The following is a 57671-nucleotide window of genomic DNA, read 5'->3' on the forward strand; positions in this document are numbered from 1 at the left end:
CCCCTGGACCCGGACCAGCGCAAGCGCTGGACTCGGGGTCGATGAACTGCGCGATGCGCAGTTCATCGAACGGGCCGTGGCAAGACTGGCGACGACCTTGCCAGTCAAACCCGCAGCGTTGACGTGCCTGCTCGAGCGCTGCTGTCTCAGCTGGCAACGCCGCTCGTGGTCTTGCCCCGGGCCCGTCCGAGAAACCGCGCGTTGCGCGGTTTCTCGGCCCTCGGTCCAGGCCGTGCCTGGTCCGGGGTGCAGGGGGCGGACAGCCCCCTGCTGGGGTGCGGGGCAACGCCCCGCTCCGCTCCGCGCATCTGTCAGGGCTGCGCTTCGGCCCCGGTGCCGAGCGCGCCATTGGCGTCGCGGCCGCCCCACACGAGGATCCGCGAACCTGTCCATACGGCCGTCGCGTCGCGGCGTGAGCTCAGCGTGGGCACCTCGGGGATCGGCTCCCACGTCCCGCCGTTCATCCCGGGCGTGTACCTCCCGCCGTCGCCGAGGCTCCCCGTGCAGACGAGATCGCCGCAGCCTCCCCAGACGACCATGGACGACCCGGTCCAGACCGCGACGTGCGACCGCCGCGCGCTTGGCGCGCCTGTCGTGCTCATGGGCGCCCACGTGCCTTGCGCGCCGTCCTTGGGGTTGAAGATCCCGCCGGTATCGAGGTAGGGCCCGCCGTTCCAGCCGCCCCAGATGAAGATTTCCGAGCCCGTCCACACCGCCGTGTGGGACTCGCGGAATGACGCCGCGTTCGTGTTCGAGGTCTTTGCTGTCCACTGGTCGTCGAGCGGCGAGTACATCGCGCCGTCGCCGAGCCAATCGAAGAAGTCCATCCCGCCCCACACGATCATGTGCTCGCCGGTCCATGTCGCGGAGTGCTGCGTGCGTGGGCTCGGGGCGCCCACCGTGCTCGTCGGGGTCCAGGTCTTCGTTGGGATGTAGTAACGGCCGCCGGAGAGCAGCGCCTGGTCGGTCCCCGCGGTCCCTCCCCAGACGATCATGTACAGGCCCGCCGCGACGGCCGAGTGCCGGATGCGCGCTGTCGGCTCGTTCGCCGTCGGCAGCGGCGTCCAGGTATCGGTCTTCGGGTTGTAGCTCGCGCCCGCGCCGACCAGCCCGTTCGTCGAATACCCGCCCCACACGATCATGACCTGGCCCGTCCAGACGGCCGTGTGCCCGAAGCGCGGGGAGGGGGCGTCGACGGTGCTCATGGCTTTCCACGTCTTCGCCATCGGATCGTAGATCGCGCCGTCGCCGAGCAGCGGATCCGAGCCGCCGCGCTCGCCGCCCCAGATGATCATGTGCGTGCCGGTCCAGATCGCGGTGTGGTTGAAGCGCGGCGAAGGCGCGTTCTCCGCGGGCAGCGGGACCCACGAGAGGCAGGCACCACCGACTGCTGCGTGCGAGATCATCCCCGTCTGCGGATCGCAGGAATCGGTCGTGCACGGATCGCCGTCGTCCGTGGCGACCGGCTGGGGCACGCACGCGCCTGCCGCGTCGCAGGTGAAGCTTTCGACGCAGGGCTCCGGGGTGCCGCACGACGTGCCTATCGCGAGGGGCGTCGACGCGCACGCGCCCGCTGTGCACGTGTCTGCGGTGCAGGGGTTCTTGTCGTCGCAGCTCGTGTCCGAGGTGCAGCCCGCGTCGCCGCTGCTGTCGGGCGCGCCTGCGTCCGGGGCGTCCGTGTCTTTGGGGATGAGATCGTAATCAATCTCGGCGATGAGCACGCAGCTCGTGACCGACGACGCGGCGAGCGCGGCGAGGAGCGCGCTCGCGAGGGCGAGCGACGCGCGGCGGGGAGACATCCCTTTTCGGTACCAAGGATGTCGTCGAGCTTCAAGAACTCCTTCCCATGGCGGGAATAGGGGCGCATAATCCGGATCTGATCTCTCCTCGTCCTCGATCCTCGAGACGAGGCGAATCGAAACGAGGACCGCGCGGATCGATGCCGGACAAGGCGCGCGCCCTCGGGTTCCCGGGCCTCCCCGGGTGGACATGCATCGATCCACCTGGATCACCCTCGATCCTTTATGGCAGTGAAAACTTCTCGTGAAACCGGATCCCGGGGCCGCTCCATTCTGGGGCTGCTTCTGTCGCTCGGCGTTGTGGTCACGATCGCGGGGATGAGCGCCTGTTCGAGCAATAACTCGGAGGGCTCCTCGGAGGGGACCGGCGCGAGCGGGGGCGCGGGCGGGGCCGGTGGGGGCGAGCCTGCGGGGCCGACGCCGTACGAGCTTTTCCTGAAAATCGAGCCCGACCTCGTGGCGAATTGCAATATCTGCCACAAGAAGGGCGGCTCGGCGCCGGCGCCGTTCCTCGCGGGGGAGACGCCCGAGGAGCGGTACCAGACGATAACGTTCTGGCCGGGCATCGTGACCAAGGCGCCCGAGCAGAGCATTCTGCTCACGCACCCGGAGTCGCCGAACCACGGCGGCGGCGAGGCGCCGAAGATTCCGGAGAACGTCAAGCCCGGCGTCCTCGAGTGGCTCACGGCGGAGGCCGACGGCCTGCCGGATGGCAACGGCGATATCGGGCCGAGCGTGCGTCCGTTCCGGCCTTTGCCCGGCGGCGCGCTGAACACGGTCTACCTCGACGCGCTCGGCGAGGATTTCCAGTACATGTCGATCGCGTTCTTCGCGGAGGCGATCGGCGGCACGAGCGACGCGCCCACGATGCTCCGGCTGACGAACATCACGGTGCACCCCGTGGTGGACAAACCGCTCCACATCGTGCACCCGGTCTTCACGGTGTACGTGCCCGGACAACCGGGTGATCCGGATCCGGTCGACAGCTTCTCGAACCTCGACCAGACGTTCACGCTCGGCGGAGACAACACGCTCGGCACCGGCGAGGTCGTCCTGACGAACTGGCAGAAGGGGGCCTATCTCGGGATCGCGTTCGAGCTCATCGAGGTTTACGGCGGCAATGCGGGCCCGGGGACGGGGTGTAACGATCTCGTGAACTTCCAGCAGAACGTCGTGCCGGCCATGCAGACGTGCATGATGAAATGCCACGGCGGGGCAAACCCGCAGGCGAAAGGCACGATGGATCTGTCGGAGCTCAATGTGATGATGCCCTCGGCGGCATGCCAGGAGGTGCGGGCGCGCATCAAGCCGGGTGATCCGGCGGCGAGCCAGATCCTGCAGGTGACGGATCCGGTGCAGCCGATCGTGCACATGTACAAATTCGACGGTGATCTGAACGCATACAACGCTTTCAAGACCAAGGTGGAGCCTTGGATCATGGCGGAGCAGCAATGACAATGAAATGGGGCAAGAGAGCGTGGACCGGGACCGCGCTGATGGGACTTTCTTTGGTCCTTTCTGCGTGTAACCCGGACGATCCCAACAAGCTCCTCGGCGGGCCGCCTGCCAATGGGGGCAAGCCCTGCCCGCCCTCTCTGGGCGGCGAGGGCGGATCCACGGCGTCGACCACCGTCGGCAATGGCGGATCGGGCGGCGATCCGACGACGACGAGCGGCGGGACGACGGGCGGCGGCGAGGTGAAGACCGTGCTCGACGAACGCATCGTCTCGTACAGCGAGGCGCTGCGCACCGCGAGCCTGAAGCTCGTCGGCAAGCTGCCGAAGAACGACGAAATCGAGGGCATCCGGAGCGCGGCGGATCCGAAGCAGGTCTACGAGACGTTCGTCGACCAGTACATGGCGTCGCCGCGGTTCGCCGCCGTGATGATCGATTACTGGAAGAACACGTTCCGCTCGGGCGCAATGGCGGCGAACGAGGCGCCGAACCGCAACAACGCGCCGCTCTTCGCGGCGAAGGTGACCGTCGAGGGCAGCGATTATCGCCAGCTCTTCACGGCCACGAGCGGCACCTGCCCCACGTTCGACCCGGCCGCCGGCACGTTCACGCCCGTCGATTGCGCGAACGGCCCCGCCGCCGCGCCCGCGGCCGGCGTGCTCACGGACGCGGGCCTCATGGCCCAGTACGCGAGCGCGCTCGCGTTCCGGCGCGTGCGCTTCATCCAGGAGACGTTCTCCTGTCGCAAGATGCCGGCCGAATACCGGGCCACGCCGGAGCCGAAGGGCGGCGGTTTCTATACGTCGCCCTGGCCGTTCGAATCGATCGGCGGCGCGGCGAACGGCGGTCGTGTCGACTTCCTGGATTACTCGTCGACGATCTGCGCGAACTGCCACGGTTCGATGAACCATCGCGCCCCGCTTTTCGCGGCCTACGACGACGCCGGCAAATACGTCGAGCCCGTCGCCGGAATGGACGGCATCCTCGAGTTCTCGGCCACGGTGCCCATCGACGGCAATCCGAAGGTCAAGCAGAGCGATTACCTGCCCCCCGGCGAGACGACGGCCTTCAAGTTCGGCGAGCCCGCGGCGAACCTCCTCGAGTTCGGCCAGCGCATGGCGGCCGACGACGAGGTTGCCCGTTGCGCGGTGGTCCGCGTCTGGAACTACGCCCTGTCGAAGGGCGACGCGGTCTACGATCTGGCGGACGTGCCCGATTCGGTCATCGCCCCGCTCGTCACGCAATTCAAGACAAACTACAACCTGCGCGAGATCATCCGCGCCGCGTTCGTCCACGACGACTTCGTGAGGTATTGATCATGGCGCGGAGCTTCCTCGGCTGGGCGCTGCCCGGCCTGTTCTTCACGATCGGCTTCGGATTCGCGGCGTGCCTCGGCAGCTCGGATCCGATGGGCGAGGACTGCGAGCCGACGACGTCGGGCCCCGGCGTGGGCGGCAATGGCGGCACGGGCGGCGCGGGCGGCGCGGGCGGCGGCACGGCCGGCGCGGGCGCGCAATCGAACGGCGATCCCGAGACGAGCGAGAATGGCAGCAACAACTTCCACCACCCGATGGACCCGACGCAGGCGGGCCAGGACGATCCGTTCGAGATCCTGAAGAAGCGCGCGGCCGAAGGACCGCCGGAGATCCGCACGCGGCTGCATTCCTGCAGCAAGCTCACGTATGCGGCGCTCGGCGATCTGCTCACGACGCGCGGCGTGGATCTCAACAAGGTGGCCGCGGCGGGCCAGCCTCCGACGGCGGGCCAGCTCTTCAAATCGGCGGCGACGAAGGATTCGCTCGGCGTGGCGAACTTCGACGCGCGCATGGGCGAGTCGTATTTCTATACGATCTCGGCGGCCGCGAAGGTGCTCGACATCTTCATCCAGGCCGCGCCCGAGATCATCCAGAACATCGAGAACGCCGAGGAGTGCAAGATCAACGGCGCGGGCAATCCCATGTTCGACGCTGCCACGGGCAGGTGCGTCTACAACTCGCTGAGCTGCATCATGGGCCGGCCGGCGACCGAGGACGACATGGACCTCTGCAACCTGATGATCGAGCAGGCGAACAAGGCGGATCCCAAGGATCTCGCGAACAAGCGCGCGCTCACCGTCGCTGCGTTCCTGAGCGCGGCGCATACCTGCGAGTAGGAGAACGGGCCATGGCAAACTACAAACTCAAGGATTTGCGCGGCCCCCAGCGCCGGAACTTTCTCCGGCTGATGGCTGCGGCGGGCGCGGGCTTCGCGCTCGAGCGCTCGCGGCTTCTCAATTTCATCGCCGACGAGGGCGGCACCGCGCTCGCCGCCGAGGCGTGCGGCGAGACGAACCGCCACGTCGGTATCGTCTCCGGCGGCGGCAATTTCTGCCTCTGGCAGCTCATCTGGCCGCTTCCCGACGTTGCCGCGTCCATGAACCCGGCCTTCGCGTACGACGCGGTCGGCCAGGGCTTCATGACGAACTACGTCGACGATTCGTCGTATTTCAAGTCGGGCGCCGCCGACCGGCCGATGTATTACGGCCCGGATTCGCCGTTCGTCGATCAGGCGACGCAGACCGTTATCCGCCCGATGACCGCGTACCTCGTCGCCGACACGGCCGTGCACCACCGCAAGCCGCTCCGCCAGATCACGATCGACGGCGCGCTCCCGGGCAACACGAACAACAGCGGCGACGGCGTCGTCGGGAACAGCGTCACGCTTTTTGCCGCGATTGGCGCATTGCAACGCACGACGACCTCGATCCTGCCCTCGATTGGCGTCGCGCCCGCCTCGATTGGCTCCGCCCCGGGCGCGCCCACGCTCTCGGTCGTTCCGAGCGCGGACTCGATGGTCGATCTGTTCAACAGCGCCGCGTCGAAGGCGATCCTGCTCGCGCAGGAGGACAAGTCGATGTTCGAGACCTATTACAAGGCGATCCTCGGCCTGCGCGAGGCCGCGGGGCGCCCGACCTGGGCCCGCGAGCTCGACATCGCCAAGAAGGCCTCGAACCTGATTGGCCGAAACCTCGCCGCGCAGCTCATGCCGTCGACCGAGGACCTCGCGTTTTACGGGGCCACCGCGGTCCAGGGCATGGATGCGAGCATGTTCTTCGGTGGTCAGAACGGCAAGGACAGGCTCCTCAACCTGGCCAAGGCCCTCATCATCACGAAGAAGGCGTTCACGCTCGGTTTGACGAACCAGGTCATCATCGGCGTCATTGCCGAGACGGGCGGCGGCATCTTCACCGATCCGCACGAGACCTTCGCGCAGCTCCCCGGCGCGCGGAACGTCATCAAGTATTACGGCATGTTCCTCGACCGGTTCTACCAGGACCTCGCGAATTCGCCGGATCCGGCCTGCACCGCGAAGAACCTGGACAAGACCGTCATCACCACGGTCCACGGCGATCACCCGCACGATCCGCTCACGCGAAACGCGTGGCCAGACTCGACCCCGGGCGGCGCGAACTGGATCTACGTGATGGGCAATGGGTACCTCCCGGCCGGTTGGCACGGTCATCCGAAGACCAACAACACGGCATTCGGCATCGACCCGACGACGGGCCTGAGCACCGATTACAACGGGACGAAGTCCGTGCACGCCGCGAGCGCCGCGATCCTCTACGCGATCGCGAACGGCGACATGAAGAAGGTGACGGAATTCTACAAGGGAGACGCCATCACCGCGCTCGTGAACAAGGTGTGACCGAGGCACCCATTCGATGACGTCGGCCGCGGAGCGATCCGCGGCCGAAGTCTTTTGTGGGGTACGAACGTCGAAGAGCGCGGGCGGCGAAGAGGTGTAAGGTCGAATCCGGCCCGAACGTTGTCGAGACTGAGGTGGAGCGAATGAAGCGGAGCATGGTGGGTTTTGCGGCGTTCTTCGCCGCGGGTGTCGGGCTCGCGATCGGGTGCGGGGGTGGGCCCGCGGTCGTGCAAAGCAGTGATCAGGCCGCCGAGCCGCTCCCCTCGCAAGGGAAGACCGAGCCCACGGCGAAGCCCGCGGCAACGCCCGTCACGACCGGCACGGCGCCCGAGGTGGCGACAGGGCCGACCGAATGGGGGATCGTGGGGCCGGAGCCGGCAAAGGCTGTGGATTACCCGAGCGTCGTCGCGAGGGTCGAGTCGATGATCCGCGACCGCAACGTCATGGCGGGGGCGCAACGGCGCGGTTTGTCGGTCATGAACGTGATGTGGGAGGACACGGGCCGCGCCCAGGGGTCTTCGGTCGGGCCGAACATCTCGGACCTGACGCTGCAGGTGCGCTTCCACGACGAGAGCGGGAGTTATTTCAAGACGGCGCTGATGCCGGTGATCCGATTTCCGAATTTCACGGACCGCACGGGCGACATCCCGGCCGATCGGTTTTTCGTGCGCGTCGGCAATCAGAAGGCGGGCAGCCAATCCATCGAATCGGTGCCGCTCAAGGACGTGCTGAAGGACATTCGCGCGTTCGCCAGCGTGCCGAGCTCGATCCTCGGCAATGGCAACCTGCTCGCGCCACGGGACACCCATTTCCTGGTGAGCGCGCAGGCCGTGTTCCTGCCGATCCCGAAGACGGGCAAGGCCGAGTTCAACCCGGTCATTTTCAATTACCAATCGGCCCCGAAATCACCCGCCGTGCTCACGCTTTTGGTGACGCGCGAGGGGACAAGCATCAGCGTGATCGAGAATCGCCGCGAGGACATGGGCATGCGCGGGGGCGGGCAGGAGCTCTACTTCAACAACAAGGGTCAGCGCGCCTCATTCACGGCCGAGCGCCGGAGCGACGTGAAGGCGCGCATCGAAGCGCAAGGCGGGCCGAAGACGGAGGCCGAGAAGAGCGCCCTCGCAAAGGGAGCAGACGTGCTCTTCCTGGTGCAGGTGCCGCTCGTGCACGCGCAGCGCGGGGTACTCGGCGGTTCGGTGCCGACCATGCCGGCCATAGAGCCGAAAAGCGGCGGGGCGCCGATGCCCATGGCCACGGCCACGACCAAGCCGTCGAAGACGGCCGATCTCCTGCCCAGCGAAGAGAGCGACGTGGAGCAAGCGGTGCTCGGCCACGGCCCGAACCTCGGGCCCTACAACGAGGGGCGGAACCTGCGGCTCGTGCGCGATCCCAAGTTCCCGATCCGAGTGACGGTGCAGTTCTACAAGGCGACGAGCAACGGCGTCGTGAACGAGTCGGACCTCGACGCCATCGCGCAGTCGATCGGGAGCGTGTACGAGCACGCCGAGTTCGTCGGCTCGCTCGTGGTGCCAGAGGGAGATCCGCGGAGGCCGACAGCGTGGCAGACGATCCCAGGGGAGTGGTTCCCCTGGTGATACTCAGGCCCTGAAGCCGCTGCGCTGGGGCGTTGCCCCAGGCCCCACCGGGGCTATCCGCCCCTGGACCCGGACCAGCGCAAGCGCTGGACCCAGGGTCGATGAACTGCGCGATGCGCAGTTCATCGAACAGGCCGAGGCCCTGCCAACCAAGACAGCCGCACTGCCCTCTCGACTGGCAACGCGGTCCAACGGGCCCGTTGGAAGAACTGCGCGGAGCGCAGTTCTTCCACCCTCGGTCCAGGCCGTGCCTGGTCCGGGGTGCAGGGGGCGGACAGCCCCCTGCTGGGGTGCGGGGCAACGCCCCGCGCATCCACCCTCTCAGGCCGGGAGCGACAGCGCTTCCTCCACCCACGCGCGCGCCTTCGCGGCGAGCGCGGACAGGCGCTCGGCATCCCACGTCGCGCGCGGCAGCGGGATCTCGCGACGCGTGACGGTGTTCCGCGTGTCGAAGAGATCGCAGAAGGATTGGAGCGCGAAGGCCTTGCGGAATCGATCCACGAGCGCGTGCTCCTCCGCCTCACATAGGTACGTCTCCGCGAGCCGAGCGAAGCCCTGGACCTCGTTCGCCTCCCACACGAGTGGGACGTCGAGGACGCGCTGCGCGGCTCGCGCGTCTCCTCGCGCGAGTGCCTCGTCTGCGGCGGCGAGGGTGCGCACGTAGTCCCGCACCAAGACTTGCTTGGGCGCCCATGGCCTCTCCTCCGAGAGCGGCACGCAGAGCGGAATGAGCTGCTCGGGTTCGCACGTGCCTTCCTTGTACGTGGCCGAGCGATCGAGCTCGACGAGTGCTGCCTCCGGTTCGCCGAGCATCAGGAGCGTGATCCCACGCAAGTGATGGAAGTGCTTCACGTCTGCCTCCTCGGAGAGCTGCGAAGGATCGATGCCGTCGAGCTGCTCGAGCGCATTTCGCCACTCGGCCACACAGGCGAGCGAGCGCGCGAACGACAGGCGGACCCGCGGGTGATGGGGGAACTTCGCGCATACGAGCTCGTCGACGTGTCCTGCGGTCGCGTGCTCGCCGATCGCGTAGAGCCCTCCCTCGAACGCCAGAAGCTCGTCGGGACCGGCCTTGCTCTTTGCCCACGCGAGGCGGCGCTTCAACCCTTCCTTTCCCTCCTTCCGCAGAGCGCGCTCCTCTGCGATCGCCGCCGCGAGGTGCCTTCCTGTCGGCTGGTGGCAGAGCAAGCGCCTCGCGTACAGAGACCTCACGGGCAGGCTCGGGAAGAAGAACGCCCCGGTGGTGTGGCCCTCGGGAACCTTGGGGGGCTCGGCGTCGAGCGGCACGATCGTCGGGCGTCCCTCGTGCACCACGAGGAGCGCCGCGTGGTGGTTGCCAGGCGTCGCGAGGAGGATCGAGGACCGCGGCACGCGGACGCGGTACACGATGGAAGGGCCTGCCTGTCCGTGGCGGAGGCCGAAGAGCAAGGGGCCATCCCCTTGCATGTCGAACAGCACGAACCACATCCCTGCCGAGGCGCTCCCGACCCCGGTTCCTTCGTAGATGCCCGTCACGCCATCGAAGAGCTGGAAGGGCCCCACCCCTCCCGCGCCCCCCTGGACGAACCCCCACAGCGCGCCTTGGGGGTCCTTCGGCCCGTACTCGGCGCAGGCGACGCCGACGACGCTCTCGCCGTCGGGGCAAGGGACCACCGTGAGGGATAGGAGTGCGGTGGGGATCGGCGCACCGGATGGCGCGCCGCGGGGCGAGTAGAACGTCGTTCGCCCGGTGTCCTTCTCGTTGTCGGCTTCCACGACGACGACGCGCGGCGCCGAGAGTCCCTCGACGCTGTGGATGTTGACGCGCGGGAAGCGGTGCTCGCGGATCTCGCGGACGAGCCGCGAATCCTGGAGGTCGAACACGCGGATCACGTTCGACATGTCGCGCGAGCTGCGTGTCCGGAGCCAGAGGTACCGCCCATCCGGGCTGACGGTGCCCTCTTCGATGCGCAGCTCCGGCAGCGTGTCCTCGAAAATGCCCTCTTCGATCGTCGGCACGACGGCGCCGTCGTTGCGGAGGATGTTCGGCCACCATGCGAGCACGGTCCAGTCGTCCGTGTCGATCTCGAGCACGCCTCCGCACCGTCCGGCGAGGATCAAGCGATGGCCTCGGAGCGCGAATGTCAAGAGCTCGAGGGACCTCGGCGTCCGCAGGAGTACGCGCGTCCGGAGCGCGCCTGTCGCGACATCGATCACGCGGACGAAGACCCACGGGCCCCTCGTCGAGGGGACGATGAGCACGGCCTCCTCGCGCTCGTTGCGCGTCCGCACGAGCATCGTTTCCCACTTCCACCGCGGGAATACCCGCGCGTCGTGGAAGATCGCCAGAGGCCCCGCCGTGACGCCCTCTCCCTCGAACACCTCGACCTGCACGGAAAACGCGCGCCGCACCTCCGCGCGGATCTCCCCGCGCAGGGCTGCGATCCGCGCTGCTTCCTCGCCCTCCACACGCGCCGCGAGCTCCTCGCACACGGCGAGCGCGCGCAGGGCATCCCCCTCGCGCCGGAGCTGCTCGATCGACGCCGCGAGCGTGTGACGCTCGACGATCCTCTGCACCTCCGCGTGAAACCGATCGAACGCCGCGACCTCCTCCTCCGGCAGATCCTTGCGTTGCACCTCGCCGAGCAGCTTGCTCGCGTGCGCCGCATCGCCTGCCTCCATCACCCGCCGCGCGGCCTCGACCCGCCCGGTCGCGACGCGCCGACGTTCCTCCGCGATCGCGGCCTGCGCGCGCTTTCGTACGTCCTCCGCGGGACCGAACCCTTGCAGCACTCTTCCGTGTGCGTCGACGAGCTCCATCGCCGTCTCCGGGGCTCGCTCGGCGAGCTCCGCGGCGCGGTGGAGCGCGACGATCGCGGCCACGGCTGGCTTTACCTTCGCGCCTTCGCCGGGCGGCGCGACGGCATCCATCCACGCGAGGACCTTCGCGCTCGCGTGCTCCTTCACCCGGATGCGCCCCGCGGCGGGCAGCGCGGCGTACGCGGCGAGCCCCTCGGCGAGCGCGCTTGCGGCGATCAGCTCGGCGATCGCCGCGACGCGCGCTTCGTCTTCCCGCGCGCGGGCCTCGGCGAGCTTCGCGGCGATCCGTCGTTCCGCGGGCGCCGCCTCGTGCTCTGGCAGCCCGAGGCCTTTGGCCGCTTCGAGCAGCGCGACGGCTTGCACGGTCTCGCCGCGCTCGAGCGCCTCGTGTGCGTCGTCGAGCTTTCGCCGCGCCTCGTCCCGCTTCTTTTGCTCCTCGACACCACGGAGAATCCTCCGGGCGACGTCGCTCTCCGGGTGAGCCGCGAGGATCTCGCGGGCTCGTTCTTCCGCGCCGGGGAGATCACCCTCCGCGAAGAGCCGTGAAGCTTCCGCTTCCGCGGGACCTCGCGTCGCGGCCCGTGCCTTCGCGAGCGTGGCGGCGAGGCCGGCGAGCTCTGGGTGTGTGGCGTCCATGGCTCGCGCCCGCGCGAGATCGTCCGCGGCCACGGCGAGGTTTTCCGTCGCGAGCGCGCTTTTCGCCAACGCCACGAAGATCTCGGCGATGCGCGCCGGTGGGGCCTTTGCGCTCGTGGCCGGAAGCAGGTGAAGGGCGCGGGCGCGGTCTTCGCGCCTCGCGGCGGCGAGCGCGAGGAGGAGACGCACGTGGACATCGGCGAGCGTCTCCGCGGGGAGCGTCTCCTCGATGTCGAGCGCCTCCTTGTCCGCGCCGAGCGTGCCTACGAGGAGCGCGAGGAGCGCGCGCGCGGCGTCCACGTCACCGCCGCTCCGGGCGAGCGCTTCTTCGAGGTGGGTCCGCGCGAGCTCGTAGTCGTACTCCGCGAGCGCATCTTCGGCCGCGCGGAGCAGATCCGGGACGGCCTCGCCCGCGCGGCTGCCTTCGTGCGGCCGTGGCGTGGGCTTTCGCGGCGCTTCGGGGGCCGGGATCGCGGGGGAGGCGGCCGTATCGATCACGCGCTGGACGAAGGAGCGCGCATCGTCGTCGAGCTCCGCGACGACGGCGTGGCAGGCGTCGAGGCCCGAGGGACGATGGTGCAGGAGGACGACGCCGGGCTCGCCGGGCTCGGGTCGGATCTCGATGCCATCGCGAAAGTGCGTGACGAGCACGCTCTGGAGGCGGCTCTTCAGGGCGTACCGTCGCGCCGTCTCACGCCGATCGAGGCCGAGGCCGGTGGGGTTGACGTCGCGGATCAGGGCGACGAGCTCCCGCGCCTCGGGGCGCACCCGGCCGGCGATGACGTCTTCGGGGTCGAGCGAGGCGCCTCGCTTCTTCTTGTCCTTGGCCATGGGCGTGCCTTTCGGACGATCGGAGGTCCGGACGGGGCGTCGTGTCAAGGGAAGGGAAGGGGGCGCACGTTGGAATGCCCTCCTCAGCGCGTGGACCGCTCTTCAGGGCGCAGGGGATGGTCCCGAAGCCCCGGAAAGCCTGCACGTCGCTCTTCGGGCTACGTGGGAGAAAAAAGCAATCGCGTGGGAAGGTCGCGCGGGCCTGCATGAGGCAACGGCACACGCTCGGCGAGCGAAACGCTTTTCCGTGGGAGCAAAACGCACTTCCGTGGAAGCGAACCGCACTTCCGTGGGAAGAGAGGCGTGTGATGTAGCTTTCTTTACTCGGGCGTGTCGGAGGCTCCCCCCATCGTGTGGGAACGAGGGGCACGTCCGTGGGAGCTCTTCGCTCGTCGGTTTGTTGCGCGGCTGGTTCCGTGGCGGCTTCACCGGCCGAGGCGAGCGCGGAGGGCGAGGCGGAGATCGACGACTTCCTGGGGCACCGTTCGAGCGTTGCGTTGGGCCTGTGCGATGGCCTTCACAAAATCCAACCGTCCCTGGGGATCTGCCGGCCTTTTTTTCGTCCAGATGCGGGTGAGCATCTCGGCGAGGACCTCTTTCCCGGAGACGTGGGTCTTCCACGCGCTGCTGGCGAGCGTCGCGACGTACGTCTTCTGATGGCTCAGCAGGCGTGCTTCCAGGTGGGTGCTCGTCGCTGCGGCCGTGAGGGCCTTCGGCGCGCGCGTCCACCACGCGCTCGTCGTGATCGTGTCGAGCGCCTCCTGCTTCGAGCGCACCTTCGAGCGACCTGGGTGCTCGATGAAGTCCTTCGCGACGACGTCGCGTAGCTCCACGATCGTCGCCCGGCAGGCCATCCACCAGTCGAGCTGCGCCGCGAGCGCCTGCATCTCTTTCTCGATCGTGGCGGCGTCCTTCGGGGAGGTGTTGACCTCGCAGTCGGCCATCGCGCGGGCATCGAGGAGCAGGTTCTCCACCTCGAACGCCTCGCCCACGAACACCTCGACGCCCGGGTCGTTCCAGCGCGTCCGGTTCGACGCGCCGAAGTCCCGATCCCGATACCCGAAGACGTGGTGGAGCTTGTCCTTCCGCGCCGCCTGCACGACGGCCCCGAGGTTCTCGCAGCCCCCGGCGATGTAGATGCCGATCTCCGCGTCGGCCCAGGCGGTATCCAGGTAGGTCCGCGTCTCTTCGTCTTCGACCCAGAGGTAGACGAGCTTGTTCTTGTAGAGCCCCGACAGATGCGAAGGGACGATCGTCATGCATCGCTCTCGGTCGCCGCCGCGGAGCGCGGATCTCCCTCGGGGACGAGGAGAAAGCGCTCGAAGCTATAGGCCTGCTCCCACACGGCATCGGAGTGCGAGGCGACGATGAACTGGGCTTCGGGCGCGAGATCACGCAGCGCGGGGAGGATCGTGGCCTGCCATTGCGGGTGGAGGTGGAGCTCCGGCTCGTCGATGATGAGCAGGCCACCGCGGAAGTCGTTGAGGATGATCCAGCCAGCGAAGGAGAGGAGCTCGATCTCGCCGGAGCTCACCTCGTCGATGGAGCAGATGCGCTGACCGTCGCGAATCACGTAGAGATCGGCGAACAGCTCCTCGGCGTCGGGATCCACGATTTGCGCGTCGATGCTGGTCCCGTCGTTGCCGTGGAAGCGTGCCCAGGCTTCGTTGATACGCTTCAGCCAGGCGTCCGCCTTGCTCGTGCCAGGCGACGCGGCAGCGAACCCACCCCGCGCGCGCTCGTCATTGATTCTCTGCTTGAGGCGCCACAGGCGGTTGGTCTCCGTGTCCGCGGGACGCGCACCGGGGCCGACGAGGGGCTTGATCGGTCCGACGAGATCCGGCGTGCGCCAGGAAGAGAAGTACTCGACCGCGAGGTGTGCACCCCGGGCGAATAGCAGCTGCATCACCTGCCCGGCGGCGTCACGTTGCGAAAGTGCATTCGCCGCGCGGACCCATGTTTTCACGGGGCCATCGTCGAAGGAGACGTCAATTTCGATCCGCGCGCCCTCGGGGAGCACCGTGCGCCAGTGCTGCTCGCGTCGAGCTTTCTCCAGGTCCCGGACGATCAGGTGCTCCTGGCCGAGGCCGAGGAGCACCGCCTCGAGCACGCTCGTCTTTCCGCAACCATTCGGTCCGGCGAGGACGATGTTCCGCGACGGCGCCCCCTTGGGGGAGGTGAGGTCGAGCTCCAGGGGCTCCTGGATCCGTCGGAACTTCTCGATGCGGATGCGGTGGATTTGCGGGACCGGCATGTCTTGCCCTCCGGATCGGCGTTCCGGCGCGAGACCCTACCACGGGAGCCTGCCCCGCCGGCCAGCCTCAGCCGACGAGCCGCTCCGCGATCTGCACCGCGTTCAGCGCCGCGCCCTTCCGCAGATTGTCCGCGACGATCCACAAGTTCAGCGCCCCCGGCACCGCGAGGTCGTCGCGCACGCGGCCGACGAAGACGTCGTCCGTGCCGGCCGCCTCGCGCGGCTGCGGGTGCTTGCCGGGCGCGTAGGGCTCGTCGAAGAGGCGGACGCCCGGGGCACGGCGGAGCAGCTCGCGCGCCTCGGCCGCCGTCATCGGGCGGTGGAACTGCGCGTGCACGGCCTCGCTGTGGCCCGTGACGACCGGGACGCGCACCGTCGTCGGCGTCACGCCGATCTCCGGATCGCCCAGGATCTTGCGCGTCTCGTTCACCATCTTGAGCTCCTCCTCCGACCAGTCGGGCAGGCTCCCCGCCTTCCAGTCCATGAGGAGGTTGCCCGCGAGCGCGCCCGGAAAGACGTTTCCGACTGGCTCGCCGCCGGCCGCGAGCTCGCGCGTCTGCGAGATGAGCTCGTCCATCGCCGCGTGGCCCTTGCCGCTCGCGGCCTGATACGTCGAGACCACGACGTGCTTGAGCCGCGCCGCGGCGTGGAGCGGCCCGAGCGCGACGACCATCTGGATCGTGCTGCAGTTCGGGTTCGCGATGATGCCCTTCGGGCGGTTCTTCGCGGCGTCCATGTTCACCTCGGGCACGACGAGGGGGCAGTCCGGATCGCCGCGCCACGCGCTCGAGTTGTCGATGACCACCGCGCCGCGCGCGGCCGCGAGCGGCGCGAGCTCGCGCGCGGCGGCGGCGCCGGCGCTGAAGAGCGCGATGTCCACGCCGTCGAAGGCTTCCGCGCACGCGAGCTTCACTTCGAGCTCGCCGCCGCGGAAGGGGACGCGGCTACCCGCGGAGCGCGCCGAGGCGAGGGCGCGCACTTCGGTCGCCGGAAAGCGCCGAAGCTCCAGGGTCCGCAACATCTCCCGCCCCACGACGCCCGTGGCGCCCACGACAGCAACGACGCACGACATGTGCCCGCTATAGCGCCCGGCGCGCGGTCCGCGCAAGAACGCTGCGCCTCGGCGGGCCGCGCGCTAGCAGGCTGTCGAGAAACGCCGCGAGCGCCCTGGAGCTAGGGAGGAGGACGCAGGAATACGAGAGTATTCCGAGGACGACGACCGACGATCCAGGGCGCGCAGCAAGTTTCTCGACAGCCTGCTAGCATGCTTGCGTGATGCGAGGCCCCTCCCGCGTTTCGACGTGCCTCCTCGCGCTCCTCGCGCTCGCGCCGCTCACGTCGCTCACCGCGACAGGCTGCAAATCGGGCGCCTCGGGACGCGCAGCGCAGGGGGCTCCTGCACCCACCACGAACACGGCGGCCGTCCCGGAAAAGCTCGTCCCGATGGTCTCGCCGTCGCGGCTCTTGCCCGACGTGCGCGGCGATCGCGGGTTCGTCACGTACGACGCGGGCGCGCGGCGCGTGCTCGTCGATCGCATGCGGCTCATCGTGTACGAGGACGGAACGACGGAGCGGGCGAACGAGCTCTTGCCGCTCGGTCACGTGAACTCCGTGGCGCTGCCGAGTCGGCTCGGCGGCGGCTTCGTCTTCCACGCGACCTCGGGCGGCGGCACGCAGCTCTGGCGGGCGTCGTCCTGGCTCGGAAAGCTGCGGCCGCTCGTGCAGTTCTCGTCGACCACGAGCGACGTCGTGCCGGGGTTCGACAGGCTCTATCTGCGGCTCACCTCGAACGGAAAGCTCGTCGCGGTCGATCCCGAGTCCGGCGAGGTGCGCTCGCTCGCGCCGCTTCCGCCGGCCGCGGCGTATGGCGGGCTCGCGTTTGCCGACGGGTTTACGGGGGTCGTCGACGCCGATCTGCGCGGCGTGCTCGCCACCTTCGACGCGGGCGCGACATGGAGGCCGCTGCATCTCCCCGAACGTCCCGCGGCGATCTCGGTCGTGGGCGGCGAGCCGACGATGTTCGTGGTAGGCGGGAAGTACGTGCTCGATGCGCGCGGCAACCTGACCTACCGCGCAAACCAGATCGCGACGGACGACGAAGGCGATGTGACCACGCCGGCCGCGCCAAAAGGTCCGTTCGGGAAGAAGGTGCTGCGCGCGGCCGTGGAAGACGGTTTTCCCGACACGCCGCGCACGGCCGTCGTCGCGCGGGCCGGGGCGCTCGCGCGCGTGTCGCTCGACAAGGGCACGATCGTCGATCTGAACCTCACGGCGTTCCCCGAGCGCGAGGCGAACTGCCACGCGGTGCGCCTCGGCGCCTCGTACGGGTTCGTCTGCGGCGAGCGCGAAGGGCCGACGAACGTGTACGCGTTCGTTCCGCCGCTCGCGATGCAGAAGGTGCTTTCGTTCAAGGGCCCGCGGTTCGTTTCGGCGAACGGCGCAGGCGCGCTCGTGGTGCGCGGGACGTGCGGGGACAGCGCGGACGAGGCGCGCGCGCCGGGCGCGAAGGCTGTAAGCGCGGCGAGCGACGCGGGCACGCGCGTGTACTGCGTGCGCGCGGCGAGCGGGGCGACGCGCGAGGTGCGGGTGAAGGGGGATCTCGGGGTCGAGCGGGTCGTGGCGCTCTCGGACGAGCGGGTCGCGATCCTGGTGCCGCCGCGCGCAGGCAGCACGGGGCAGCTCACGATCCTGAAGGGCGCGGAGATGACGAACGTGCCGCTCGTGTTGCCGCAGAAGCCACGCAGCGTGGCGCGCGAGCTCCGGCGCGGGATGTGGCTCGAAGGGTTCGAGGAGCGCGAGCCCGGTGTGCTCGGCGGCTGGGTCGAGGCAGGCGGGCCCGTCATTGGCGTGCGCGTAAAACTCGACGGCACGGTGACCGCGGGCGAGGCGCGCGACAACGAGAACGGCGTGGTGATCTCGGGTCGGTTCGCACTGTCGCCGGGCGACGGCGGGCGCGCAGCGGAGTCGATCGACGGGGGCATGACGTGGAAGGTCTTCGACCTGCCCGAGCACGACGTGGAGCCGGGCGACGCGCCGACGCGCGCCTGCGGGCCCGTGGGATGTGTGCTCGCGGGCTGGATCCGCGTGGGCTGGGGCAAACCCGCGATCTCCGGGGATCTCGGCTCGGCCGAGGCGCCGCCGTCGCTCTACGTGCCGGTGAAGACGACGCCGACGGTGCGCGTCTCGTGCGCGCCCGCGGGCAAACCCGTCACCGAGCCGCTCCCGGACAAACCCGCGAAGAAGGAAGTTGCAGCCGCGTCTCCGCCGCCGGGTACGTTCGGCATGGGCGGCTTCGGCGGCTTCGGGCGCATGCCGCCGCAGCCGCAGAAGACGCCCTGGAGCACGTTCCGCAACCTGCCCGCGCCGGCACTGGAGAAGGACGAGCTCGGGATCGACAACGGCGCGCCTTACGATCTCGTGAGCCTGCGCGCGTACGCGTGGGGCAAGAAGGGCTCGGACTGGTCGCGCACGGGGCATTTCCTGGTGCGGTTCGACGATCGCTTCGATCCCGCGGGCGGTGTTCGATCCACGGCGACGAGCGCGCCGCCGTGGCCCGACGAGACGTCGACGGCCGAGGGCATGGGCGTCGGCTCGTACCCGCTCGCGTCGTGGGGATCATTCCTCGATCCGACCGGCCGGCACGCGCTCGCGCACGTCTGTCGAGGCACGAGCTGCTCGCTGCTCGCGGCGAGCGAGGGGCAACCGGTGCTGCTGTTGCGGGACGCGGCGGGGCGCACGACGGGGTTCGCGAGGCCGCTGCCGCAGGGCGCGGTGCGGCTCGGCGAGAGCTGGTTCCTCCTCGTGCAGGGCACGTCCTACGACACGGTGACGCTGCATCGCGTGGATCTCGGCGTCATGCGTCTCGTGACGTCGTTCTACCGGCCGAGCCCCTCGCGGTACGCGCTGCCGGAGCCGCCGCGGCTCGTGCGTCGCGCGCTGGGGACGGGCCTCGGGCTCCTCGTCACGAGCATCCCGGATCCGGGAGATCGCTTCGGCGGGATGTACGTGCACCCGCTCGATCCAGAGACAGGCGCAGTGGGCGAGCCAATCGCGCTCGGCAAGCGGGATCTCGGCGGCATGCTGCCGCCGCGCTGCGCAGAAGGTCAGGACGGCTGGATCATGGACACGTCGCTCGACGCGTCACCCGCGGTGGAAATCCCGGGCGGGCGAGCTTCGCTCGACTCGCTCGAGATGCGGCTGCGTGTCGATCCGGGATCGGTGTGCGTGGAGGGCATCGCGGCGCGTCTCGACGGGACATTCGTGCCAGACAAGGAGACGAAGGCGCCGCCCGCGGACAAAGCGCCGCCGGTCGGGACAGTGCCGCTCGCAGCGACGGAGCGATCGACGGGGCGGCGGTGGAACTTCGCCTGCAGTCGGCGCTGAGGGGAGCGTAGCGCCGGGGTTTCACCCCGGGCCCGACCAGGGGCTGTCCGCCCCTGGACCCGGACCAGGGCACAGCCCTGGACCTCGGGTGCATCGACCGCGATGCGGTCGATGCAGAGGCGATTCAGGGCTTTTTCGCGATCACGATGTACTGGTCGGGCAGGGTCTCCTGGATGACCTCGCCCTTCAGGCCCGCGGCCTCGAGCTCGGCGAGCATCGCCGCCGGCGTGATGCGGTGCTCCTTCGGCGGGCCCTTCGTGGCCTCCATCGTGAAGTCGACGATGACGAGTAGTCCGCCCGGCTTGAGGCCGTCTTTGATCTTCGCGGCGTAGTCCTTCCGCCCGTCGATGTGGTGCCACGTGTCGACGATGAGCACGCGATCGACCGTGCCCTGTCCAAGCCCCGGATCCGAAAGCCCGACCTGACGCGCCTCGACGTTGTCGAGCTTCTCTTTCACCACGCGCTCGCGCAGGTAACGCACCATGTCGGCCTCGACGTCGAGGGCGAGCACCTTGCCGCTCGGCCCGACAGCACGCGAGAGGTGCGGCTCGAAGTACCCCGTGCCCGCGCCGATGTCCGCGACGACGAGGCCCGGCGTGATGCGCATCGCGGCGACGACCTCGGCCGGCTTCTGCCACGCGTCGCGCGCCGGATCATCGAACTCCTTGGCCCAGTCCTCGGCCTTCTCGAAGCGATGCACGAGCGGACCGCCATGCCCATGATGGCCGCCGCCATGCGCGGTATGCCTCGCGACGAGCTCGTCATGCGGCATCGTCTCCGCCGTGCTGTACACAGGCTTCGGGGGAGGTTCGCTCGCACAGGCGACGACGGGAAGCAGGAGGAGACAAAGGTAGGGCCGCATCGGACGATGCGTTAGCACGCCGCTGGTTCCCCGCCTGGGGGAAAGCGGGCGTTGAAGGCGCGATGGATGGCGACCGCAGGATCGTCGGAGAGCGCGAGATCCCGCTCGCGGTAGCCAGTCCCGATCGAGAGGACCGTGACGTCACGGCGCTCGACCCGGAACCGGATGCGGAAGTCCTTGTGCGCGAGTTGCAAAGTTCCATCCGGCAAGGCGCGGATGCGGCGGTACGGGTGCGGCTGCGGACCGAGGCGGAGCGTGTGCGTGACAGGCGCGACGAGATCAATGCCGTGTTCGTCCTTCAGATACGCGGCCTGCTCCGCGGCGTGCGGACTCCACGTGACGGAAAAACCCGGCTCGGGATCCGCCGGTGCCTCGCCCGTGCTCTCGTTCTCCCCGGCGAGCGGTTCGAGCCAGCCCGTGCGCGCGCCGGGGCGCGCCTCCGCGTAGGGGATGTACGGCTTGATGTCGAGCACGGGGCTCTCGTCGATCATGTCCACGTCGCGCACGTGGATCACGAGGCCCTCGACGGAGACGAGCCGCACGAGCGAGAGGCCGATGGGGTTCGGCCGGTGCGGCGATCGTGTGGCGAGCACGCCGCGGCGCTGGCCAGCGCTCCGCGGGGGCAAAACCTTGGGCCTCCAACCTTTGTTCAGATGGAAGCAGAAGATGACCCAGAGGTACTCCCAGCCTTCGAGGTCGCTCACGGCGTGCTCGAGCCCGCGGCCGGCGGCGAGCTCGATGCGGCCCTCCGCGCCCTCCGAGGCGTGCGGCTGGCGTGGCGTGCTCACACGATCGGGGAAGGGCGTGCGCAGGATCCCGATCGGCGTGAACGAGAGCGGCTGGAGGCGGGGATCGTCGGGGGACAAGCGCTCCGCATTTGGGATGCGGAGCGCCGGATGTCAATTCACTCGGTCCACATCGACTCGGACTCGCCCATCGTGCGGTAGTTCGAGTCGATGTGGTTCATGAGCTCGAGCCACCACGACTCGAGCTTCGCGCCGCTCTGGAGCGGGCTCTCGCCGAAGAACGTGCCGCGGATGCACTCGGCCTTGCCGTCCGGACCGACGCGGCAGCGGCCGTCGACGAAGACGAGGATCATCTTCGGCAAGCGGCTCTCCATGCTGTTCGTCGGCGCGTTCATGAACGTCTTGATCAAGGTCGCCGCCGCGACGAGATCCTTCGGCTCCTGGCCGTAGCCGTGCAGCGCGTAGACGACCGGGTAGCGCCGATCCTTCTGATCCTTGTGCGCATACCCGGGCGGCAGCGCCACGCTGACCGGGCCGACGCGGCCGAGCGTCGATTTGAACTCGAACGAACAGGCGCCCTGGACCTCGCACGGCTCGGCCTCCGGATCCGCGTCGTCGTTGCTCTCGAGGACGAGCGTGCGCAGCTCCGGATCGGGCCAGCGCGCGCCGATGAAGTAGAGCGCGCTCTGCAAGCGGGCGACGAGCTCGTTCGCCGTGCCCACGTGCTGGCCGCTGCCGCTCTCGACGTCCTCGGCCGTCGGATCGAGCTTGCCGTACCGCTGGAGCACGATGCCCGGCAGATCCTCGTAGGGCACGCGCGAGGGTGCGTAGCTGTTCAGGTTGCCCGGCGTGAGCTCGGGGTGCTGCGTGAAGTCCGAGAAGTACGTGACGTTGCGCCTGCGCGCGCCGAACGCGCCCGCGAGGTGCTGCGCGCTGACCGCGAAGTTGAAGAGGTCACGCGTGCCGCCGTCGGTCCACACGTCGATGCGACGCAAGGCCGCGTCGTCGAGCTCGCCGCCGGGCGGCGCGTCGCGCGTGATGCGATGCACGATCGAGTGCGCGTCGCGCTCCCAGAAGCGATCGAGCCCGCTCGCGACCGTGAACTTCCCGTCGCCCTCGCCGACGTCGTAGCCGTCGCCTTCCTTTTGCCAGCCGCCCGGCGGCTGCTGCTTCGTGCTGGGCACGCCGTCGAGGCCCACGTCCTGGAAGGGCTCGCCGTCGTCGAAGCGCATGTTGCGCTCGGTGCCGCCCGGGTTGTACTGCGCGTCGTAGTCGTCGCCGGCCGGATCCTCGTTCACGCCGGCCATGTAGCCGGGCTCCTGGGTGCTCGGGATCCCGTCCTTGCCGACGTCGTCCCAGGGCTCGTGGCCGGCGCGGATGATCGGCTCGAGCTCGTCGCGCTTGCCGTTGCCGTTGTAGTCGACCGCGAGCGCGAGCTCGAGCGGGTAGCTGTTGCCCTCGGGGGTCCACCAGTTCGAATACGGCGTGCGCTCCTCTTTCTGCGGCGAGCCGTCGCAGACCGTGATCACCGGGAAGGTGCCGTCGGGGTTGAACTCGTCGTCGAAGTAGTTCGTGAGCGTGAGCGTGTTCGCGCAGCGCTCCGTCGGGCAGTTCTGCGCGAGCTCTTCCTGCTTGTCCTTGTCCGGCCCGTCGAGCGGATCGACCCACATCGCACACTCGTCCGTCGGCCGACCACCGGTCTGGCTCGCGTCGTTCGGACGAACGCCCGCGGGCAGGTTCTCCGCGCCGGGCGTGAGGTTCTCGCCGTTCGGGTTGCCGAACATCGCGGCGAGGTCGCGGAAGATCTGCACGTAGGCCTCGCGGCTGAAGCTGCCGCCCGTGCCGTTCCGCGGGTACTCGAACCACCACTGGTTGAAGACCTGCGTGTGCTCGTACGGGTCGCGCGGCGGCAGCATCCACGCGCACTTGCCGGGCGATCCGTCGATCACGCCGATGCACGTCTCGTCCTGTGCGCACTCGGCGTTCGTCTGGCAGAGCGTGGGCTCGAGGTTGATGTCGCCGAGGACCGTGCCCTTCTGGATCGGCCGGAATCCGCCGACGTAGTGGCGTTTGACCGCGTCGAGCATCCACGTCCAGTCGACCGGGCCGCCGAGCGGGGCGAGGGCGTCGAAGAGGTTGTGGTGGCGCATGCCGAACATGGCCGTGCCGCCGCCGCCCATGGAAACGCCGAGGATCGCGCGGTGCGTGAGCCTGCGCGGGAAGGCGTTCGTGCCCGCGTCCTCCGTCACGACGGCCTGGTAGGTGCCGAGCCGCGGCGCCTTGAACGAGAGCGCCCATCCGTCGCCCATCTTCACGATGCGAGCATCCGTGACGGGGACGACGCGCGGCTCCTTGAAGGCCGGGCCGGAGTACGAGACGGCGAGGTGCCGGAGGCGCGCTTTGTCGGGCAAACGCGCGGGGTTCACGGGGATGGTCATCGGCACGTCACGCTGGAACTTGGAGGTGACGGGGCCGAACGTGACCGCGGGGCCGAGGGCCGTGTAGCCCGCGGGCGGCTTCGTGTCGCCGCAGGCGATCGTCGCGTCGAACTTGGGGACGCTCCAGAGGTAGCTGCCGCTGTTCGGGTTGCTCGCGCGCTCGGGCAGGCCAAGGCTCGCCGCGGCAAGGCTGCCCTTCGCGGTGATCGTCGTGCCGCCCTCGACGGAGCCCGCCGCGCCGTCGCCGGCCGCGCAGGTGAGATCCGCGGTGCCAGACGTGTCGAGGACCTCGACTTCGAGCGTGGCCTCAGCCTCGGTGCCGTCGCCGCGGGGGAGGAAGGCCTTCACCGTGGCACTGCCGCCCGCCTTGCCAGCGACGACCGCGACGTCGACGCCGGCCTTGTACAGGTCGAGCGTGTCGTCCTTCGGCGCGGGCGTGATGTCCGCGCTCGAGGTCTCGAAGCGGATGGCGGTCTTCGTGCAGAAATCGGGCTCGGCGACGACGCGGACCGACCGCGACGCGCACGTCGCGCCGTCCGCGCACTTCGCGAGGAACACCCGGCTCGGCTCGAAGCGCAGCTTGACCACGTCGGGCGACGGCGCCGAGCAGAAATCACCCGGCCGGAGCGTCGGGTCCGTGCCGCCGGAGGTCGTGCCCGGCGTGGTTTCGGTGGTGCAGCTCGGCGCGGCGACGGCGCCGATCGCGCCGAGCAGCGCGAGGACAAACGCCGCGCGTGTGCGCGTGGAAGAAAAGCCCCGTAGGCGAGCGGTCGTCATGGGGACGGGAGGATACCGAAGCCGCGCGCCGCTCGCGATGGCCGTGAATCAGGGCTCGGGCGCTCCCGGCTCGGGCGCCGGCTCGGGCGCCGGCTCGGGAGGCATCTCTTCGCCGAGGTCGGGAAGCACGCCCGTGACCGGAGCCTTATCGATCGGCGCGACGATCACGCCGTCGGTCACGCTGCCGAGCCACGAGCCCTGGAGCGAGACGGGCACCGCGATGTCGTCGACCTTCGCGCCCGCCGCCGCGAAGATCTGGATGAGGCCGATTTTTCCCTCGATGGCAGAACCATCCTGGGCCGCGTCCCAGCGCGCGGTGAGCGCCTCCTGACAGAGGCCCGCGAGGCACGTGGCGTCGCAGGTCCCGAAGCCGCCGAGGGCTTGGCCGAGCGCGTCACAGGCCGCGATCGTCGCGAGCGCGTCACCCATCGTGCTGCCTTCGGGCGCGCCTTCGAGCGCCGCGCTCTTGCAAGCGCCGCCCACGTAACGCGTGGGCAGCCAGAAGATCTCGCCGCTCGTGGAGATGGTGTCGCCCGGCTCGGACGCGATCTTCACGAGGTGTGTGCCCGGCATGCCGGCTTCGTCGGCCGGAACGACGCCGAAGCGGCTCGGCGAAAAACTCCCGTACCCGGGCACGGCCGTGATCGCGGTGAGGCGCCCCGCGAGCTCGGTCGGCGGCGCGGCGGTGCCCTTCTGCAGGAAGCCTTCGAGCGCCGCGCGCAGCGACATCGGCTGCGCGGCGAGGTGATCCTTCGTGATCGTGTCCCAGCCGCTCGCCGCGCGAGCGTCGGCGAAGAGCACGGCATCTTGCGCGGACACGCGCGCGGCCATGTCGTCGAGCAGCACGCTGGCCATCTCGATCTCCGCGGGCGAGAACCTGTCCAGCAAGCTCTTGCCCGCCGCCGTCATCATCGAGAGGAACTGCGCCTGTGCGGGCACGAAGGTGAGCGTCACGTCGAGGTCGGTCTTGCCGACGACGATGGGTTTGTCGATGACGTTGACCTTGATCGTCTGCGTCGTGCCGGCGAGGAGGCCACTCGCCGTCGCGCAGCCCCAGGCGAAGTGGCCGGCGCGCACCGAGACCGCGATCGTCGGGCCGACGGGCGCTTTCTCCACGAGCAGCTGCGCGTCGACGGGCGCGCTGCCCACGAAGTCAGCCGGGGCGTTTTCCGGCAGGAGCGGCGCGACCGCCTCGCACGTCGAACGCGGCAGCACGCTGACCGTCCACTCCGTGACCTCGCGTTTGCCCTTGTACTGCGGCAAGACCTCGAGCGTCGCGAAGCCGTCGCCGCTCACCGTGACCGGGAGATCGGCCGCGGGTCCGTCCTTGATCCACGCGCGAAGCCGGTACGCCGTCGCCTTGTTCGGCGCGCGCATCGTCACCGTCGCGGCGCCCTCCGCGTCCATCGGCGCGGCCACGCGATCGAGCGTCGCGTCGAGCGAATCGCCGAGCAGGACGAACCTGACCTCGTCCGACGACGGCGGCTCCGTGCGCACCGTGATCGTGGCCATTTCACGCATGCCGAGCGTGAGAGGACCCTCGTTCGTGAAGATGAGCTGCGTCTTGGGGGCTGGCTCGACGGGCGGCGACCAGGGCGTCTCCGCGCTCTTCGCTTCCTCCGCAGAGCAGCCGAAAAGGGCCGGCCCCGCCGTGGCGAAGAGGACAAACCAGGTAAGTCGAGAAAGAAAGCGCATCGGGGGGGAGTTTACCCCGGAACGATGCCGGCGGCGACCTCTCTCTCGTACGATCGCCAGGTTTTTCAGGGCGGGAGGGGCACCCGGTCTGTCCGGACGTGCGCGAGAGCGCCCGCGGCGGGCAAACCCGGAGGCGCCGAGGTCTTCCCAGGTAGCCCGGGCGAAACCAGGAGGCGCGCCGCGTTCCCGCACAGGATCAAGGCCTCGCCGAACGCGAGGCCCGCCGCGACGAGCGGGCTCAAAACGCCCGCCGCGCAGAGCGGGATGACGGCCGCATTGTAGACGACGGAGACGAGGAGGCTCTGCCTCAGGGTCGCACGCAACGCGCGCGCGAGGTCGACGAGCCACGCGATGGTCTCCAGGCGGTCGTCCGAGAGCACGAGGGGCGCCGGTACCGCCACGGGCAAGGCGCCCGGGGCGACGGCGAGCGAGACGTCCGCCGGGCACTTTTTCGTGCGGTCTTCCTGGCCGTCGCTGATGTGGAGGACTCGCGCGCCGGCCTGCTGGAGGTCACGGACGTGTAGGGCTTTCTCCGTAGGGCCGAGGCCGCCGAGCGCGGGCACGCCGAGCCGGTGCGCGAGCGCGAGCGTCGCGTCGGGGCCGTCGCCGCTCACGAGCCGGCAGCCGAGGCCGCGCTGAAAGAGCGCGCGGAACGCCTTCTCCGCCCCCACCCGCGGCGGATCCCAGAGCTCGAACCAGGCCTCGACGGTGCCGTTTCGACGGACGCACACGACGCTCGCACCCTCGCGCGCGTCCGGGGGCAGGGGATCGCCGGGGCGCGCGGCCGAGACTTCCACGAGCGCGCCACGCGCCCGGCCGACCACGCCGTCGGGGCGCACGTCCGGGGTCTCGTCGAGCGGGCCCGGACGCACGCCGGCCACGGCGAGGTGATGCGCGATGGCGCGTCCTGCCCGGTGCGACGCGCAGGCTTCTAGCGCGGCCACGTCTTCGAGGAGCGAGATCTCCGGGAACTCGCGCCACGCGAGGCGCGTGACCCGCGGCGTGCCCAGCGTCACGGTGCCCGTCTTGTCGAAGCAGGCGACCGTGGCGGTGGCGAGGCCTTCGAGCGCCGCCGGATCCTTGACGACCACGCCAGCCGCGCGCGCCCGCAGGACGGCGATGGTCCGCGCGGCCGGCAGCGCGATCAGGAAGGCCGCAGGCGAGGCGCCGATGAGCACCGCGATCGCCGTGAGGTAGCCGTCGGGGTGGAACGGGCCGCGGCCGAGCAGCGCGTGCACGACGAACGCGAAGCCGGCGAACGAGACGGACGCGACCGACAGCGCGAGCGAGGCGATGTGCGCGAACGATTTCCCGCTGCGTTGCCGCGCGTCGCGCTCGATCCGCAGGGCGGCGCGATGCACCTCGGCGTCGGCCGCGGCGGCGACCTCCGACGAGGGCGCGCGCGCCACGCGGCCCGTGACCTCGCTCGAGAGGAGCCGCGCGCCGGTCTCGACGATCTCTCCGCCGGCCCGATCCTCGGCGCGGCCCTCCGGCAGGGCCACGCGCGCCGCGCTCTCGAGGACGATCTCCACGGGCGCGATGTCGCCTTCGCCAAGGCGCACGCGGTCCCCGGGCGCGAGCAGGGCGCACGCGACGCGCTCGTCCACGCCGTTCGCGCCCACGCGGCGCACGCGGGCCTCGCGGGCCGACGCCGCGTGCGAAAGGCTCCGGAAGGCCCGCGTGAGGAGCGCCGTGTGCGCGTAGAGGCCGAGGATCGAAAAACCGAGGATCGCGCCGGACGCCTCGAACGCCGCGAGCGAGAGGCCGTCGAGCTCGAGCCCGAACCGCGCGAGCTTCTCCAGGATGGAGGCGGCGCGGTTCGGATCGAACAACATCGCGATGACGCCCAGGGCGAGCGCGAGCGTGGCGCAGGCCAGCGTGACGATCTCGGTACCGAGGACGCCGCGGCGAACGAGGGCGCGGGCGCGATGGTAGAGGGGCGGTCCGGCCACGGCGAACAGGAGCAACGTGAAGCCGAGCTCGACCCAGGCGATTTCCCGCTCGGGGGCGCGTGTGGGCCGCCACGAGGCGAGGGCGATGAGGTTCGCGAGGAGCGCGACGACGAGGCCGAACCGTCCGGCGTCGAGCCGCGCTCGTTCGCTCGGTGGTGCGCCCGTGGCGGCCGTGAGCGTGAAGCCGCGCTGGGTCATGGCCTGGGTGATCTCGCGCTCGCTCGTGACCCGCACGTCGTAGATGGCCTGGGCGATCTCGCCGAAGAAGCCGACGGACGCCGCGCGGACGCCGGGCAGCGCGCGCAAGGCTTGCTCGGCGTGCCGGGCGCAACTCCGGCAGGAGAGGCCTTCGACGTGGAAGGTCGCTTCGTGCTCGAACGCGGGCCGCCCGCGGCCGCCCTCGCGTCCGGGACGAGCGTCTCCATCGACCAGCGCAGTGGGGAAGGATTTATGCATCGTCGCCGCGAACCGGAGTCGCCCGGTGCGCTAGCGAACTTCGGGCCGACCGGCTCGGGCAAGTCGTGCACGGGCCGACGGCGGTAACACCGCGTAATTGCGGAAAATGGCGACGGGAAGGGAGAACGTGGAGGGCCGCCGGGACGATGGGCGGCGAGGCGGGGGGATCCGACCCTGGCGGATCGTTACTTCTTGTAGATCTGGGCGGCGGCGAGGCCGGCGCCGCGGGTGGCCTTCACGATGACCTTGCCGGGGCCGCCGATCGGCAGCGGGTTCTTGAAGCAACCGTTCGCCTTGCCGCCGAGGATGGCCGTGGCGCCCTGGCCGTTGCTCTGGGCGAGGACCTGGGGGGGCAGGGGGGCGGCGTGGAGGACGAGCTGCACGTCGAGCTGCTGGATGCCGACGCCGGAGGCGATGACCGAGTAGCACTTGCCGGCCTCGATGTTGATCGCCTGCTCGAGGACCTGGCCCTCCTGGAACTGGGCGGCGAAGGGCTGGCCGTCGGCCTGCATGCCGGGGGCCTCCGAGGCGGCGAGGCCCTGGAGCGCGAGCGTGGCGACCTGCGCGGCCGCGGGGGCGATCGGCGTGGCCGGAGCGCCAGCCGAGGCGCCCGTCGTCCCCGTCGGGGCGGGGGTCGTCGCGGCGGGGGCGGGCGTCGTCACGGCGGGGGCGGGCTGCTGGTACTGGTTCGGATTGTACGCGCCGGGCTGCTGGCCCTGGGCGTACTGGTTCTGCTGCGAGGGGTCGTTCGGGTCCGGGGTGTCGCTGCCGCCGCAGCCGACGGCGAACAGGCCCAGCAGGGCCACGGGGAGGATCATCGAGAGGCGCATGGGTTGGCTCCTTGGAAATCTATGCTGCCGTGGTTCGGGAGCGCGGCGGCGTCGCCGCACCTCGGAAGACGCTCGGGGCCGACGCTGCGGCTCACCGATGCTTGGGCTTTAAGACGGCCCAGGCGTCCGCTACTTACACCGAATTCGTGCTGTGAGGGGAGGGGTTTGGAGGCCGAGTTCGTCGCAGAACTGTGCTCGGGGCCGAGAGGTCTCGGCCCCGGCCGGTTTCACTTGGGCACCTTGATGCAGCAACCCGTGGTGCAGTAGTAGCCGATGGCGCAGGGCTCCTGGCCGGCCAGGCCGCAGGGCTGCTCGCCACCGGGGCACTGCTCGGAGGGCGGGTTGCCCGCGTCCGTGCCGCCCATGCCGCCCATGCCGCCGCCGCCGTCGACGCCCGCGTCCGGGGGCGGCGGGAAGCACTCGGGCGGCAGGGTGTCCTTGCCGATGCAGAGCTCGCACTTCCCGCATTCGTTGTAGCAGGCGCCCTTCACCTGGGTGCACGGGGCGCAGCTCTTCGGATCGTCGAGCTTATCGAGCGTGCAGGCGAAGTTGCCGAGGCCATCCTCGGTGCCGAGCCAAACGGGACCGTGCGGCTGTCCATCTTTGTAAAGGACGCAGCAGCCGAAGCAATCGCAGCCGTTCGGGGTGAGCGCCGGGCAGATCTGCTTGCAGGTCTCGGGCTGGTTGTTGAGCAGCTCGTCACAGCTCAGGTTCGTGCCAGGCGTGTTCGCGTTCGCGTTGTACTGGCACTTGTTGCCGTTCCACCACTCCGGGTTGTAGTCGGGCGCGACGGAGAGCGGGTCGCACTGGTGGTTCCAGTAGCACTCGTCGTTGCCCGTGCCGGAGTTCGAATCCCAGAAGCAGTCCGAAACGCACGCCGCGCCGGAGCCGCCGGGGATGCTCACGCCGAGGCCATCCTCGCTGTTGTCGCAGGGGCCGAGGCACGACGGGTCCTGCCAGTCGATGAGGCCGTCGCCGTCGTTGTCGAGCGTGTCGCCGCACTGGTAGACCTGGTTGACGCACGAGGCCATGACGAACCCGCCGTCGAGGCCCCCCCAACCATCCGGGCCGGCGTCCGGGATGTTGCCCGTGCCACCCGACCCGCCCGTATTGCCGCCCGTGCCGCCCGTGCCGCCTACGCCGCCCGCGCCGCCCGTGCTGCCGCCCGCGCCGCCCATGCCGCCGCTGGCGCCCGAACCGCTGGCGCCCGAGCCGCTGGGAGTCTGCGTCTGGGGATCATCGCTACAGCCTACGGCAATGAGGGATGCGACGAGGGGGCTCGCGAGGAGCAAGCCAATTACGCTCTTGGAAAAGGACGGCATGTAAAGTCTCCTTGCCTGAAGCTCTGGCTCCGGGGGGGGCTCGGATTCCCCGGGCCGCGTCCACGGACGAACGAAGCGAAAGCAGAATGCACGAGACGCGCCAGGCAGGCAAGGCATGGAAGAACGCCGAAAGCCCGCATTTCAACGCGGGCGGCCGGCGTGGGTGGTTGCACGAGTGACCAGGTGTTGTCGTCAGTCGGGATTCGCGCGAGGACGGCGCGGGCAGGATTCAGACGAGGTACGAGAGGATGGCCCAGGTGATGTGGAGCATCGCATGGGCGAGCATTGCGGCTTCCAGGCTGCGGCGGAAATAGAGCCAGCCGAAGACGATGCCGGCGATTGCATTCAATACGACGGTCCGCACGACCACGGGCGTCGTGAGCGCAACGATGCTCTGCCCGACGAAGACGGGCAGGTGGGCTGCCCCGAAAACGAGGGCGGCGAGCACGATCGCGGCCCACATCGTCCCCGCGGGAGGGCTGCCCGAGGCCTTCCCGCGGACACTTCCAATGAGCCAGGCGAGAAATGACGCCAGGCCCCAACGATAGATGAGCTCTTCGTTGATTCCCCCGTGAAGGACGTTCATGACCTTCTGATTCAGGGGGAGGTCCTGGAGGATGTAGAGTTTCTGCGCCGTCGCTTCGCCCATGGAGGGGGCGAAGAAGTGGTCGAGGACGAGGAGCACGAGCGCGGTGAGGGCCCCGAGGCCGAGGGCGAGCGGCGCTTCTTTCCAGAATCCCGGAGAAAGCTTCGGTTCACGCGCTGCCCATGCGGCGATGTGGGATCGCAGGTGCAATCGGGGCGCGAAGGCCATCCCGAGCGCGACGCCCAATGCCATGAGGAAGAGGAACTGGAACACCGACGCGACCACGAGCGCGGGCAGCGACCAGCCGTGCGCACCGCCCGTCGTCGCCAATTGCCGGAGCTGTGGGATGTACACGGGGAGCAGGCTGAGGACGCCGACGACCCCCATGCCGAAGAGTACGCCGAACTTCCTTCGTGAATGCTGCCCAGTTGCCATATCGGCTTTCTGGGGCGAGCGGGCGTTCAGCGCAAGACTTCGACCCCACGCGCCGCGAGGCGATCGAGGACCGCGGGGTCGTCGACGGAGCCGAGCCGAACGTCGAGATTCGCGAGCTTGGGGAGCGTTTCCAGGCTCGCCGCGTGCGTCCAATCGCCGGTCAGGGTGAGATCCGTGAGCTTGGCCAGTCCTTCGAGGGGGCGGAGATCGCGGAGCTCGTCGAAAAAGCCGTGGCCGTCGAGGTCGAGTGTCTCGAGGGCCTCGAGCGCGCCGATTCCTGCAAGCGAGCGGAGCGAATAGGCGTCGTCCTCGCCGCCGGTATAGATGCCGGCGCCGTGTTCCATCATCATGTAGATCTCGTTTCCGCCGTCGAAATCGAGCCGCTCGAGCCGCGCGACCTTCTTGCGATCGAGCTTGATCGACTGCAGCCGGGCCATGGCCGCCTGGAGCCGAACCGTATCGTCGTCGCCCTCGATCCCTTCGAGCTTGGCCTCGACCCGCTCCTGATTCACGGCCTCGGCCTCCATCAACGCGCCGAGCACGGCAATGTGCAGGCCGGGATCCGGGAAAACGATGCGGCTCTCGTCCTTGTCCGCGGCCTTCTTCGGCGCGGCTTTTTTCGTGGTCATTCCGGTGTGTCTCCTCAGAAATCGTACGCCCGGCGCGCGTGGGAGGCCTCCAGCGGCGTCGGGAACCAGCGCAAATGGCGGAAAGCTTCCGGGATGTCAAGCTCGCCGTGCGGATCCGACGGACCCTCGACGGGGGCGCTCGCGAATATCGACCGCGCTTCGTCGAGGTACGCGGCGAGCGCGCTTTCCGGCTCACTCGTGCGCATCGATCGATATTCGAGCTCGCCCCCGCGGTAGGCCAGATCGTTCAGGCGGAGCGCGGGCCGGGGACGGCCGGCGACGTGCGTCCACAGGCCCGTTTCGGCGTCGCACCGGTACATCGGGAGGAGCTTCCAGCCGTCGTTCGCGATCATGTGGATCGCGGCGACGATGTAGAGGAAGACCGTCTCCGTGAGGAAGGAATTGAAATGAATCCGGACCCAGCCCGGCCGGAACACGCCGCCGCCGGCCTCGAGCGCGCCCGCGAAGGCCGCGGAATGCGCGTGGTCGATGTCGAGGATGCGGTGGCCATACGGGCCCGTGGAGGCGCATTGGCCGTGCGCCTGGATGCCGAAAAGATCGTTCAGCAGGGCGACGACGAAGTTCCAGTGGAGGAACTGGTCGCGGCCGTGGCGGATCAGGAGCGACACGAAGGACAATCGTTCGAGGTCCGGATCGCCGAGCAGCCAGATCTTTCCATTCGTTCGGAACGAGGCCATGGCGCGCTTGACGAAATCGTTCTCGCGGGCGCGAATCGTGTCCGTGCCGATGGCCGCCTTGAGCTGAAAGGCAAGGCCCGCGCGAATGGATTCGAGGACGGCCTCCGTGCCCGTCTCCTTGCGTCGAGCGACGAGCGAGCGTTTGGCGACGAGGACGAAAGGAGCGCCGGGACCACCGATGAATTCGTGCGGCGAGAGGAAGACGGCGTCCTTGGACGCGAGGGCGCCTTGGCCCGCGGGGTTCATCCGAATGTCGAGGGAAGGCCCTGCGGCGGTGCAATCCCAGAAGGATAGCGCGCCGTGCCGGTGCAGGAGGGTCGCGATCGCGACGTCGTCCGAGAGGATGCCCGTCACGTGGGACGCCGCCGAAAAACTCCCGATCTTGAGCGGGCGGTCCGCATGTCGGAGGAGCTCCGCTTCGAGCGCATGGAGATCGATGCGGCCCTCGGCGTCCACGTCGATCGTCACGACGTCGGCGATGGATTCGCGCCAAGGAAGCTCATTCGAAGGGTGCTCGTAGGGCCCGATGAAAACGACGGGGCGCTCGTGTTCCGGAATCCGATCCCGCAGGCGATACCGTTCGTCGAGCGCGGGCGGTACCTCGAGCCCGAGTGCCCGGACAACCTCGTCGATCGCGGACGTCGCGCCCGATCCGCAGAAGATGACGATGTCGTCGCTGCCACCCCCCACGCTCTGGTGGATGAGTTCACGCGCGTCCTCGCGGAGGAGCGAATTGGGGTGGAGCGGCATCACCTCGCTCCGGAGAAACTCCTCGAGGAAGCTCAGCGAGCGGCCCGATGCAGCTTCATTCGCATGAACCAGGCGCCGCGATCCGAAGGGCCCGGGAACGACCATATCGTCCCCGATGACCGAGGCGCGCACCTTCGCGAGGAGCGCCTCCTTGTCGGAACGCGCATCGCGCGGCCACGCTTGCGGGCGGGTCGCGTCCGCATCGTCATGCGGGGCGTGGGGGACGTCGAGCAAGGTCCGGAGGCCCTCGACGAACCCGCTCAAGCTCTGCCCGACGAGTGTTTCCGTACCAGCCGCGGCGGCCCGCGCCGTGCTCGCCAGGGTCATTCGCATCAGCGTCTTCGTGCCCATCGTGCGATCGCTGTGCGTGCCCACGAGGAGCGCCTGTGTCGCGCGCCGGGCAATGCCGGCGTCCGCCAGCTGGAGGGCGTCGATGAGGTCACGATTGATGGCCTCGGCGAGCGTGAAGGCCATGGCGGGGCTCCCTGCGAAGAGGCGCGCGAGCGGCTCGGGCGAAAGCTCGAGGAGCACCACGTTTTCCCGCGCAATGCACGTGACCCGCTGCGGGCCGCGATCGAGCAGCGCGTCCAGGCCCATGGTCTTTCCAGGCCCGAAGACGGCGAGGTGCGTTTGCCTCGGGCCCGAGCGGACGGTGATTTCGACGGCGCCACGCGCGAGGACGAAGGCCGAGCCGCTGCTCGCGCCTTCGGCGAAGATCGTGCGGCCGCGCGGCACCACGCGCTCGACGAGGACGCTCGCGACCTGCGCGATCTGTTCGACGCTGAAGGATTCGAAGAAGGAAAGGGCGAGGAGAGAGGACGCGATGTGCGGCGAGATCGGCTGGCCCTCGCCGAGATCCTCGACCGGCGCAAGGACGGCGGAGGGCGCGGGGCCCGCCATTTCACGGGTGACGGCACGCAGCTCGTTGCAAAGAAAAAGGGAGAGGCGGCGCAGGACCTTCAGCGCGGCGGGGTGGCGCGCGCGGCGCAGGTGCTCGAAATCGGCGATCTCCAGCGCGACACCCGAGGTGCGCCGGACCGCGGTGACGGTGGCCGCGCGCAGCATGGGCTGGTTCAAGGCGAGCTCGCCGAGCACGCCGCCCGGGCCACTCTCGCCGACGAAGATGCGGTCGTCCCCGGGCGTCCGGCTCGAGACCGCGAGGAGCCCGTCCTCGACGAGATAAAGCCTGTCCGCCGGCGAGCCCTGCATGCAGAGGACATCACCGACCTCGGCGCGGAAGGGTCGCATCAACGAGGCCATCTCGCGAAGCTCGTCGCCGTCGAGGTCCGAGAAAAGCGCCGTGGCCTGGAGCAACGCGGCAATCGCCTCGGGGCCGTTCGTCGTCCGCGTGGTGACGCCGGAGTCCGCTTTCGCCTCCGCCTCCGCACCCGCGGCGCGCCGAATGCCGCGAAGGACGGCGCCCGAGAGCTGCTCCCAGGCGTGGCTCCACGCCTCGGCGAGCTCGTCGGCCATCTGGCCGCCCTCGGAGAGATCGAGCTCCGCGCGGAGCGCCTCGCCAAAGGAATCGACGTGCACCTCGCGGACGCCGTAAAGCACGTGCCGCGCGCCGAGCTCTTCGAGCATCGCGTGGAGCCCGTGCGCATCCCGCAGGCAAGCGACGCTCGCGGTCAACGCGGTGACGAGCTTGCGTCCCTGGCCGGAGAGATCGTCCGGGAAAAGATGCCGCATCTCGGGGTGGCGCGCGAACAAGCGATCATAAAATCGCTGGGGGAAGCTCGAGCGCGAGAGCGCCCGCTTGAACATCATGCGCACGAGCTCGGCCTGTCGTTCCGACGGCGAGGCCGCGATCTCGGGGAGCAAGCCGAGCGCGCGGCTCGTCGCGACCACGCCTTCGAGGGCATCCGCGAGCGCGTCCGCCGAGGCGAAGCGCTTAGCGGGATCCTTTTGCACCGCGCGATCGACGGTCGCGGCGAGCTCGAAGGGGACGTCGGGGCGGAGCGCGGCGATGCTCGGCAGGGGCTCTTTGAGGATTGCCTCGACGAGCTGCATCAAAGGCCGTTTGGGGCCGTACGGTGGCACGCCGGAGAGCAGCTCCCAGAGGATGAGGCCGAGGGAATAGATGTCGCTCGCGATGGTCGCGGGCGCGCCCTTCCACAGCTCGGGCGCGAGGTAGCGAGGCGTGCCGAGGATATCCCCTTTCCGGGTCACATCGGCCGAGGGCAGGACCGCATTCGCCACGAAGCGCGCGATGCTCTCGGGGCCCGCCTCCTCGGGCGCGGGCCGCGCCGGGACCTTGGCGACGCCGAAATCGATGAGCTTGCCAGCGCCCGCGCGGGTGCGCATGACATTGGCCGGCTTGAGGTCGCGATGCAGGACGGAGGCGCGATGGGCCGCCGCGAGCCCACGCGCGACGTCGACGCCGAGCGCGAGGATCTCCTGCCAGTCGAGCGTGCCCGCGAGTGTATCGAGGCTCTGCCCGGCGACGAGCTCGTACACGATGTAAGGCTGCCCGAGCGCCTCGCCGCTGCGGTAGACCGCGACCACGTTCGGATGCTCGATCCGGCCGAGCGCGAGGGCTTCGAGGCGGAAGCGCTCGCGATCACGTTCGGCCGGAGAAGCGCCGCGGATCATTTTGATCGCGACGTGGCGTTCGAGCGTGAGATCGAGGGCGCGCCAAACCTCGCCCATCGCACCCTCGCCAAGCCGCTCGAGGAGGCGATACCCGTCGAACTCCGTGAGGGTCCGCGGGGCGGGGGCGGAGGATGCAGGCGGGGGTGCAGAGCGGCCCGATTCGAACACGCCGCGATGGTAGGCCAGCGCGTGGGGTCGGCAAGACGAATCGGCGCGGGAAATCTGCGGGGTCAGGCCAAGGCTTGCGCCTCGCCGTGCGCGGGCGGTGTCTGCTCGATTCCACCGGTCTCCGGGTTCACATCCTCAATGGGCTTGCGTTCGCGCAAGTAACGACGGATGGCCTCGTTTTGCACGAGGATCGGCCCGAGCAGCGCGCCGCGGGCCTTTCGATCGGCGTCGCTGTCGGAGGGATACTCGCCGAGGATCATGGCCACGGCCTGGAGCATGAGGGATTGCCCCTTGGCGCGCGCGTCCTTCACCTGGGCGTAGGTCACCTGCCCGCCGAGCCCCTCGATGGCGGCGCGGTACTTCCCTTCGAGGTCCCTGAGCCGCAAAACGTGCCGCGTGAGGCCGAGCTCGATCACGAGCGCCTTATAATCGGGCTCGTCGACGCGCGACAGGATGCGCTGGACCTCCCCGAGCTCCTCCACGAACGGGAGGGACGTGACGGCGCCCGCGCTCTTTTTGGGGGACCTGCCGGGCAACGTGCGCGAGATCGCGCGCACCCTCGGGAGCGCGTGCCTGCTCCGGCGGGTGAGGCGATGTCCCGCGAGGGCGGGATCGTTTTCGGGAAGGCCGGGGCGATGTCCCACGAGGGCGGGGAGACGTCCCGCGAGGGCGGGGCGATGTTCCGCAAGGGCGGGCCGGCGTCCCGCGAGGGCGGGGCGATGTTCCACGACGGCGGGGTGGCGTTCCACGACGGCGGGGTGGCGTTCCACGACGGCGGGGTGGCGTTCCACGACGGCGGGGTGATGTTCCACGACGGCGGGGTGATGTTCCGCAAGGGCGGGCACGCGTCCCGCAAGGGCGGGGCGGTGTTCCGCGAGGGCGCCCAATGTGTGCAACCGGAATCTTGGGCAACTCTGGGCAGATGCGCTGAATCTGCTGGGGATTCGGACGTAGGGAGGGAGCGGAAGCAGAAGCGGGAGAGGGGGAGCGACCGCCTCAGTTCCCTGCGTCGAGGAGCGGCAGCGTGCCGATGGTCTCGGGGAGAGGGCCGTCGAACACCGTGCCCTCACTGGGCTTGAGCCTCAGCGTACCGCCGGCCTGATCCTCGCCGAAGAGCACCTCGACGCTCGTCCCGTCGAATGTCACGATCGCGCCGATCATGCCTGGGGCCGTCGACAGATAGGCGTTCGAAAGGGATCCCGCCGGCGCGAGCAGCGTCAGGAAACGCGCCTGTCCGCCTGCGGCCGGGTCGCGGACGTCGAGCCGGTAGCCGCCATTCATTTCTGCTTCGAGCGACGGCCAGGCGAGCACCTCTGCGCTGGGGAGCGCGGGGAAGAGCGGCCTTACCTCGAGCGAGCCTTGCGCGCCGCTCACCTCCCACCCCTCGCCGAGGGGTTTGGGCGCGATGGGCGCATTGAATTGCCACACGGCCTGTGCGCCCTCGTTCGTGTCGACGCGATCCATCACCACGAAGGCGCCTGGTCCCTTCAAGAAGAGCACCTCGCGATCCACGCGGCCCACGGCCGCTTTCCCGCCGTAGACGGGCGTGATGTCCGCGCGCAGGTAGAGGAATTGCGGCGTATCGTGCAGCGCTACCAGGTTCGACGCGCCATTTTGCATCGTGACCGTGGCGCCGTTCTGCTCGATACGCACGAGGTTGTGCGCCTCTTCGTTCTGGTAGATCCCCGATTGGGACTGGATGTTCTGATCGTAGGCCAGCCATTCGCCCTGGTAGATCAAAAGCGAGCCCTGGTCGCGGTGCGCGTGGCTCTCCGTGAAGGGGCCGGCGATGAATGCGCCCCACGAAGCTTTCGTGTCCCAGCCGTTCCGGAAGTAGACGTTCCCCGTGCCCGGCGCGTGGTATGTCGGGTGCAGATCCGAGAGCGGGCGTTTGGCGTGCGCCTTCGTGTAATAGAGAAAGTCGTCGATGTACATGAACCGCTGATCCATCTGCGGCACCGAGCAATCGTCGAGCCAGGTCTGCGCCACGTCCGTGAGCGGATCGTCCGGGCCGAGCAGGTGGGACAGGGTCAGCACGTAGGAACGATGGTAATCGAAGAGGGCCGCCGTGCTGTCGCGCGCGTGGTCGCCGATCGGCGCGATGCGATCGAGGGTGGGCACGGTGGAATGGATGAGGCTCGGCAGCGACGCGCGCGTGTGGCTCGTGAGATCCCAGATCCGCTCGCCGGTGCTCGATTCCCACAGGTCGTAGAGCCGGAACAGGTTCTTCATGGCCACGCCATAACCGGTTCCCTCGCGCGAACCGCCGCCCTGGAGATCACTCGTGAACGTGGGCACGAGCTCGTCCTGGATCTTCGTCTCGCGGAACATGTCGATCCACGTCTGCGCGTTTTCGTGCTCTCCGACAGACGTCAGGCCGAGGAGCATCGTCGCGCGCAGAAAGGAGTAATAGTAGTTGTTCGAGGGGTTCTCGATCGACCAGCCGCTCCACGGATAGGAGACGCCTCCCCAGCTCGCCTCCTCCGGGTGCCACACGTTCCAGACCGCCTGGTTGGCATACGCGAGCCAGCGGGCGCGCTGCTCGGGCGTGGTGGAGGCGAAGCACCAATCGTGGACCAGCGCGAGGTCGCCGATGGTCTCGCCGACGTAGAGGTAGCTGTCGTGGGCTACTTCGGCGCGCTCTCCGGCGGCGGCCAACGCCTCTTCCGCGGCGACGCGCGCTTCGACGCTGTCGACGGCGTATTTGCAATAATCCGCCTCGCCGGTAAGGACGCCGAGGAGCGCCGCGAAGTGCGCCTCGAATGCATAGACATTGCCATTTTGCAGGTGGCCGTCGACCATGTCCCGGAAGCGTACGGCGGCCGGTTCGGCGTTTGCGAGCGCGGAGGAGAGTCGCGTGCGGTTCGCCTCGTTCAGGTAGATTCGCGGGTGTTCCGTGGGGATGACGGGGCCGCCCCCGCCGGCGGCGCCGCCCCCTCCCGCACCGCCGGATCCGCCCATCGACGTTGTCCCGCCGCCGCCCTGCCCGCCGGTGCCGGTGTCCTCGGGCGCGTCCGAGCAGGCCGCCATGAACAGAGCCGCGAGCGCCGCGGCAGAGCTGAGAAATAGTCTGGAAGAAATCATGGCTCATCATGCCCGATACCCCGCGCGGCAGGGACGAAAATCAACGCCCTGCCATGCGGGGTACCGTGCCGTGGCCACCGTTTCGTCTCAGTGTTGCGACAGGCAAGAAAGGATTGCGCCCCGCGAGAGTTTCACGGCGCTCTCGGGCGGGCTTTCTCCCGATTTCACGAGGGCCTCGTCGAGCCTCGCGTAACAATCAGCGCCCACGCGCTCCGGACCCAAGGACGCCACGTATGCGATTCCCGTCTCGAGGATCTCGGCCTCCTGCGCCGGGAGCGCCACGGTCCGATACCCCGAGGTGTCGCTCCAGTACCCTTCCACCCAGACGAGCTCGCCGGGGACCCACGCCCCCTCGACCCAGTGCCCCTCGATCCAGATATCCACCCATTGCCCCGGGTCGCAGACCGTTTCGTAGAGGTCGGTACACTCCTCGTACGAATACGCGGGATCACATTGGGTCTCGTAGTACCCCGTGTCCACCCACTCGTCGGTCCATTCGACGCAGTTGCCCTCGTCGTCGTATCCGGAGCAGTAGCTCTCCCAGTATCCATCTTCGACATACACGTCGTAGCAGGTCTCCTCGACCGTATACGTGTCGCACTCCGTGCTGACGTATTCGTCGTAGCAGGCGCCGTCCTGCCAGACGGATTCGTAATACCCGTCGACCCATAACTGCTCGTAGTACCCGTCCGTGCGGACCCAGGCTCCCTCGACCCAGGTGCCGCTTTCGACCCAGACATCTTGATAAGCGTGCTCCGATTCGGTGAGCACGAGGTAGAGCGACTCCCAGACGAGCTCCCCCGTGGGCTCGATCCGCGCGTCGGCAAAACCCATGTCGCGGACGGTGCGGTTCCAGGTAGCGATGGCCTCGGTGTCGCTCCGGAGCACCCGGTCCGCGGCGTGCCCCAGAATGTCCACCCGGCTCTGCTCGGAGCCGTCGATCGGCGCCATGATCTCGGCCGAAAGCAGCCCGATCGAGAGAAATGTCTCCACCTTGTCCCAGGTCGGTCCGACAGCCACGACCTCGTTCGGCCCGGGTCCCTCGTCCACGCGACGCGCAAACTCGGCGTCGAGCGTGCGCGCCTTTTCGTCGAGCGAGCCCCGGGACATCGTGTCGTCGACCATCTGGTCGAACGCGGCGAAGAAACCCGGACTGTACTCGACCGGCGGGAGCTCCCGATCCCCCGATCCGAAGAAGCAGCCGCCGAGGAAGGGGACCATCAGTAGCGAGAGCGATCGAAGCAAACCCATGGTGGCTCCTTGCGAAGTATCCCGAAGCTTGACGTACGCCGCCGAGGTCTTGCAAGCAATCGTTGCAAGCCTGCGCGGGCCCACTATCTTCGCGGCCCCGTGAACCGCGAAAGAATCGTCATCCTGGGCGGAGGAATGGCCGCCCTGACCACGGCATTCGAGTTGACCAGCACGCCAGGCTGGGAGGAACATTACGAGGTCACCGTCTATCAGCAGGGACACCGCCTCGGCGGGAAGGGCGCGAGTGGCCGGAACCACGAGCGATTCGATCGCATCGAGGAGCATGGCCTCCACCTCTTCTACGGCTTCTACGACAACGCATTTTCCGTGATGCGCCGCTGCTACGAGGAGCTCGGGCGCCCCGCGGGCGCGCCCCTCGCGACCCTCGAGGAGGCGTTCGAGCCGCACTCGCTCATCGTCTTCGAGGAGCAATCCGAGGGCGTCTGGCAGCACCAGCCCTTGCTTTTTCCCCGGAACAGCGATCCTCCGGGCCTCGGCCGAAAGGTCCCCACCCCGGCCGAGCTGATCCCGATCATGCTGCAATTCCTCCTCGACCTCTTCGACGAGCAGCCCGCGCTGCGCAACGGCTCGGACGCGAGATCACGGTCGCTCGGCGTCGGAATCCGTGTCCTCCGCCGCGGCGTCGCGCGCCTGCTCGCGTCCCTGCGCGAGCTTCTTGCTGCGCCCGCGGAAAACCTCGTCGCCGTGCGCCGCGAGGAGCTGCTCCGCCGGCTGCTCGCCTGGTCCGCCGCCGTGTTTCGCCGCTGCGAGCCGCTCCTCGCGCAGCAGCCGGAGATCCGGAGCGCCTGGGCGGCCGTGGACATCACGCTGGCAATGATCCGCGGGATGATCGCCGATGGCCTGACCGATCAGGACGACGTCGATTGGTTGCGCCTCGACCACGAAGACTTCCGGGCGTGGCTGCGGCGGCACGGCGCCTCCGAGGCCTCCGTGAGGGCATCGACGGTTTCGGGCGTCTATGCTGGGGCCTACAGCGCCGGTCGCGAGATGGGCGCGGGGACGGCCCTGCACTGGACGTTGCGGATGCTCTATACCTACCGCGGCGCAATTTTCTACAAGATGCAGGCGGGGATGGGCGACGTGATCTTCGCCCCGCTCTATCAGGTCCTCCGCCGGCGCGGCGTGCACTTCCGTTTCTTTCATCGTATCGACAGGCTCCGCCTCTCGGCCGATCGCCGGCGCATTGCTGCGATCGAGATGGGCCGGCAGATCGCGGTGAAGGGCGGCGCCGATTACGAGCCGCTCTTCGACGTGAAGGGCCTGCCCTGCTGGCCGAGCGAGCCCCTCTACGATCAGCTCATCGGCGGCGAGGCCCTCCGCGCGAGCGGGGAGAGCCTGGAGGACTGGGGATCGCGTTATCCTGATCAGGAGCCGCCTCTCGTTCTCGAGGACGGCCGCGATTTCGATCGGGTCGTCCTCGGCGTGGGGCTCGGCGTTTTGCCTGCCCTCTGCGAGGAGATCGTCGCCGACGCAAACAATCCGCGCTTCGCCGCAATGATCCGGGAGATCACGACCACGCCGACCGTGTCGTCGCAGCTCTGGATCCGCGACGATCTCCGCGCGACCGGCTGGCACCTGCCGCCGCCGGTCATGATCCCCTACGCCGCGCCCCTCGATACCTGGGCGGACATGAGCCACCTCCTTTCGCGTGAGAGTTTTCCCGAGCCCGGGGGCCCCCAAAGCATTGCGTACCTCACCGCGGCCATGGACGACGACGAACCGCCGCCGATCGAGCGTTCCGCCTACGTCGGTTACGCCGCAAGGCAGCTCGAACACGTGCGTGCATTCACGGCAGCCCACCTCGACGCGTCCGCGGCCCACCTCTGGCCTGCCATTGTGCGGCCCGACGGCGCCCTCGATCGCAGCCGCCTCCACGCGCCGGCGTCGAAGGGCGATCCTCTCGCTTTTCAGCATTTCAGCCCGGTCCAGCACCCGTCGGATCGGTACGTCCTCTCGCCGCGGGGGACCACGCGCCACCGCCTCGCCGCGGACGAGTCCGGCTACGAAAACCTCGTCCTCGCCGGGGATTGGACCCTCACGCCCATGAATCTCGGCTGCGTCGAGGCCGCGACGATGTCCGGCATTCGCGCGGCCCAGGTGCTCACGGGCCTGCCGATCCCGATGCACGACGATTGGCTCCGCGGCCGCCCGCGTGCGCCGGCGAGCTCCCCCGGGCCGCTTTACATCGAGCGAGGCGTCAACGAGTCGACCTCGCCGCCCTACGACGCGCGGTCGAGCGTGATGGTCGCCGCCCTTCTCCGCGCCGAGCCGCGCCGCCTGCGTGACCTCTGCGCCCGTCACCTCGGCCTCCACGAGGACCGCGTCTACATCCCGCTCGGCCCCTCGGTGGTGTTCTATGCGCAGGACAATCGTCTCCTTTCGGCCATCGACGCGCCGGGCGTGGTCGCGGAGCGTGATTTCGGCTTTCTCGTCCCGGTGGCAATCTGCGAGCGCCGCGGCGGACGACTCGAACCACTCGCCGTCGGCGCGTATACCCCTTACCTCTGGGTCGATCTCGGTGCGGCGCTCGTCGGCGGCCGCGAGGTCCTCGGTTTTCCCAAAGGACACGCCGATCTCGGCTTCGAGGCCACGGCCTCCGGGCATCTCGCCCTCCACGTCGACGCATGGTTACCGCCCGAGGGCGGCGGCGCTGCCACCCCGTGGCGCCACGAGCGGATCGTCGAGGCACGCGACGCCGGCGAGGGCGCCCGCGAGACCTCGCTCCTCGACGCCTTGCGCGCGAGCCACGACGCGGCCTGGCTCGGCGCCGCGGGCCTCGACACGCGCGCGCAGGTCCGGCTCCTCGGCCTCGCGGCCGATAGCCTGCGGACCGGCGCATTCACCATGGTCTTCCTCAAGCAATTCCGCGACGCCGCCCGGCGCGAGATCGCCTGCTATCAGGCCATCGTCGAGGCCCCGTGCCGACGCATCGGCGCCCCCCGAACGAGCGCGAGGCTCCCTCGCCCGATCGAGCTTTCCGTCTCGCGGCGCGTCGGCCTCGCAAGCACGCTCGGGCTCGTCGGCGAAGGCGGCGACGAGCGGGTGCGCCTGCGGGCCCTCGCCAGCTTTTACATGGAGCTCGACTTCACGATCGGCGTCGGCGAGGTCGTGACCCCGCGTTCGTCGGGAGCAAGTCGATGGGTCTCATGAGGAACCGCCGCGCCGGGGTTTCACCCCGGGCCCGACCAGGGGTTGTCCACCCCTGGACCCGGACCAGCGCAAGCGCTGGACCCGGGGTCGATGAACTGCGCGATGCGCAGTTCATCGAACAGGCCAGGTCAAGACCAGGAGCGATCCTGCCAATCAAGACCGCCGCGCTGCCATTTCAACCGGCAAGGTCGTCCTTGGTCTTGCCACCGGCCTGTTGGAAGAACTGCGCGATGCGCAGTTCTTCCACGAAAGGTCCAGGGCTTGCCCTGGTTCGGGTCGAGGGGCGAACAGCCCCCGCGGGGCCCGGGGCAGCGCCCCGGCGCGACGGTTGCCCCGGGCGCGGGCGCTACTTACCGATCAGCGTCGCATACAGGATGTTCGTGCACATCTCGTCGTTCGTCCCTTCGCCCCACGTCGTGGGCGTCGTGCGCCCCCGCGTGTCGAAGTCACACGAGATACCAAAGGTGCTCCCGGGGGCCACGTCGAGGGGCGTCTCGTACCACCACAGGTCTTGCCAGTGGAAATTCCATCGGTCGACGTCGGTGAGGCATTCCTGCCCGTCCTCTCGTTTCAGGATGGTGCGCTGCGTCCGGCCGATCACGTGCATGTGCGGCATTGCGCCGTAGACGCGGATGCCGCCGGACGCATCGACGCCGCCGTAGGACCCCAGCAGCGAAAGCGACAGGTCGACGCTGACATTGGCTTGCGCATCCTTGGGGGGCAGCGAGAACTGAAAGCTCCCGACCGGCAGCAAGTACGCTCGCGTCAACGAGGTGTCCTTTTCGAGCTGGTACGTGACCTTGGAGCGGTCCGTGAAAGGTCCTCCCGTGAGCGGTACGTTGTAATGCACCTGGAGGGCGATCTTGCGGCCCGCGCCGTGGAAGATCCCCGTGCCCGCGGGCAGGATCGTCGCTCCGCTGCCCGGGACCCAGACACCGTAAAGGACGGAGTTTTGCACACCGGCGGCGCCGAAGCACCGATACCCAGGCCCGGGATCCGCGGCGTCCAGGGCCTCCGCGTCGGCGTCGGCCTGGTCGTCGGCCAGGTAAAAGAGCGATACATGGTGCACGACGCGCGCATCCCCGGGCTGGATGTCGTACCCCGTGATGAACGTGTCCTCGGTGATGCCGGGATCGACGACGAAGCAACGGTATTCGTCGAGCTCGCCCGGAGGAGGCTCGGGCGTGTAATCGAGGCCGATGTCGAAGGTCGCGAGCTCGCCCGCGAGCTTCGGGGTATCGAAGGCCGGCGGCGGGGGCGCGTCCTTCGGATCCCCGAGCGGCGCGCCGGCCTCGGACCAGCGCTGGAAGAGCGCGATCTGCTCGTCGCTCAGCCACCGGGCATTCTTGTAGGTCTGGCACGATCCGTCGTTGTTGACCGGCATCGGCGGCATCGTGCGGGCCTCGGTCGCGGCCGCCATGGCCCCGGCCATGTTCGCCGCGGTCTGGGCGTCGGTCAGGGAGAACGGCGCGATACCGCCGGCCTCGTGGCAGCTCGCGCACGCCTCGTTCACGAGCGGCGCGATGTCCTTGTAATACGTGGGACCGGTCGAGCCGCCGGGGTTCTCGGCGCCGCCGCAGCCGGCGACGCAGCCAAGAGCCAGGAGCGAGGACACGGCGATGGGACGTCTCATGGTTCCTCCATGCGCAGAGGGCGACAAGCAAAGAAGAGCGGCCCGCCCGCTCGCACGCACGCATGGAGAGTATCTGTAGAGATGTATCTGTCAAGATACATCCGCGGATGGATGTATCTTGGCAGATTCATCTATCCACGTCGTGGCGTTTTCTTTTCGGGCGCCTCGGAGCCATCCTCGCGCTCGCCTGCGCGCAGGACGAGGTCGTGGATCAACTCCAGCGCCGCGAGCACGCGGGCCTTTTCGCGCGCGGTGGCGTGGATGAGGAGGGGCTCGAGCGCCTCTTCGACGTTGCGCGTCATGCGCTGTTCGACGGCTTCCTTGTAATGCACGGTGGCCTCGATGCGTTGCTTGCGCCGGTCGTCCGCATCGGGGTAGCGGCGCACGAACCCGTTGCGTTCGAGCTCGGCCAGGACCTGGGAAATGCGGCTTTGCGCGATCGAGAGCTGCGTGACGAGGTCGCTCGCGGTGAGCCCCGGGCGCTCGATCACGGCCCGCAGCACGAGCCGCTCGGCCACAGCGCGCAGCACGAGGTGCTCGACCGAGGGCTCGTCGGGCACCCCCTCCGGAGCGGCCATCGCGCGCTCGGCAAGCATGGCCAGCCTTCGGCCGACGAGATAGAGGGAGGCAGCATCCATCCGCCCTTGCTCACGAAGATCACGCGTGCTGTCAAGACGGAAGCCCCCACCTCCACGCCTCGCCCCGCCGCTTCCCTTACGCTACGTTGTCGCCGCCATGAGCGACGTGCGTCAACGGATCCAGGAGATCATCGATCAGAACCGCGTGGTCCTCTTCATGAAGGGGACGAAGAGCTTTCCGCAGTGCGGCTTTTCCCAGCGCGCCGTGCAGATCCTCAAAGCAGCGGGGGCCGAGTTCGCGGACGTGAACGTCCTGAAGGACCCCGACATCCGCCAGGGCATCAAGGAGTTCTCGAACTGGCCGACCATCCCGCAGGTCTACATCGACGGGAAGTTCGTCGGCGGGAGCGACATCCTTCTCGAGATGCAGGCGTCGGGCGAGCTCGCGCAGCTCCTCACGCCGAAGAACTGACTTCTCGGGGCCGCCGCGCTGGGGCGTTGCCCCAGGCCCCACCAGGGGCTGTCCGCCCCTGGACCCGGACCAGCGCAAGCGCTGGACTCGGGGTCGATGAACTGCGCGATGCGCAGTTCATCGAACAGGTCGAGTCAAGACCAGCGAAGGCCCTGCCAACCGAGACCGCCGCGACCGGCAACGTTGTCCGTGGTCTTGCCACCGGCCCGTTGGAAGAACTGCGCACCGCGCAGTTCTTCCACCAAAGGTCCAGGGCTTGCCCTGGTTCGGGTCGAGGGGCGAACAGCCCCCGCGGGGCCCGGGGCAGCGCCCCGGCGAGACGGCCCCAAGAACAGACCCTAAACGCGCGCTCGCTTCAGCGCTGCCTCCAGCACCTCGTCGAACATCGCCGCGGTGAGCCGGCCTGTCTGCGTGTTCTGCTGGCTCACGTGGTAGCTCCCGAACAGCCACGCGAGGCCCCCGCCGCCGCGTGGATCCGGGATCTCCGCGCGTGCTCCGTGGGCGAAGGGAGGCGCAGCCGAGACATTGCCGTGCTTCTTGGCGAGCGTGAGGACCGCGTCGTAGCCGGTTTTTCCGAGCGCGAGGTAGGTGTGTGCCCGGTCGAGCAGCGCGAGCTCCGCTTCGAGCCAGGGGCGGCAGGAGGCGAGCTCGGCCGGCGTGGGCTTGTTCTCGGGCGGCGCGCAGCGGCACGGGGCCACGATGAAGGCGCCCGTGAGCGTCAGGCCGTCGCCGCGGCGCACGCTCGTCGGCTGTGAGGCGACGCCGGCCCGGTGGAGCGCGGCGTAGAGGAAATCGCCCGAGCGATCCCCCGTGAACATGCGGCCCGTGCGGTTGCCGCCGTGCGCGGCCGGCGCGAGGCCCATGATGATCAGCGTGGCGTCAGGGTCGCCGAAGCCGGGGATCGGACGGCCCCAGTAGGTCTCGTCCCGGTAGGCGCGGCGTTTTACGCGCGCGACCTCTTCACGCCATGCGACCAGACGATCACAACGGCGGCACTCGACGAGCGCTTCGTGCAAGAGCTCGAGCGACCGCCGCTTGCTCGTCATGACACCCCACGCACGCTCGCCGGGGCGCTCTTCGGCGCGCGCTCGGACAGGGGCGTGCGCGCGTCGCGTAGCTCCTCGCCCACGATCATGCCGGCGACGATTCGATCCATCACCACGTCGAATCGCACGCGCTGGAACCGCGCGCCACTCGCGAGCCAGTCCGTGTGACCTCCCGCGCCGGGGAAGTGGCCGACGATGTCGAGGTGGTCCGCTTTGCCCACCCAGACGAGGTCGCCCCAGATCTGGGAGGTCAAAGGAACGACGCCGTCGTTTGCCGTCGGCGGCAAGGCCTCGCCGAGCATCGCCTTGAGCTTCGCTTGCGCCGATCCGTCCGCCGCCGCGCACGGGTAGCGCTCGTCGAGGCGGCTCGTCAGGTTGTAGAGCGCCGTGAAGATCGTCGCGCTCATCGCGCTCCACGGCGAGCGCAGCGCCGTGATCCAGTCGCGCACCGCGTTCGAGGGCGCATACGTCGCGACGCACTGGTACCGCACGCCGGGGCGATCTTCGACGCCGGCCTGGAAGAGGTCCATCGCCTCGGGCATGAGCTGCACGACCGCGCCCTGATCGCCGCGGAGCAGATCGAGCCAGGTGCGCAGCTCGCGGCTCGACGCCTCGTCGAGGACCTTGGCCACCGCGTCGACGGCGCGGTTGATGATCTCGAGCTCGAAGTTGCCGATCGAGAGGCGGCCAAACGCGGCGACGAGCGCGGAGGTCGCGGCGAGCGGGGGCGCGCCGAGCTTGAGCGCGGTCACGGTGAGCGCGGAGATCGCGTAGAGCATGCGCTGGCCGCTGACGGTCGCGAAAAAGGCCGCGAGCGGCGTGCCGTAGTGCGGCGTGTTCATCGTGGTGATCGACGAGAGCCGCGGCAGCCACGCGAGGTCCTTGCGGGCGACGCCGGGCAGGCGCGCGGTCGGGGAGGCGACGAGGCGCGCGTCGAGGCCGCCCGTCGAGTGGCCGATCACGTGGATGGGGCCGTCGTCGTCGCCGGCCGTGGCGGCGATCATGTGCGCGAGCTTGGCCGCGCGGCGGCAGACGCTGGCCGTGGGGTGGACGTCGCAGACGAGGACCTTGGCGATGCGGCCGCGCTGGCGGAAACGCTCTTCGAGCGCGACGACGAGGTGCTCGAAGTACTCGAACGAGGCGAGCCGCGCGAAGCCGAACATGCCGGGAGAGAGGTAGATACGAACGGGAGGCGACACGAAGGAGAGGGTAGCTTAGCTACGCGCAGGTCGCCGCCTCGCCAGCACGAGTGCGAGGCCCGCGAAGAAGAGTCCCGCCGCGCGCCCGCCTTCGCGGCCATGGCCGGCAGCCCGACAATCGCAGCCGCCGGAGGCCTCGAGCGGTCGGGGGAGGCGGGCTTCCTCGCAGGCCAGGGCCGTGAGCGGGGCCTTGGCCTTGAGGAGCGTGCCCTGCGCGAGGCGGGTCTCGAGGTTGCCTGTGTTGCGGTTGTCGTGGTGGTAGCTCTCCCAGGCGATGACGCCGTCGGTGCGGCCGCGCGTGTGCCAGACGTGCAAGAAGCCGCTGCGCGTGCCGGCCGCGACCTCGAGCGTGCCGTCGCCGTCGAGGTCGCCGACGGCGGCCGTGGAGGCGATCCACTGGCCCGTGAACTTGGGAAAACCCGCGGGCTCGCGGCCGCAGGCGTCGTAGGCGTGGAGGAAGTAGCCGCCCGAGCCGGTGATGACCTCGGGGTAGTCGTCGCCGTCGAGATCGGCGATCGCGTGGTTGTTGAAGAACGTGAAGTCTTCGAGCAGGAAGGGCGAGCCGGGGAGCATCGCGCCGGTCTTGCCGCTCCAGACCGCGAGCAGGTGTTCGCCCGCGCCCGTGCCACCGCCCTGGAGCGCCTGCGTGAGCGAGAGCGAGCCGCCCGAGGCGACGACGTCGGGCACGCCGTCCTGATCGAGGTCGCCGACGGAGGGGCTCGAAAAGAGCGGGAGCATCGTGTTCGGCTGAGAGGCGCGCGTGAGCGGGCCGAAGATGCTGGAGGGCTCGAGGCCGCGGATCGTTTTGTCCGGATCGCTCGGGTCGGGACGAGCGGGAAGCGCGTTCGCGGGCGGCGCGCCGAGCGAGGTTTGTCCGCCGGGCTCGGTGGGCACGACGAACGGTAAGCTCACGTTGCCGTGCGCGACGGCGGCGAGCTTGCCCTCGAAGCGCGCGATCGCCGGGGAGTTCGGGATGCCCTCGGCGACGAGCGGGAAGAGCTCGAAGGAGCTGAGCGAGACGGGCCAGCCGGCGAGGATCGGGCCCTCGGGGGCCTTCGTGCCGCGGCCGTCGACGACCGTGATCCCGCCGAACTGACCACTCGTGCCGAGTCGCTCGTTCGAGCCGAGGACGAGGTCCATCACGCCGTCGCCGTTGAAGTCCGCGACCGCGGGCGTCGTGAGGATGCGGCTGCGCTTCGTGGGGTTGTTCTCGGGGTCGATGCGGATCTCGACGGGGAAGCCGGGCAGGGGTGCGGCATCGGCGTCGAAGACGTGGACCTTGCCGTCGAACGCGGCCTGCACGATGTCGAGCCGGCCGTCGCGATCGAGATCGACGAGCACGGGCGAGGCGAAGGCGCCGCGCGTGATGCGCTGGTCCTCGTCCATGCAAGGGCCCGTGGGCGGAGGAAGGTCGACGCCACGCGGGCACGAGGGGATATGCGGCAAGCGGCGCGGAAAACCTTGGCGAACGGAGCCGTCGGCTTCGAGGACGTAGATCGTGCCGGCGAACGTGGTGGCGACGATCTCGATCCTGCCATCGTCGTCGAGGTCGGCGATGGCGGGCGCGTTCATGAACCCCTCACGCGCGAGGTTCGGATCGACCTTGCCCGACGCGTAACCGGGCGCGGTGATGTGGCTCGGCGTCTCGCTGGCGGGCGGAGCGGTGAGGCCGTCGATGGGGGTCGTCTGGAAGGGGAAGCCGGGGAAGGGGACGGGGCCGGCCTTCGTGAGCGTGAGGACGTGGATCGCGCCGCCGCCCGTCGGGACCACGAGCTCGCGTACGCCGTCGCCGTCGAGATCGGCCATCTTGGGGCTCGCTTCGAGGCTGTCGCCGAGCCAGACGGGAAAACCCCGCGCGAGGTCGGGATCGCTGTGCACGTAGTAGGTGCGGCGCATCTCGCCTTGCACGTCGCCGACGGCGCCACCGTAGTGCGCGGTCGCGCGGACACGCACGGTGATCGTGTGATCGTTTTCCCCGAAGGGGCTGTCGACGTCGCGCGGATGGCTCACCGTGACGTTACGCACGTCGAGGAGCGCGAGGGGCTCGGCACTGCCGGCGATGAAGGTGGGATCGAGGTTCTCGCGATGATCGAGGACGTGCTTCTGGAAGTCTTCTTCGAGCGGCTGCACGCCGCTCGCCCACTCGACGACGTAGTCGTAGGCGTTTGCCCGCGGCGCGGAGATGGTGCCGCGGATCTGGATCGGGCCAGAGGCACGATCCTTGTAGAGGACCTCGAACCAGCGCGGCGAGACGATGTCGACCGAGGGCGGGATGCGGCCGTCGCGGATCGCCTCGAGCGCGCGGCTCGCGTTGACGCGGCCGTAGCCGAAGCGTTGATCGAAGCCGGCCTGCGAGAAGCGGTAGATCGAGCCGGGCTCGCGCGACTCGGGGACGTCGATGTCGTCGGTCGTGAAGAAGAAGATCGACTGCGCCTCGCCCGGCGAGAGCTGCGGCACGGTGTTGTACTGGAGCGCCGCCGAATAAAGCAGGCCCGCGATGCCGCTGAGCTGGCCCGTGGCCTCGCTGGAGCACGAGGTGCCCGAGGCCGAGAGCAGGTTCTGGCCGCCGTAGTTCGAGCAGGGGTGGAAGTCGACGAAGCTGCGTGAGGTGCGGGCGCTCGCGCCGTCGTACTGGATCGCGTGCACCGGCAGCGTGTGGTTGTTCGCGGCCGGCATGTTGTGGTGACGCGAGTTCTCGTCGGCCATCGAGGTGATGACGAGGACCTTGTTCTCGTACGCGTAGTCGAGCGCGGCCTGCGCGAAGCGCGTCATGTTCAGGGTGCCGAGCGCGCACTGCACGACCTTCGCGCCACTGTCGGTCGCGTACACGACGGCCTCGCCGAAGGCCTGCACGTCGCCGATGAAGCTGTCGCCGACGCGCAGCGGGAGGAACATGCACCGCGGGCAGGCGCCCGCGAGGCCGATGCCGTTGTGGGCCTGGGACGACGAGTCTTCGGCCTCGCCCGTGCCGTGCCCGTACCGCGTGTCGTCGTACGGGTCGTTGTCGTTCTTCATGAAGTCCCAGCCCGAGATGTCGTCGATGTACCCGTTGCCGTCGTCATCGATGCCATCGGAGAAAGCGAGGATCAGATCGCCGGCGTCGAGCACGCCGTTCGCGTTGCGATCGGACGCGGGCAGCGGCATCGAGGTCGCGTAGTCCGAGACCGAGAAGACGCCGTCGCCGTTGCAGTCGAAGCCGGCGAGATCCCCGTCGCCGCCGCAGGGGCTGCCGCCCGTCTGGAAAGGCTTGTGCGTGAGGAGCTCGCGGCGGTTCAGGTAAGCCTTGTCGAGGAGATCGGGCTTCTCCCAGAAGATGCCGCTGTCGGTCACGGCGATGACGACGCGCGGATCGCCGATCGAGACGCGCCACGCGCGGTCGATGCTCATACCCGAGGCGACCTCGTCGGCGCGGCGGACGACGCCCGGCGCGGCGGGCGGCAGGAACGAGTAGTAGTTCCACTGGCCGTCGTGATCGTCCGTGAAGGCGTAGCCCGGATCGTTCGGCCAGTTCGCGGGATCGGCCATGTCCGCGTCGGGCGACGGGGGCCAACTGGCGGACGCGGGGTGGGGCGACAGGGCGCTCGCGAGGGCCAGGGCGGCGAGCAAGCCGCCGCGCCACGAGGGGCGGTACGTTCGCATCGTCTCCTCATCGGCCCCGCGCGGCGCGGTTTCTGGCGAGGCCGCGTAAGTGTGTGTGCGCAAAAAGTACGGGAGAAGGAGCGGAGAGCAGGTAGATGTAGCAGCCGATGGGCGAGGAGGAAACGCGAGGGACAGGGAGCGTGGATCTGCGGGGCATCCCACGGGTGGACCGTGTCCTCGCGAATCCGTCCCTCGCAGAGGCCAAGCGCAAGCTCGGCACCGCCACGTTGACGCGTCTCGTGCGGCGATTTCTCGACGAAGCACGTGAAGCCGTGCGCGGCGGCGCGCCGTGTCCCTCCGTGGAGGACGTGGCGCTCTGCGTTGCGGCGCACGCCGAACGAACGCTCCGGACGCGCGCGCGGCGGGTGATCAACGCGACGGGCGTCGTGTTGCACACGAACCTCGGACGCGCCCCGCTCGGCGGGCGCGTGGCCGAGGCGCTCGCGAACTCGGCCGCGGGGTACACGTCGATCGAGATCGATCTCGCGACGGGCCGGCGCGGGCGTCGCGGCGCGTTCGCCGAGGACGCGCTCTCTGAGCTCTCGGGCGCGGAGGCGGCGCTCGTCGTGAACAACAACGCCGCGGCCGTGCTCTTGATGCTGGGCGCGCTCGCGGCGGGTCGGCCCGTCGTGGTGTCGCGCGGCGAGCTCGTGGAGATCGGCGGAGGGTTCCGTGTGCCCGAGGTGATGGCGCGATCGGGCGCGCGGCTCGTCGAGGTGGGGACGACGAACAAAACGCGCATCGCGGACTATGCGCGCGCGCTGGATGCGGCGCCCGACGCGGCGGCGATCCTGCGCGTGCATCAAGGAAATTTCCGGCAGGTGGGCTTCGTCGAGCGGCCGGAGCATCGGGCGCTCGCAGCGCTCGCGCGCGAGCGGAAGGTGCTCTTGCTGGAGGATCTCGGCGGCGGCGCGATCGTGGATCTCGAGCCGATCGGGCTTTCGGGTGAGCCAAGCGTACGGAGCTCGGTCGAGGCGGGATCCGACGTGGTTTGTTTCAGCACCGACAAAGTGCTCGGCGGGCCGCAGGGGGGGGCGATCGTAGGGCGCGCCGATCTCGTCGCGGCATGCCGGAAAGATCCGCTGGCGCGCGCATTGCGCCTCGGCCGGCTGCCGCTGGTCGCGCTCGAAGCGACGCTCGCCGCGTACCTCGAAGATGACCTCGACGCGATCCCGACCCTGGCCGCGTTGCGCGCGCCGCTCTCCGCCGTGCGCGCGCGGGCCGAGCGGATTCAGGTCGAGCTCGCGCAAAAGGGCGTGACGTCGTCCGTCGTGGAGCTCGGGGGCGCCGTGGGGGGAGGCGCGTGCGCCGAGGAGCCGCTGCCTTCGTTTGGCGTGGCGCTCGAAGCGACGGGCGGCGCGCTCGCAGCGATCGCGGAGCGCCTGCGCGCGGGAGATCCGCCGGTCCTGCCGCGCGTGCAGGAAGGCCGGATCCTCTTCGACGTGCGCACCTTGCTCGACGGCGAGGACGCGCCACTCACCGCGGCGATCGTGCACGCCGTGAAAGGTTGACCCTCAAACGATCTCGAGCCTGTCGTTCGGCGCCGGGATCACGATCGAGCCGTGTCCCCGGTCGCGCATCTTGTCGGCGAGCACGCGTTGCGGCTGCGGCTCGCCGTGCACGAGCGCGATCGTCCCGGCCGGCCCCCGCGCGCGGCACGCGTCCGCGTAGGCCACGAGATCCCGCTGATCGGCGTGCGCGCTGAAGCCGTTCAGGACCACGACGTCCGCGCGCCGCTCGCGCTCGACGCCGAAGATCCGGACGCGCGCGCGTCTCTCCACGAGCCTCCGGCCGAGCGTGTGTTGCGCCTGGTAGCCCACGATCAGCACGGTGTTCCGCGGATCCTCCACGCCGTTCTTCAGGTGATGGAGGATCCGGCCGGCCTCGCACATGCCGCTCGCCGAGATGACGATCGCGCTGCCTTCGCCGCCAAGTTCCTTGCTGCGCTCCTTGTCCTCGATGTACTCGAGGTCCTCGAAGTCGAAGGGCGTGTCCGTGCCGCGGAGGAGCTCCCGCGCTTCGGCGTCGTAACACTCGGGGTGGAGCTTGAAGACGTCCGTGATGCGGACCGTGAGCGGCGAGTCGACGTAGACCGGCACGCGCGGGATCTGCCCGGCCTTGCGCAGCTTCTTCAGCGCGAAGATCACCTCCTGCGCGCGCTCGAGCGCGAACGAGGGGATGAAAACCTGGCCGCCCCGCGCGACCGTTCGCGTGACCACGCGTGCGAGATCGTCCTCCATCTTGTCGACGCCGTCGTGCAGCCGATCGCCGTACGTGCTCTCGGTGACGAGGACGTCGGTGCCCTCGGGGACCTCGGGATCCCGCAGGATGGGCCGCCCGGCGCGGCCGAGATCCCCAGTGAACACGAGACGCCGCTTCTTCCCGCGCTCTTCGAGGTCGAGCACCGTGATCGCGCTGCCGAGCACGTGCCCGGCGTCGAAGAAGGTCAGGCGCACGCCGTCCGCGATCGATATCGAGCGGTGGTAGGGGACGGAGACGAACCGCGAGATCGCGTCGAGCACGTCCTCCTCGCCGTAGATGGGTTCGACGAGCTCGTCCTCGCGGCCCTCCCGCACGGATTGCTTGTTCAGGTAGCGCGCATCGGCCTGCTGGATCGCCGCCGCGTCGCGGAGCATGAGCGCCGCGAGATCCCGCGTCGCCGGCGTCGCATACACGAGCCCGTCGAAGCCGTTTTTCGCGAGCATCGGCAGCGCGCCCGAATGATCGATGTGCGCGTGGGAGAGCACCACCGCCGAGATCTCGCGCGCGGGCACGCGCAGGCGGCGGTTGTACTCGAACGACTCGCGCCGCCGCCCCTGGAACAAGCCGCAATCGAGCAGCACGGTGGCGTGCTCCGTGCGGACGACGTGCATCGAGCCGGTGACGGTCTGCGCCGCGCCGACGAACTGGATGTCCACGCGAAACCTCTACAGCGTGTGCTGGAAGAAGCCCATGATGCGGCGACCGACGCGGTTGCCGAAGGGATGCATCTGCGGCGCTTCGTCGGCGAGGCCCGCGAGCGCGTTGTACACGACGAGCGAGACCTCGCCGGTCGTGCTCGCGATCGGGAAGCGCCACCCGATGCGCCCGTTCAGGAGGGCATAACCGGGGACGTCGAAGGTCTGCACCTGGATGCCGGAGAGCGTGGCGACCTGCTCGGCCCAGCTCTGCGCCGACTGGTAGTGGAAGGTGATCTCGCCGTCGATGCCGGGCTTCGTGCGGAGCTGGACGCCGGCGTTGATCTTGTGCCGGCTCGTGCGCTGGTCCGTCGGCGCCGAGCAGCCGTCCGGTAGCTCCTGCGAGGACATGTTCAGCGCGTAGTTCGCGAAGATGTCGAGGCCCTCGATCGGGTAGACGCGTGTGCCGATCTCGCCGCCGAACACGTTCTGGATGTCGCAGCGGTTCAGCCACCCGCCGAAGCCCACCGTGTAGCGGCCCGTCTCCGGGTTGAGCCCGCCGAGCCCATCGGCGCGGTTCGCCAGCGTGAGCGGCCGTTCGCCGGCGAGCGCGATCAGATCCGTGATGCGGTTGTAATAGGCGGTTGCTTCGAACTCGAAGCGATCGCTCATCTGGTTCAGGTAGCTCGCCTCGGCCGTGATGATGCTCTCGGGCCGGAGCCGGAAGGCCTTGTCCTCGTAGCGCTGTGACGCCGAGATCAGCTCGACGCCCGGGAGCTGAAGCTGGATCGGCAGGTCGAGGTACGACTCGAGGAAGGTCGTGTTGCGGAACGCGGTCGAGGCGCTCACGCGGATCGACTGGAGGTCGGTCGGCTTGAAGATGAGCGAGCCGCGCGGCGAGACCTTCACGGTCTCGAGATAGGGCACGTAGTCGGCGCGGCCCGAGACGACGAGCTGCACGCGCTTGCCGAAGCGCAGCGTGTCCTGGAGGAAGAGCGAGCCCCAGTTCTCGATCGGCGTGTCGTCCTGCAGGTACGTCCAGGTGATCGACTTCAAGCGGTACGCGGCGCCGGCGCGGAGGCTGTGCTCGACCGACTTCGGCCACGTGACGTCCTTGAAGAAGTTGAGCTCGGCGTCGACGACGTTCTGGTTCGCCTGGCTCGGGAAGAGCGTGTGGCCGTAGTAGTCGTGGTTCGACGAGGTCTGCGCAGCGACCCGAGCGTAAAAGACGCGCGCGGAAAAGTTTTCGGTCTTGAAGAGCGCAGTGATGTCGGAGTTGTCGAAGCGGGCGCGGTAGTCGTTGAACGGGCCGATGCCGTAGACGTCGATGTCGCTGCGCGCGAAGCCACCGCCGATCTGGAGCTCGCGGTTGTTCTTGAAACGCTGCGCCAGGCGGATGTCGACACGCAGGTTCTCCGCGCCGAGGTTCTGGTTCGGATCGAAGACAACGATGTCCTTTCGGCCGTCCTGCACCTCGCGGGTCCACCGCGAATAACGCGTGTACCCGACCGACGCGCGATACCCGAGGTCGCCGTCGCGCCCGGTGGCCCACGCCGAACCGTAGCCCTGGCCGCTGTCGCCGTAGCCCACGCGGAAGCCCGTGCGTCCCTCGCCCGGCGCGATCGTGATGATGTTGACGACACCGGCGAACGCGTTCGCGCCGTAAAGCGCGGAGCCCGGGCCACGCACGACCTCGATGCGCTCGATCTGATCGACGTCGATCGAGAGCGTCTCCCAGAACGTCGCGCCGAGGATGTCGAGGTATGCGGGCCGCTGGCCGTTGATGAGCACGAGCAGCTTGTTCGCGAGGCGGCTGTTGAAGCCGCGTATCGAGGCGTTTGTATCGCCGCCCGTGATTTGCATGACGTCCATGCCGGGCACGCGACGCAAAAGCTCGGGGATACGCGTGATGCCCGAGAGGCGGATGTCCTGCCGCGTGATGATCGTGGTCGAGTTCGGCGAGTCGAGCGGGCTCTGGGCGCCACGCGAGGCCGTGATGACCGTCTCGCGGTAGACGTCTTCGTCGCGCGCCTTGCCGACGAGCTTGTTGACGTCGTCCTGCGCCGCCGCGTCGCCAGGCTTCGTATCGCCGGGTTTGGTGTCGCCGGGTTTGGTGTCGCCGGGCGTGGTGTCGCCGGGCTTCGCGTCGCTCGGCTTGGTGTCGCCAGGCTTCGTATCGCCGGGCTTGGTGTCGCCGGGCTTGGTATCGCCCTCGTTCGTCTTCGGCGGCTCGGTGGGCTTCGTTTGCTCGGCGCGCTGCAGCGCGAGCTTCTCTTCGAGCTGCTTCAGGACCTGCGCAGCCTCGGCGCGGTCGGACGGATCG

At 69.2% G+C, this 57671-nt stretch carries 34 protein-coding genes (1 of these 34 running past the window's edge); 9 read left to right on the forward strand and 25 right to left on the reverse strand.

The genetic code is table 11. From position 1 onward, the window contains the following. Positions 1-311: 311 nt before the first annotated feature. Complete coding sequence (locus tag KEG38_RS29735; protein WP_272423283.1) at positions 312-1799, reverse strand: Kelch repeat-containing protein; 1488 nt, start codon at positions 1797-1799, stop codon at positions 312-314. 231 nt (positions 1800-2030) lie between these two features. On the opposite strand from KEG38_RS29735, the gene KEG38_RS29740 reads away from it, so the two are divergent. The 5 genes from KEG38_RS29740 to KEG38_RS29760 all read left to right on the forward strand — a co-directional run bounded on the left by KEG38_RS29740 (position 2031) and on the right by KEG38_RS29760 (position 8539). Then, positions 2031-3254: a hypothetical protein gene (locus tag KEG38_RS29740; RefSeq protein WP_272423284.1), complete on the forward strand. Its 1224-nt coding sequence runs from the start codon at positions 2031-2033 to the stop codon at positions 3252-3254. 41 nt (positions 3255-3295) lie between these two features. Beyond that, positions 3296-4570 carry a hypothetical protein gene (locus KEG38_RS29745; protein ID WP_272423285.1) on the forward strand — a complete coding sequence of 425 codons (1275 nt, stop codon included), beginning with the start codon at positions 3296-3298 and terminating at the stop codon, positions 4568-4570. A 2-nt stretch (positions 4571-4572) separates the two neighbouring features. Beyond that, positions 4573-5406, forward strand: coding sequence for a hypothetical protein (locus KEG38_RS29750; protein ID WP_272423286.1), 834 nt, complete (start codon positions 4573-4575; stop codon positions 5404-5406). Positions 5407-5417: 11 nt separating this feature from the next. Continuing rightward, a complete protein-coding gene (locus KEG38_RS29755; protein ID WP_272423287.1) occupies positions 5418-6941 on the forward strand; it encodes a hypothetical protein in 1524 nt (507 codons plus the stop codon). 143 nt (positions 6942-7084) lie between these two features. After that, on the forward strand, positions 7085-8539 hold the full coding sequence (locus tag KEG38_RS29760; protein WP_272423288.1) for a hypothetical protein: 1455 nt from the start codon (positions 7085-7087) through the stop codon (positions 8537-8539). A 321-nt stretch (positions 8540-8860) separates the two neighbouring features. On the opposite strand, the gene KEG38_RS29765 is transcribed toward KEG38_RS29760, so the two are convergent. The 4 genes from KEG38_RS29765 to KEG38_RS29780 all read right to left on the reverse strand — a co-directional run bounded on the left by KEG38_RS29765 (position 8861) and on the right by KEG38_RS29780 (position 16131). Continuing rightward, positions 8861-12805 carry a hypothetical protein gene (locus tag KEG38_RS29765; protein ID WP_272423289.1) on the reverse strand — a complete coding sequence of 1315 codons (3945 nt, stop codon included), beginning with the start codon at positions 12803-12805 and terminating at the stop codon, positions 8861-8863. Between the two features lie 425 nt (positions 12806-13230). Then, positions 13231-14064: a hypothetical protein gene (locus KEG38_RS29770; protein WP_272423290.1), complete on the reverse strand. Its 834-nt coding sequence runs from the start codon at positions 14062-14064 to the stop codon at positions 13231-13233. Beyond that, a complete protein-coding gene (locus KEG38_RS29775) occupies positions 14061-15059 on the reverse strand; it encodes an AAA family ATPase (protein WP_272423291.1) in 999 nt (332 codons plus the stop codon). The genes KEG38_RS29770 and KEG38_RS29775 overlap by 4 nt, the downstream gene beginning before the upstream one ends. A 67-nt stretch (positions 15060-15126) precedes the next feature. Next, complete coding sequence (locus tag KEG38_RS29780; RefSeq protein WP_272423292.1) at positions 15127-16131, reverse strand: aspartate-semialdehyde dehydrogenase; 1005 nt, start codon at positions 16129-16131, stop codon at positions 15127-15129. A 203-nt stretch (positions 16132-16334) separates the two neighbouring features. Between KEG38_RS29780 and KEG38_RS29785 the strand changes: the two genes are divergently transcribed. Beyond that, the gene (locus KEG38_RS29785; RefSeq protein ID WP_272423293.1) at positions 16335-19442 is read left to right on the forward strand and encodes a hypothetical protein; all 3108 of its coding nucleotides are present in this window, start codon (positions 16335-16337) and stop codon (positions 19440-19442) included. Positions 19443-19566: 124 nt separating this feature from the next. Here the strand turns inward: KEG38_RS29785 and KEG38_RS29790 are convergent, their stop codons facing one another. From KEG38_RS29790 to KEG38_RS29850, 13 genes are all read right to left on the reverse strand, one after another. Then, positions 19567-20304: a class I SAM-dependent methyltransferase gene (locus KEG38_RS29790; protein ID WP_272423294.1), complete on the reverse strand. Its 738-nt coding sequence runs from the start codon at positions 20302-20304 to the stop codon at positions 19567-19569. 11 nt (positions 20305-20315) lie between these two features. Continuing rightward, positions 20316-21170 (reverse strand): tRNA (N6-threonylcarbamoyladenosine(37)-N6)-methyltransferase TrmO, encoded by an 855-nt coding sequence (gene tsaA / locus KEG38_RS29795; RefSeq protein WP_272423295.1) that lies wholly within the window; start codon positions 21168-21170, stop codon positions 20316-20318. 38 nt (positions 21171-21208) lie between these two features. Next, the gene (locus KEG38_RS29800) at positions 21209-24265 is read right to left on the reverse strand and encodes an alpha/beta hydrolase (RefSeq protein WP_272423296.1); all 3057 of its coding nucleotides are present in this window, start codon (positions 24263-24265) and stop codon (positions 21209-21211) included. Positions 24266-24313: 48 nt separating this feature from the next. Further along, positions 24314-25960 carry a hypothetical protein gene (locus KEG38_RS29805; protein WP_272423297.1) on the reverse strand — a complete coding sequence of 549 codons (1647 nt, stop codon included), beginning with the start codon at positions 25958-25960 and terminating at the stop codon, positions 24314-24316. A 65-nt stretch (positions 25961-26025) separates the two neighbouring features. Continuing rightward, entirely contained in the window at positions 26026-28368 is a 2343-nt protein-coding gene (locus KEG38_RS29810) for an HAD family hydrolase (protein WP_272423299.1), read from the reverse strand. A gap of 185 nt (positions 28369-28553) precedes the next feature. Then, positions 28554-29198 (reverse strand): hypothetical protein, encoded by a 645-nt coding sequence (locus KEG38_RS29815; protein ID WP_272423300.1) that lies wholly within the window; start codon positions 29196-29198, stop codon positions 28554-28556. Between the two features lie 227 nt (positions 29199-29425). Beyond that, a complete protein-coding gene (locus KEG38_RS29820; RefSeq protein WP_272423301.1) occupies positions 29426-30520 on the reverse strand; it encodes a hypothetical protein in 1095 nt (364 codons plus the stop codon). Between the two features lie 229 nt (positions 30521-30749). After that, a complete protein-coding gene (locus KEG38_RS29825) occupies positions 30750-31541 on the reverse strand; it encodes a CPBP family intramembrane glutamic endopeptidase (protein WP_272423302.1) in 792 nt (263 codons plus the stop codon). 26 nt (positions 31542-31567) lie between these two features. Beyond that, a complete protein-coding gene (locus tag KEG38_RS29830) occupies positions 31568-32170 on the reverse strand; it encodes a DUF6892 domain-containing protein (protein ID WP_272423303.1) in 603 nt (200 codons plus the stop codon). A 14-nt stretch (positions 32171-32184) separates the two neighbouring features. After that, on the reverse strand, positions 32185-36378 hold the full coding sequence (locus KEG38_RS29835) for an aminotransferase class V-fold PLP-dependent enzyme (protein ID WP_272423304.1): 4194 nt from the start codon (positions 36376-36378) through the stop codon (positions 32185-32187). A gap of 62 nt (positions 36379-36440) precedes the next feature. Then, a complete protein-coding gene (locus KEG38_RS29840; protein WP_272423305.1) occupies positions 36441-36935 on the reverse strand; it encodes a hypothetical protein in 495 nt (164 codons plus the stop codon). Positions 36936-37374: 439 nt separating this feature from the next. Beyond that, a complete protein-coding gene (locus tag KEG38_RS29845) occupies positions 37375-39462 on the reverse strand; it encodes a hypothetical protein (RefSeq protein ID WP_272423306.1) in 2088 nt (695 codons plus the stop codon). A gap of 87 nt (positions 39463-39549) precedes the next feature. Beyond that, positions 39550-40713, reverse strand: coding sequence for a hypothetical protein (locus tag KEG38_RS29850; protein ID WP_272423307.1), 1164 nt, complete (start codon positions 40711-40713; stop codon positions 39550-39552). A 99-nt stretch (positions 40714-40812) separates the two neighbouring features. Here KEG38_RS29850 and KEG38_RS29855 point away from each other — a divergent pair, with 99 nt between their 5' ends. After that, positions 40813-43884 carry an NAD(P)-binding protein gene (locus KEG38_RS29855; protein WP_272423308.1) on the forward strand — a complete coding sequence of 1024 codons (3072 nt, stop codon included), beginning with the start codon at positions 40813-40815 and terminating at the stop codon, positions 43882-43884. 346 nt (positions 43885-44230) lie between these two features. Here the strand turns inward: KEG38_RS29855 and KEG38_RS29860 are convergent, their stop codons facing one another. Beyond that, positions 44231-45517: a monooxygenase gene (locus tag KEG38_RS29860; RefSeq protein ID WP_272423309.1), complete on the reverse strand. Its 1287-nt coding sequence runs from the start codon at positions 45515-45517 to the stop codon at positions 44231-44233. A gap of 131 nt (positions 45518-45648) precedes the next feature. Further along, positions 45649-46155: a MarR family winged helix-turn-helix transcriptional regulator gene (locus KEG38_RS29865; RefSeq protein WP_272423310.1), complete on the reverse strand. Its 507-nt coding sequence runs from the start codon at positions 46153-46155 to the stop codon at positions 45649-45651. A gap of 97 nt (positions 46156-46252) precedes the next feature. Here KEG38_RS29865 and grxD point away from each other — a divergent pair, with 97 nt between their 5' ends. After that, complete coding sequence (grxD, locus tag KEG38_RS29870) at positions 46253-46567, forward strand: Grx4 family monothiol glutaredoxin (protein ID WP_272423311.1); 315 nt, start codon at positions 46253-46255, stop codon at positions 46565-46567. Positions 46568-46905: 338 nt separating this feature from the next. Here the strand turns inward: grxD and KEG38_RS29875 are convergent, their stop codons facing one another. The 3 genes from KEG38_RS29875 to KEG38_RS29885 are packed head-to-tail and all read right to left on the reverse strand — an operon-like array spanning position 46906 to position 52451. After that, positions 46906-47613, reverse strand: a complete 708-nt coding sequence (locus tag KEG38_RS29875) for a uracil-DNA glycosylase (RefSeq protein WP_272423312.1) — start codon at positions 47611-47613, stop codon at positions 46906-46908. Then, on the reverse strand, positions 47610-48812 hold the full coding sequence (locus KEG38_RS29880) for an esterase/lipase family protein (RefSeq protein WP_272423313.1): 1203 nt from the start codon (positions 48810-48812) through the stop codon (positions 47610-47612). The genes KEG38_RS29875 and KEG38_RS29880 overlap by 4 nt, the downstream gene beginning before the upstream one ends. A 15-nt stretch (positions 48813-48827) precedes the next feature. Further along, positions 48828-52451: an FG-GAP-like repeat-containing protein gene (locus KEG38_RS29885; RefSeq protein ID WP_272423315.1), complete on the reverse strand. Its 3624-nt coding sequence runs from the start codon at positions 52449-52451 to the stop codon at positions 48828-48830. A gap of 107 nt (positions 52452-52558) precedes the next feature. Here KEG38_RS29885 and selA point away from each other — a divergent pair, with 107 nt between their 5' ends. Next, positions 52559-53962 carry an L-seryl-tRNA(Sec) selenium transferase gene (selA, locus tag KEG38_RS29890; RefSeq protein ID WP_272423317.1) on the forward strand — a complete coding sequence of 468 codons (1404 nt, stop codon included), beginning with the start codon at positions 52559-52561 and terminating at the stop codon, positions 53960-53962. A gap of 3 nt (positions 53963-53965) precedes the next feature. Here selA and KEG38_RS29895 read toward each other — a convergent pair whose 3' ends face one another. Together KEG38_RS29895 and KEG38_RS29900 are read right to left on the reverse strand one after the other, a co-directional pair. Then, on the reverse strand, positions 53966-55369 hold the full coding sequence (locus KEG38_RS29895) for an MBL fold metallo-hydrolase (RefSeq protein ID WP_272423318.1): 1404 nt from the start codon (positions 55367-55369) through the stop codon (positions 53966-53968). 9 nt (positions 55370-55378) lie between these two features. Then, positions 55379-57671: the 3' portion of a TonB-dependent receptor domain-containing protein gene (locus tag KEG38_RS29900; RefSeq protein WP_272423319.1), read on the reverse strand. Its footprint extends 341 nt past the window's final position; 2293 of the gene's 2634 nt are visible here — the last part of the coding sequence; its start codon lies off the right edge, out of view — the gene reads right to left on this strand; its stop codon occupies positions 55379-55381.

The sequence above is a fragment of the Polyangium jinanense genome (genome assembly GCF_028435265.1).
Taxonomy (GTDB): Bacteria; Myxococcota_A; Polyangia; order Polyangiales; family Polyangiaceae; genus Polyangium; species Polyangium jinanense.

Bases quoted from the DNA above. Each gene is read 5' to 3' on its own strand.
- KEG38_RS29735 (WP_272423283.1), bottom strand. From the start codon at position 1,799: ATGTCTCCCCGCCGCGCGTCGCTCGCCCTCGCGAGCGCGCTCCTCGCC.
- KEG38_RS29745 (WP_272423285.1), top strand. From the start codon at position 3,296: ATGGGACTTTCTTTGGTCCTTTCTGCGTGTAACCCGGACGATCCCAAC.
- KEG38_RS29750 (WP_272423286.1), top strand. From the start codon at position 4,573: ATGGCGCGGAGCTTCCTCGGCTGGGCGCTGCCCGGCCTGTTCTTCACG.
- KEG38_RS29755 (WP_272423287.1), top strand. From the start codon at position 5,418: ATGGCAAACTACAAACTCAAGGATTTGCGCGGCCCCCAGCGCCGGAAC.
- KEG38_RS29760 (WP_272423288.1), top strand. From the start codon at position 7,085: ATGAAGCGGAGCATGGTGGGTTTTGCGGCGTTCTTCGCCGCGGGTGTC.
- KEG38_RS29765 (WP_272423289.1), bottom strand. From the start codon at position 12,805: ATGGCCAAGGACAAGAAGAAGCGAGGCGCCTCGCTCGACCCCGAAGAC.
- KEG38_RS29770 (WP_272423290.1), bottom strand. From the start codon at position 14,064: ATGACGATCGTCCCTTCGCATCTGTCGGGGCTCTACAAGAACAAGCTC.
- KEG38_RS29775 (WP_272423291.1), bottom strand. From the start codon at position 15,059: ATGCCGGTCCCGCAAATCCACCGCATCCGCATCGAGAAGTTCCGACGG.
- KEG38_RS29780 (WP_272423292.1), bottom strand. From the start codon at position 16,131: ATGTCGTGCGTCGTTGCTGTCGTGGGCGCCACGGGCGTCGTGGGGCGG.
- KEG38_RS29785 (WP_272423293.1), top strand. From the start codon at position 16,335: ATGCGAGGCCCCTCCCGCGTTTCGACGTGCCTCCTCGCGCTCCTCGCG.
- KEG38_RS29790 (WP_272423294.1), bottom strand. From the start codon at position 20,304: ATGCGGCCCTACCTTTGTCTCCTCCTGCTTCCCGTCGTCGCCTGTGCG.
- KEG38_RS29800 (WP_272423296.1), bottom strand. From the start codon at position 24,265: ATGACGACCGCTCGCCTACGGGGCTTTTCTTCCACGCGCACACGCGCG.
- KEG38_RS29805 (WP_272423297.1), bottom strand. From the start codon at position 25,960: ATGCGCTTTCTTTCTCGACTTACCTGGTTTGTCCTCTTCGCCACGGCG.
- KEG38_RS29810 (WP_272423299.1), bottom strand. From the start codon at position 28,368: ATGCATAAATCCTTCCCCACTGCGCTGGTCGATGGAGACGCTCGTCCC.
- KEG38_RS29815 (WP_272423300.1), bottom strand. From the start codon at position 29,198: ATGCGCCTCTCGATGATCCTCCCCGTGGCCCTGCTGGGCCTGTTCGCC.
- KEG38_RS29820 (WP_272423301.1), bottom strand. From the start codon at position 30,520: ATGCCGTCCTTTTCCAAGAGCGTAATTGGCTTGCTCCTCGCGAGCCCC.
- KEG38_RS29825 (WP_272423302.1), bottom strand. From the start codon at position 31,541: ATGGCAACTGGGCAGCATTCACGAAGGAAGTTCGGCGTACTCTTCGGC.
- KEG38_RS29830 (WP_272423303.1), bottom strand. From the start codon at position 32,170: ATGACCACGAAAAAAGCCGCGCCGAAGAAGGCCGCGGACAAGGACGAG.
- KEG38_RS29845 (WP_272423306.1), bottom strand. From the start codon at position 39,462: ATGATTTCTTCCAGACTATTTCTCAGCTCTGCCGCGGCGCTCGCGGCT.
- KEG38_RS29850 (WP_272423307.1), bottom strand. From the start codon at position 40,713: ATGGGTTTGCTTCGATCGCTCTCGCTACTGATGGTCCCCTTCCTCGGC.
- KEG38_RS29860 (WP_272423309.1), bottom strand. From the start codon at position 45,517: ATGAGACGTCCCATCGCCGTGTCCTCGCTCCTGGCTCTTGGCTGCGTC.
- KEG38_RS29865 (WP_272423310.1), bottom strand. From the start codon at position 46,155: ATGGATGCTGCCTCCCTCTATCTCGTCGGCCGAAGGCTGGCCATGCTT.
- grxD (WP_272423311.1), top strand. From the start codon at position 46,253: ATGAGCGACGTGCGTCAACGGATCCAGGAGATCATCGATCAGAACCGC.
- KEG38_RS29875 (WP_272423312.1), bottom strand. From the start codon at position 47,613: ATGACGAGCAAGCGGCGGTCGCTCGAGCTCTTGCACGAAGCGCTCGTC.
- KEG38_RS29885 (WP_272423315.1), bottom strand. From the start codon at position 52,451: ATGCGAACGTACCGCCCCTCGTGGCGCGGCGGCTTGCTCGCCGCCCTG.
- selA (WP_272423317.1), top strand. From the start codon at position 52,559: ATGGGCGAGGAGGAAACGCGAGGGACAGGGAGCGTGGATCTGCGGGGC.